The following is a 54,665-nucleotide window of genomic DNA, read 5'->3' as shown; positions in this document are numbered from 1 at the left end:
GTGGCCGACATCCCAGATGATCCGGTCGTCGGGGGTGTCGAACACCGCGTGCAGTGCCACCGTCAGCTCCACCACGCCCAGCGAGGCACCCAGATGGCCGCCGGTGGTCGAGACCGCGTCCACCGTCTCGGCCCGCAATTCCTCGGCCAGCTGGCGGAGCTGGTCCACCGACAGGTTGCGCAGGTCGCGCGGGGCGCTCACCCGGTCCAGAAGCGGAAAGCGGCCCATCGTCGGCACCTGCCCCGTGGGCTGTCCCATGGGCTGTCCCGTGGGCTCGGCGCCGGTCTGGCCGGCGCCGGCGGTCGCGGCTGTGCCGGCGGAAACAGGGGAAAGGGGCTGGTTCATGACGAGTACGTCCGTTGTGCTTGCCGGGACATGGGCCCGGGGCGGCCCTGTCCGGTCCATTCTGTTCTTGCGACGTTTCCGGGTGGGGCGAGCCTAACGCCCCTCGGTCTGTTACAGTTCGGTTTCTACTCCCGTCGCGGAAGCAAATACAGACTCTCCCTCGCCACTGTGGTCATTTGGTCACAGTGCATCTGATGGGAATTGAGTATAAGAGCCGATCTGTCCTATACCCCCCGGAACGGGATCGCGTGGCGTCGCATGTCCGCAACCTCGCTATGTCTTTCGTGCACGGCTGAGATCGTGCCGGGTTGTTATCTGCCGCGTTGGCGTGTCCATAATACAGGTCACATGATTTGAGAGGCCGGCCGAATGCCGGCGCAGGAGCAGAGGGTTCATGGCCGTTCCTATTATGCAGGCTGTCCGGGTGGGCGCTTACGTCGTGAAGCAGCACGTGACCGGGCGGAAGCGTTATCCGCTTGTTCTGATGCTCGAGCCGCTGTTCAGGTGTAACCTGGCCTGCGCCGGCTGCGGGAAGATCGATTATCCCGCCGCGATCCTGAACCAGCGCATGACCGTGCAGGAATGCCTGGATGCGGACACCGAGGCCGGTGCCCCCGTCATTGCCGTCGCGGGTGGCGAGCCGCTGCTGCACAAGGAAATGCCGGAGATCGTCCGGGGCCTGATCGCGCGCAAGAAATATGTCTATCTCTGCACCAATGCGCTGCTGCTTGAGAAGAAGATGGACGATTACGAGCCGTCGCCCTTCTTCTCGTGGGATGTGCATCTGGACGGCGACCAGGCGATGCACGATTCGTCGGTCTGCCAGGACGGGGTGTACGAGCGCGCCGTGGCCGCGATCAAGAAGGCCAAGGCCCGCGGCTTCCGCCTGTCGATCAACTGCACCGTGTTCGACGGGGCCGACCCCAAGCGCCTTGCCAACTTCTTCGACGAGGTGATGGCCATGGGCGTGGACGGCATCATGACCGCGCCGGGCTATGCCTACGAACGCGCGCCGGACCAGGCGCACTTCCTGAACCGCCAGAAGACGAAACAGCTTTTCCGCGACGTCTTCCGCCTGGGCAAGGGCAAGAAGTGGCGCTTCACGCAGTCGCCGCTGTTCCTGAACTTCCTGGCCGGCAACGAGCAGTATCACTGCACGCCGTGGGGCAAGCCGCTGCGCAACGTCTTCGGCTGGCAGCGCCCGTGCTACCTGCTGGGCGAAGGCTATGCCAAGACGTTCCAGGAGCTGATGGACGATACCAAGTGGGATGATTACGGCACCGGCAATTACGAGAAATGCGCCGACTGCATGGTTCATTCGGGCTATGAATCGACGGCCGTGATGGATGCGGTGCGCCGCCCCTGGCACATTGCCAAGGTCGCGCTGTTCGGGCCCGAGACCGAGAAGCCGATGGTGCCGGAGATCTCGCTGGCCAACCAGCGGCCGGCCGAATATGTCTTCACCCAGCATGTCGATGCGCGCATGGCCGAAATCGCCGCCGCCAAGAAGCCGGCCAAGCCGCCGCGCGTGACGGTGGTGGATGTGCCGGCCGTCGAGGCGGCCGACGCCGCCGACTGATCGGGACATCTTTCCGGTACGATCAAGGAATGGCGGGGCCGGAAGGCTCCGCCATTTTCATATCAGGGCCTGTTCGGAAACGTGCGCCGGATCGCCACCAGCGCGCATTTACGAGCAGGCCCTACGAATTTCGAAGCCGGCGCATTAGAGTGCGCGGCATCATGATCACGTCCATCGCCGTCATTCTTCTTCTGGTTCTCGTCAACGGCATCTTTGCCATGGGGGAGCTGGCCCTGATTTCGGCGCGCCGGGCGCGCCTGAGCATCATGCAGCGGGCCGGGGTCAAGGGCAGTGAGCGCGCCCTGCGCCTGGCCGACGATCCGCAGAGCTTCCTGCCCACGGTGCAGGTCGGCATCACGCTGGTCTCGATCCTGGAGGGGACGTTCGGCGGCACCCAGATCGAGGGCGCGCTGACGCCGTGGCTGGCGCGGTTTGCGATCCTGCGGCCCTTTGCGGGCGAACTGTCGATCACGATCGTGGTGGTGGCGATCACCTCGCTGATGCTGGTGCTGGGCGAGCTGGTGCCCAAGCAGATCGCGCTGCGCCATCCCGAGATCATCGCCGCCCGACTGTCGCTGCCGCTGGAGGGGCTGGCGCGGGTGACGCGGCCGGCCGTGTGGCTGCTGGGCTGGTCGTCGAACCTGGTGCTGCGCCTGATGGGCGTGGAGGCGGCGACGCGCGCGGCGCTGACCGAGGAGGAGCTGAAGGCCTATATCGCCGAGGGCGCGCAGTCGGGCGTGCTGGAGCAGGAGGAGCGCGACATGATCGAGCGCCTGCTGCGCATGCCGGATCGGCCGGTGCGGGCGATCATGACCCCGCGCAACGAGCTGTTCTGGATCGAGCGCGGGGCCAGCCAGGAGGAGCTGCGCCGCACGCTGCGCAACACCGTCTATTCGCGGATCGTGGTCTGCGAGGGGGGAGTGGACAATCCGGTGGGTGTGATCCTGGCCAAGGACATGCTGGACCGGATGCTGGACGGGCGGCCGGTCTCGATCGAATCGGTGCTGCGCAAGCCGGTGGTGGTGCCCGACACGCTCTCGGCCTTCGACATGGTGGAGCGGATGCGCTCGATCCCGCTGGGGATTGCCGTGGTGCTGGACGAATACGGGTCGTTCGAGGGGATCGTCACCGCCTCGGACCTGTTCGAGGCCATCGTGGGCGAGCATCACGAGCCGGGCAGCACGCCCAAGGAGCGGCTGGCGCAGGACGATATCCTGATCTTGGACGGCTTCATGCCCGCCGACGAGGTGAAGGACCGGCTGGGCCTGGCGGACCTGCCGGACGAGGGCAGCTATCACACGCTGGCCGGGCTGATCCTGGCCCTGCTGCGCCGGGTGCCGGCGGTGGGGGACAAGATCGTCTTCTCCGGCTGGCTGTTCGAGGTAACGGAGATGGACCATCGGCGCGTGCAGAAGGTGCGCGCCAGCCGGCAGGTGCTGGCCGAAAACTAGGGTTTGTGTCCGTCAACGTGGGCTGGTGAGCGAGAGTGCCGCAGAGCGGCCTTGATGGCCGTGAGCACCGGAGCACAGCGGACGCGCGCCGGATCGCCACCAGCGCGCGTTGACGGACACAAACTGATCGGCTGATCGGGCCGTGTATCAGGCCGCCGCCAGCAGGGGGGCGGAAACGGGCTTCAGTGAAGCGTGTGGACCGGGCGGCTGGCGAGGTCGCGTTCCGAGGCGAAGGCGGGCCATTCGTTGCGGGCCAGGGTTTCCAGCGACGGGGTGGGGAGGCCCATCCGGTCGGCGTAGAGCCAGAGATAGGTCAGCGAGCGGCGGACGTAATCGCGGGTCTCGGTGCTGGGCAGGCATTCGATGAACAGCAGCGGGTCGTCGTTGTACTCGTCCGGGTCGTCCTGGCGGGCGATGGCGGTGGGGCCGGCATTGTAGCTGGCCAGCAGGCGCACCAGGTCGCCGCCCGGCGTGCGGTGGTGCTCGTCATGCTGTTCGGACAGGTGCGCCAGGTAGAGGATGTAGAGCTGTCCGATCTCGAGATTCACCGCCGGGTTGTGCAGCAGGGCGGGGGAGGCGACGAAGCGGCCGGTCTGGCCGGTCACGAAGCTGGCGGTGAGCGGCATGAGCTGCATCAGCCCATGGGCGCCGGCGCCGGAGACCGCCCCGCTGTCGAAATTCGATTCCACCCGGGTCAGGGCATAGACCAGCGCCGGATCGACGCGGAACCCGTGGCCGGGAGCCAGGCGGGGCAGCGGCAGGCGGCTGGTCGGGCTGGCCCGGCCGCCACCCTGCGTCGCCAGCAGCGAGGCGAGCTGGGTGGACAGGCCCTTCAGCCCGGCGGCATCGGCCACGAGCTGGACCGAGCGGCACAGGGCGGCGTCGCCCTGGATATCGGGCCATAGTCGCCGCAGGGCGGCCTCGGCGCGGGCGGTCTCGCCCACCTGGAGCAGGGCGAAGGCGCGGCGGCCGGCGGGCGTTGCCGCCACGGCTTCCACGTCGATTTCGCCCATCACCGGCGCGCCGGCATGCAGGAACGCCCGGTCGTCGGCCAGGCGCGCGCCGTCGGCCGGCGGTCGTGCCGTCTGCGTCGGGCGCAGGCCCAGGAGCTGGGCGGCCAGCAGGCCGTAGAACGTGTGGGGGGTGGCGGCCGCGCGGTGCAGCCAGGGCCGCCAGGCCGCGAGATCGCCGGTGTTGCGGTGCGCGCGGGCCGCCCAGAAGGCGGCGCCGGCGCGGACGCTGGCCGCCGTCAGCTCGGCGCGGGAGGCGCCTTCGAACAGCGGGGCGGCGATGTCGGCGCGTCCGCGCCGCCAGGCCGCCAGGCCGGCGACATAGCCTGCCAGGCCGATCCGGCCGCCGGATTCGATGAAGGCGTCCTGCCCCGTCTTGAGGGCCAGGGCGGTGTCGCCGGCGCTGAACAGGGCCATGGCGACCTCGGCGCGCAGTTGCGCGCCGTAGAGGGGGCTGAGGCCGGGCGTGATGCGGATGAGGTGCAGGGCGCTGCGCGCGCCCTTGGCCCCCTGTTCCGCCCGCTCGCGCACCGTGCGGTCCAGCAGCGGGTTGCGGGTGAAGGCCCGGCTGGCCGGGTCGTCTTCCTCCGGCAGGCGCACGGGGGCGGCACCCACGCCCGCCGCCAGCGCCATCGACGCCGGCAAGGGGGGGAGGGTGGCACCGCGCGGCGACAGGCCGGCCAGCAATGCGTGGATCGCCGGCGCATCGGCCAGCGTGGAATAGGTGTGCAGCCACAGGCGCAACTGGCCGGGGGCGGCGTGATAGAAGGGGTTCAGGTAGCGGTCGGCCAGGATGTCGCCCAGCAGCGTGTCGTCACGCAGGTTGGCGGTTTCCTGGATCGCGGCGTCGAAGGAGCCGGCATGTTGCAGGCTGAAGATCCGGCGGACGCGCGCGGCGTCGTCGGGGGCGAGGGGGCGGGCCAGCCCCACGGGGCCGCCGCCGGGGGGCGCGATCCGCGGCAGCGCCATCGCGGTTTCCTCGTTCCGCTCGTCGCCGCCCAACGGATGGCCGTCACCGGGCTGCGCCGTCGCGCCGGTCGCGCGCAGCGGACCGAGCGCACCGGCCAGAAAAGCGGCGCCGGCCAGGAAGGCACGGACCGCACGCTGTGGGGGTGAGTATGATGTCCCTCGCATGGCCGACGGGCCTCTACCGGCTGTTGTTGGGAAAAGCAACCCTATTCGAACGCGGGCTCACAGTATGCGTTCCGCAGGGGGTGGTTAAACAGCCGTTAAAATTGCGGTTTATGGTGACAATTCACGGGTGAATAAAACGTGTATTGCGGTGCTGCGCACCGCGTGTCTGCCACAATCCGGACATAGTTCCACAGGGGCGGATTTACTTACTGTTTCAGTCTGTGTCCTTGCCGGAATCCAGCGTTGTGCGGAGCAACAAAAGGTCCTTCCACGCGTCGCGCCGGGCGGTGGGGCTGGCCCCGAGCTGGGAGGGATGGCGCATCGGCAGCAGCGCGATCGGTGCCGCGCGGCCCGGGATCGGGATGTCGCGCCAGCGGCCGCGCAGGCGGGCGATGCCGGTGGTCTCGCCGGTCAGCAGGCGGGCGGGCGTGTTGCCCATCGCGATCACCTTCCGGGGGGCCGCCAGCACGATCAGCCGGTGCAGGAACGGCGTGCAGATGCGCAGTTCGGCGGCGGAGGGGGGGCGCTCGCCCGGCGGCCGCCAGGGGATGACCGGGGCCAGCAGCATGTCGGCGCGCGCCAGCCCGATGCTGGCCAGCATCCGGTCCAGCAATTCGCCCATCGGGCCGGCGAAGGGGGTGCCGCCGCGATCCTCGGCGGCGTCGGGGGGCTCGCCGATCAGCAGCAGGCGGCCGGGGGCCTCGCCCGCCGCGGCCACGGTGTGGGTTGCGGTGTCGCGCAGGCCGCAGGCGTCGAAACCGGCCATTGCCGCGTGCAGTTCGGCCAGCGTGGTCGCGGCGGCGGCGGCCTCGGTGGCCTGCTGCACCGCGCGGTCGATCAGGGGCAGCCCGTCCTCGGCCCCGGCGGGGGCGCCGGCGGCGGCCGGGCGGGGCGTACGCCGTGGCTCCGGCATGGCGGGCGTGGCGGCGGGCGGCTGGGGGCGGGATGCCGGGCGCGGCGGTGTGGAAACCTGCGCGGCATCGTGCGTTGCGGCCGGCGGGAGTGCCGAGGGGGCGGGGCGGGACAGCCAGTCGGTCGGGCTGTCGTCCAGTGCCGTGTCGGCGCCCCATTCGCCATAAAGCCGCAGCAGGGCGAGTGCTTCCATCATGCTCTACCGGGGCCTTCCGCGCGGGTGGTCCGTCCGCCGGGGGAGAATGGCGGGCAGGGTTTGGCAGTTTACCCGACGCGGGGTAGGGTCCGCCATATGCAGCGTTCTGGCTCTTTTTGCGCGTTCCTTCTGGCGCTGGCGGCGCCGGCCGGTCTTCTCCATGCGCGGGAGGTGCCGGCCCGGCCCGTGCCGGTCGTGGACAGTATGTCGGCATCGTGGCCGGCGGGGCTCGCCGGCCCGTATCTGGTCGCCACCGTCGCGGCGCTGGAAGGCGACGATGCGGTGGCCGGGGCGGCGTTTCGCCAGGCGGCGGAGATCGATCCCGGTCAGCCGGCGCTGCTGCGGCGGGCCTTTCTCTATAGTGCGCTGGCCGGCAACGATTCGGCGGTGGTGCTGGCCGGGCGGCTGCCGGGCCAGGCGCTGGCCGAACTGGTGCTGGGCAATGAAGCGGTGCGGACGGGGCGATGGACCGAGGCGCTGGCGCATTACGACCGGGTGCGCAAGGACGCGCTGGTGGCGACGATCCGCCCGCTGCTGGAGGCCTGGAGCCTGCTGGGCGCCGGGCAGGGCGAGCGCGCGCTGGCCGCGCTGGACCCGCTGGTGGGCGACCGCGACCTGGGGGGATATTATGCCGTTCATGCCGCGCTGATCGCGCGGGCGGCCGGCTGGTCCGACCGGGCGGCCCGCTATGAGCGCGCGGCGCTGGCCAGCCCGGCGGCGGGCCATGACCTGTTTACCGTGCTGGCCCTGGGGCACTGGCTGATCGGCCAGGGGCAGCGCGCGCAGGCGGAGCATCTGGTCGACACGCTGCTGTCCGGCGCGCCCGGCCTGTCGCTGTCGCGGCAGGGCATCCTCGCGGCGATGGATCGCGCGCCGCCGGCCACGCCGCGCCAGGGAATCGCGCAGGCCTTTGCCTTCCTGTCCGGGCTGGTCGGGCTGGAGGTGGCGCGGATGCCCGACCCGTCGGGCCGGCTGGCCCATGATGGCGGGTTGCGGGACATGCGCATGCTGCTGCTGCGCTTCGCGCTGGGGCTGGACCCGGCGGTGGGGCAGGCGCGGCTGATGCTCTCGGCGCTGCAATATGAATCCGGGCATGCGGTGGTGGCACGCGATACGCTGGCCGGCGCGGCATCGGACGACCCGCTGGCCACGGTGATCCGGCTTCAGTGCGCGCGGTTGGATGCCGCCACCGGGCGGTGGGATGACGCGAATGCGGCGCTCGGCCGGCTGGCCGCCGCCCAGCCCGGCCAGCCGCGCATCTGGCAGACGCTGGCCGACCTGCAATCGGACCGGCAGGACTGGCATGGGGCGGAGGCTTCCTATAGCCGTGCGATCGCGGCTTCGGGGCCGCTGGCGGGTGAGGACTGGCTGCTGCTGTTCGGCCGGGCGGTGGCCTATGACCGGCTGGAGCGCTGGCCGCAGGCGCAGGCCGATCTGGAGCATGCGCTGGCGCTGGCGCCCGACGAGGTGCTGCTGCTGAATTATCTGGGCTATTCGCTGGTGCAGCAGGGGCGCGACCTGTCCCGCGCCGAGTCGCTGTTGCGCCGGGCGGTGGCGCTGGAGCCGCAGAATGCGGCGATCCGCGACAGTCTGGGGTGGGCGCTGGTGCGGCAGGGGCATGTCGCCGAAGGGGTGGAGATGCTGGAACGCGCGGCGGAGCAGACGCCCGAGGACCAGGCGGTCAATTACCATCTCGGCGTGGCCTATCAGGAGTCCGGCCGGCTGCGCGAGGCCGTCAACCAGTGGCATTTCGCCCAGGGGCTGCCGGCCAGCGATCCGGGCGACGCGGAGCGGATCAGCGCCGCCCTTGCGGACGCGGCGCGTTCGGTCCATCAGGGCGAGCCGCCCGTTCAGGCACAATCGGGCCAGAAGAAGGACTGAACCGCCCGTGACAGGGACCCTGTACGAATCCGCCCACGCGAAGATCAACCTCTATCTGCATGTGACCGGGCGCCGGCCGGACGGCTACCATCTGCTGGACAGTCTGGCGGTGTTTGCCGGTGCGGGCGACACGCTGGCGCTGCATCCGGGCCATGGCGGGGCCGGTGCGGTCTCGCTGGATATTACCGGCCCGTTCGCTGCCGGGCTGGTGGCCGATGCCGACAGCAACCTGATCCTGCGGGCCGCGCGGCTGCTGCGGGCGGAAATCGGCGGCACCGATCGGCTGGAGCCGTTGCATATCGTTCTGGACAAGAGGCTGCCGGTGGCCTCGGGCATCGGCGGCGGCTCGGCCGATGCGGCGGCGGCGCTGCGCCTGCTGCTGCGTGCCTGGCCCGGCAATGTGCCGCGTGAGCGGCTGATGGCGCTGGCGGTCGAGCTGGGGGCCGATGTGCCCGTCTGCATCGACCAGCGCGCTGCCCGCATGGGCGGCGTCGGCGAACGGCTGGACCCGGCGCCCGCCCTGCCGCCCTGCGGCATGATGCTGGTCAATTGCGGCGAGGCGGTCTCGACGCCCGCCGTGTTCCGTTCGCGCGCGCCGGTCTTTACCCCGGCCGCCACCCTGCCCACCGCCTGGCCCGACGTGGCGGCGATGGTGCGGGACCTTTCAGTGCTGACCAACGATCTTCAGGATGCGGCCTGTGCCGTCTGCCCGACGATCCGCACCGTTCTGGACGTGCTGGAGGCTGCGCCGGGCTGCCGCCTGGCGCGCATGAGCGGATCGGGGGCGACCTGCTTTGCGCTGTTCGACAGTCCGCAGGCGGCGCAGGATGCCCAGGCGGCGGTTGAGCGGCCCGGCTGGTGGGTCTGGTCCGGGGGGGTGTGCCCGTAAACGCGGGCTGGTGGCGATCCGGCGCGCGTCCGCTGTGCGCCGGTGCTCGCGGACACACGTGACGGGATCGTGGTGTGCTGTGATATCGTGGCCTGCGAAGAGGGTTGGGGAGGTGGCGATGAGCGCGCGCATGCAGGTCAGTCTGTCCGAGGATCGCCGGATGGCGACGCTGGTATTTCTGGATGGCAGCGGGGTGGAAGGTTCGATTGCCTTTACGCTGGAGCAGCTGGGCGAACTGATCGCCAGCCTGGGTACCGTCCGCAGCGCGATGGTGGAGAACGTGCCACCGCCGCCGATCGAGGGGGCGCCGGTGGTGCCGGTCTTTCGCACCAACTGGGCCGTCCAGCCCGAGGCGCTGAGCGAGGGCTCGCTGATCGCCTTCCAGCATCCGGCCTATGGTCCGGTCGGCCTGGCCCTGGCGCCCGAGGATGCGCGGCGCGTGGCCCAGGCCCTGACGCGGCATCAGGCGATGATGCATTCCGGCCGGGGCGATACGGGCCTGCCGAGCTGACGGCTGCCCCCTGTGGGGCGTGTTGAGACGTCTGGGCGGAAACAGGCTGTCGGAGGTCAGAGGGCGGGTGGTTCGATCGGCCAATCGGCGCGGGCCAGGGCCCGGGGGGCCAGGCGGGCCATCAGCAGGGCGAAGGCGGCCGCCAGGATGGGCACGGCCCAGGCCAGCGGGGGAACTGAGGGTTTGTTGAAGAGGATGTCGGCGTAGATCTGCAGACCGGCCAGGCTGCCCAGCATCGAGAGCAGCAGCATGAATCCGGGACGGTTGGTCAGGGGGGAGAACACGGCCAGGCTGGGCAGGTAGCTGCCGCCCACGATGACGGCCGCCAGCGCCGGTGCTGCCGCGATGGCGCGCGGCACGGGCACCGTGCCGATCAGGATTGCGGCCAGGGCGGTGAACAGGCCCAGGATCGTGCCGGCCAGCACCGCGCGGCCGGCATGGGCGCGATAGAGCGCGTGGGCGAAATCGGCCCGCGCGCCGAACGGGCCGAGCGACAGCAGGAACGGCCAGTCGCGGCGCGACAGCATCCAGTGGGGGAGCGCCACGGCGCCGAACATGGTGACCTGGCCGAGCGTGGCGGTGGCGGCGTCGCGCGCATCCTGCCATGTGGGCGCGTGCAGGGTGCTGATCGTATTGACCAGCAGGGCGAAGCCCGTGACCACCATCAGGATCGCGGCCGACTGCGCGACCAGGGCCAGCGGCGCGCCGGACGCCAGCCCGTTGGGCAGCGGCACCGCGCGCCGGCGTGGCGGCTGCCACATCAGTGCGCGGATGAGGGTGCGGGTGGCGGGATTCGGCGGCCTGCGGGCCGGCCGGGTGGCGGGGATGGCGGGGCCATGGTCGCCCGGGTGGGCGAAGGGGCTGTGATGCAGTTCGACCAGCGCGGCGGGCAGGGCGACGGCCAGCACCCCCAGGGCGATGAACCAGGGGGCCTTCATCAGCAGGTCCTGCATCGTGGGGATCATGAACAGCACGAACAGGCCGAACACGATGGCGGTGCGGACCTTGCGCAGGCGCGGCCGCAGGATTTTCGGCCCGACCAGATCGCTGCCGGTGCTGAGGGAGAGGTTGAGGGATTCCAGCGCCAGCACGTTGAGCAGCGGCAGGCCGCGCACGATCGCGGGCACGGCCAGCAGCAGCAGCCCCAGCGCGAGCAGGATATGGATTGCCCGGTATTCCGCCGCGATCAGGCGCGGGAACATCGGTGCCAGCGGCGAGCGCACCTGCCGCCAGTACTGGCAGCACAGGCTGGAGAACAGCGATTGCTGGGCCAGCCACCAGAACAGGCCGATATCGTGGAGGCTGGCGGCATGCCCCGGGGATGGATGATGGAGGCTGGAGAAGGTGATGACGAGATAGGTTGCCGCCGGGATCAGGGTGGGATTTTCACGGATGAAGACCGGCGAGGCATAGAGCCGGAGCGCGCGCAGCGTGTCGGTCATCCTGCGGTTACCGGGTCAGGGCCAGGAACAGCCGTTCGACATCGCCCGGCAGCATGGTGTGGCCCGCACCGGCCGCCGCGTCGTCCAGCGCCGGGTGCCAGCCGCGCACCCATATGCCCTCCGCCCCCTGGTCGGCGATGATCTCGACGCCCCATGCCGCGACGGGCGGGGCGGAGAGGCGGCAGACGGTGGACGCGATCTCCGGAGCCGTCATGTCCAGCATGACCCGCCCGTGGCGCATCATGACGAAACGGTCGCTGATGTCCTGAAGGTCGGAGATGATGTGCGAGGAGATCAGCACGCTGGCCCCGGTGCGCCGCGCATAGGCCGGCAGCATGCGCATGAAATCGTAGCGGGCCTGCGGGTCGAGGCTGGCGACGGGTTCGTCCAGCACGATCAGGTCGGGGCGGAAGCGCAGCGCCAGCACGATGGCCAGCCGCTGGCGCTCGCCGCCCGACAGGGTCTTGATCCGGGCGCTGGGGTCGAGGCCCGCCCATTCCTGCCATGTCCGGTCCTCGGCGTCGTCGGGGCGGGCGCGGTACTGCGCCAGATAGGCCATCAGTTCCCCGACCCGGAACCAGGTGAAGCCGGTCATGGTCTGGGGCACGAAGCCGATGCGCGCCCGTGTTTCGGCGCGCAGGGCGGAGGCATCCTCGCCCCACAGCCGCACCGTGCCGGCATCGGGCGAGAGCAGGCCGAGCAGGCAGCCGATCAGCGTGGTCTTGCCCGCGCCGTTGGGGCCGAGGAGGGCCGCGATCTCGCCGGGGCGCAAGGTCAGGCTGAGATCGTCGAGGACGGCGCGGCCGCCGAGGATCTTGCGCAGATGGGCGATCTGGACCGGGGCCTGGTGATCGGGGGCCTCGCGATCCGGAGTGGCCTGGCCTGTCATTGTGCGCGCTTCGGAAAACATTTCAGAACGTTGCAGCGGCGGGTGATTTTCTGTCAAGCCGGGCTGGCCGCGCGCCGGATATTGTCGCTGTACCGGAATAACGCTTTGTGTCGCGGGATCGTGGACTGTCGCAGTTATTGATTTCCGGTGCAGCGGTTTCCGCCTGCATGTTGCTGGCATGTTACAATCTGGAGCCATGCAGATGAGCGACATATCCCCACCAGACGGGCGGGGCCGACCTGTCGGGCCGCCTCATGACGGGTCGGAGGGGCAATGGCCGTTCTTCCGGATGTGGATGGTCGTCGCGATGGCGGCGGCGGGGCGTCCTGCATCCGGTGCTCCGGCCGCATCCTATTTCATGCCTCCGGCGCCCACAATGGCCGTGCCCCGGAATGGCGCGCCGGATGGTTTGCGTGCCGGGCATGGCGGGGTGAAGCCCGGTATCGGCGGCGCGGGGGGATCGGGGTATGATGTCACCGCTCCGGCCTTTTCGCCGCCACCGCGGGCGCCCGGCGTGCCCGGCCATGTCGGGCCGTTCGCTATCGAACAGGGCAATGCCAGCCCCGTTCCGATGGAAACGGGACGGACCGTGACCGCTGCATATCCCGTCAAGGGCGTGCCGGGAATGGACCTGACCATCAACATGTTCGCCGGCCACCGGCAGACGAACACCGGCAGCAATGTGGGCACCGGTGCGCTGACCGCCGGCATGCGGATCAAATGGTGAGGCAAGGGCGAGGCTGTTCCCGGCTGTGCCGCCGGCGTGCATTTCCAAACGGGTTTTCAGAACCTTAAACGATCGCGCCAGAAGATCTTGGCGGTTTCCAGCACGATCAGGACGGTGGCCGCCACGGCGAGGGTCAGTGCCAGATCGTGCCAGTGCAGGGGGCCGAAGCGGAAGAGGCTGCGGATCGGCGGCGCCAGGATGCTGGCGGCGAGGACGGTGACCACCATCGCGAGAATCCAGACCAGAGTGGCATTGGGGCGCCGGATGGCCGTGACGAGGGAGGTGCTGAACGAGCGGTTCACGAGGATCAGGCTGACGATCGAGAGCACCAGCGAGACGAAGGTGAGGGCGCGGAGTTCATCGGCCGGCATGGCGCGCAGGGTGGCGAACATGAAGATGCCGCCGACCAGGATGAAGACCAGCAGGCCCTGGAGCAGGCTCCAGACGATCAGCGGCGGCGAGAAGAGCGGTTCGGAGGGTGGGCGGGGCGGGCGGCGCATGATGTCGTCTTCCTCGGTCTCGGCCTCGAAGGCCAGGGTGCAGACCGGGTCGATGACCATCTCCAGGAACGCGATGTGGATCGGGGCGAAGATGATGGGGTAGCCCAGCACGAGCGGCAGCAGCGCCAGGCCCGCGATGGGCACGTGGACGGCGAAGATGAAGCCCATTGCCTTGCGCAGATTGTCGTAGATGCGCCGCCCCAGCCGGATGGCGGTGACGATGGAGCCGAAATCGTCATCGAGCAGCACGATCGCGGCGGCTTCGCGCGCCACGTCGGTGCCGCGTCCGCCCATGGCGATGCCGATATGGGCCGCCTTCAGCGATGGCGCGTCGTTGACGCCGTCGCCCGTCATGGCAACGATTGCGTTGTCGGCTTTCAGCGCCTGCACGATCCGTAGTTTCTGTTCCGGCATGATGCGGGCGCAGACGGTGGCGGTGCGGGCGCGTTCCTGAAGCTCGGACTGGGAGAGCGTTGCGATGGCGTCGCCGGTGAGGACGGTCGCGCCCGCGTCGATCCCGGCCGCGCGGGCGATGGCGCGGGCCGTTTCCGGGTAATCGCCGGTGATCATCATGATGCGGATGCCGGCGGACCGGCAGTCGCGCACCGCTGCCGGCACGCTGGGCCGCAGCGGATCGGCGATGCCGACCAGGCCGAGGAAGGTGAGCGTGAAGCCGTACGGTGTTTCGGGAAAATCATCGCCCTCATAAGCGCCTTTCGCGACGCCGAGGACGCGGAGCCCCTGGGCGGCCATTGCGTCGAGCGCCTGCCTGATGGCGGTGCGCCGGGTGTCGTCCAGATGGCAGAGGGCGGCGATGGCTTCCGGCGCGCCTTTCGCGGCGATGATGCAGGCGGGCTTCGCGGCGTCCGGCCGCCAGGCCTGGGTGACGGCCAGCAGGTCGGGCCGCAGCCCGTAGGTGCGGGCGAGCGTCCAGCCCGCGCGTGACGGGAGCTGGGTGTCGGGCAGGGCGGTGCGGGCGAAATCGTGGAAGGCCGTTTCCATCGGGTCGAAGGGCTGGGGGGCGCTGGCCAGCAGGCCGTGGAGGGCCAGCGCCTGGGCCTGGGGGGTGAGGGCGCTCAAGGGGGTGGGTGGGGCGATGGTCGCGTTGTCGGCTGGCCGGAGTTCGACGATCGACATGCGGTTTTCGGTCAGGGTTCCGGTCTTGTCGGTGCAGAGCACGGTGGCCGAGCCGAGCGTTTCGATGGACGCCGCGCGGCGGGTCAGCACGCGGGCGCGGGAGATGCGCCATGCGCCCATGGCCATGAACACGGTGAGCACGACCGGGAATTCCTCGGGCAGCATGCTCATGCCGATGGTGATGGCGGCCAGCACCGCGTCGAGCCAGCCGCCGCGCAAGGTTCCGTACAGGATCAGGGCCAGGGCGCTGACCGCGCTGCCGCCGATGGCGCAGAGGCGGGTCAGGCGCACCATCTGCGCGCGCAGCCGCGGCGGTTCGGTGTCCAGCATGCGGAGCGACTGGCCGATTTTGCCGATCTCGCTGGCGGCACCGGTGGCGTGGACTTCGGCGAGGCCGCTGCCGCGCACGATGAGCGCGCCGGAATAGACGAAGGGCAGGTCGTCGCCGCCCGGCCGGGCCGTGGGGGGCACCGTTGCCGCGACGGATTTGCGCACCGCGACGGCCTCGCCGGTCAGCAGCGATTCGTCGGCGAGCAGGTCCTGCGCCTGCATCAGCACGGCGTCGGCCGGGACCCGGTCGCCTTCGCCGAGTACGATGAGATCGCCCCTGACGACCTCGCGGCCCGGAATGCGCCGCCGGGTGCCGTCGCGGATGACCAGGGCGCGGGGGCTGGTGAGGTCGCGCAGCGCGTCCAGCACCCGTTCCGTCCGTGTTTCCTGGACCGTGGTGATCGCGATGGAGGCGCAGGCGAAGGCCAGCAGGATCAGCGCCTCCTGCACGTCGCCCAGCAGGAGGTAGATGCCGCCGCCGACCAGCAGCAGGGCGAGCATGGGTTCGCGCAGGACCTCGCCCACGATGGCCAGTGGGGTGCGATGCTCCTGGCGGGGGAGTTCGTTGAAACCGTCCGTCTTCAGCCGTGCCTGGGCCTGCCGTTCGCTCAGGCCCGCCAGGGAGGCGGGCCGGTCGGGGGCTTCGGCAGGCTGGTCCACGGGCGGTCTCCTGGCGCGGGGAGGCGATGCGGTGAGTCAGCCGCGATCGGACGGCCCCGCGAAGGCCAAGCGCCGGTCCCGGGGCGGAGGATGCCTGGGGAGCGAAAAAAAAGCCTGCGCGCTCCCGCCCCGCATGGGGATGGGAGCGCGTGGGCCGGATGGTCGGTGGTGGTGGGGATCAGCGCTTGCGGCGCAGGAGCGTGGCCAGGGCGGCCGCGCCGGCGGCCAGTAAGGTGCCGGTGAGGATGGTCCGCAGGGTGGTGGTCAGCAGGACCGGCATGCTGCGCCGGCTGAGATGGTCGAAGGGGCCGTGGGCGCCGTGGGCGCCGGCGACGGGGGCGAACAGATTGTCCGGCGCGTCGTCGGGGGCGGGGTATTTTTCCAGTTGCTGGTGGTAGGCGTGGACGGCCTGGCGCTGGTCGACCAGCGTGGGGGCCAGGAAGGCGGCCACGCGCCGGCCGATGCCCGACAGGCCGACCCGGACGTCGCGGTGGCGGCCGAAGGCGGCGCGGCTGATGGCCTCGGCCGCGATTTCGGGCTCGAAGAGCGGGCCGGCGGGACGCAGGCGCTTGCCGGTGCGGTTGCGTGTCCAGACGAAGCGCGGGGTGTTGATGGCGGGCAGGCTGACCAGCGACAGATGGATGCGATCGCCGTCATGCAGGATTTCGGGGCGCAGGCTTTCGGTGAAGGCCCGGATCGCGGCCCGGGCGCCGCTTTCGATGCTGCGCAGGGGGCGCGGCAGGGAGATGGCGTCGAGATTGACGATGGTGCCGTAGCCGCGCCTGCGCATGCGGATCAGCGCCGCGCGGGTGCCGAAGACGGTGCCCAGATAGGTGACGTCGGTCGCGCGCTGGATTTCCTCGGGCGACAGTTCCACGAACTGGCCGCTGACGCCGGCGCCCGCGCAGTTCACCCACAGGGTGATCGGGCCCAGCGTGGCCTCGACCTCGTCGGCCGCGCGTTCCAGTGCCTCGGCGTCGGTGACGTCGGCGGTGATGGTCAGGGTGCGGATATGCAGTTCCGCCAGTTCTGCCGCCGCGTCTTCCAGCCGTGCCGTGTTGCGGCCGATCAGCGCGACGTCGCAGCCCGCGCGGGCCAGCGTGCGCGCGGTGGCACGGCCGATTCCGGCGCCTGCTCCGGTAATGACGGCGATCTGGTGAGGCATGGGCGGGCTCCGCTGGGCAAGTCTGTCTGGTGCCCTGTTTGCTCCTGGATCAGGCATGCCGCAAGTCGGAGCGGGTATGCCCGGTCGTGCGGCCTACAGATATTTCAGGGCTGCAAAGCCGCCGACGAGTACGACGCCGAACAGGGCGGCCACCAGGGTCAGGCGGCGTTCGATGAAGGACTGGATGGGCGCGCCGTAGCGGCGGAGGAGGGCGGCGAGCAGGAAGAAGCGGGCGCCGCGCGTGGCGATGCAGGCCAGGACGAAGGGCAGCAGCGGGAAATGGGCGGCGCCGCTGGCGATGGTGACGATCTTGAAGGGGATCGGGGTCAGGCCTTTGAAGAGGATGATCGCCACCCCCCATTGGCGGAACTGTTCCTGCAACGCGACCAGCCGGGATTCCGCGTGGTAGAAATGGATGATCGGCATGGCGACGTGTTGCAGCAGGACGGCCCCGATATACCAGCCCAGCAGGCCGCCGCAGACGCTGGCCAGCGTGCACAGCGCGGCCAGCGCCCAGGCGCGGTCGCGATGGGCCAGCACCATCGGCACCAGCAGGATATCGGGCGGCAGGGGAAAGACGCTGGCCTCGGCAAACGCGATCACGGCCAGCCAGAGTGGGGCGTGGCGGCTGGCGGCCAGGGAGAGGGTGCGGGCGTAGAGTCGGTCGAGCATGATCGGTTCGCCGTGTCGGGTGTCAGGGCCTGAATGCCATCCGATACAACGCCCGACAAGCGCGGCGTGAGCAATCAGGACGTTGAAAATGGGCGAAGTACCGATGCTGAGCCGTGACCAGACGAGGATTCTACAGTTCCGGTTTACCTCGAGCACGTGGTTTGCGTCGTGTGGATGACCGTCACGTTATAAGCGGGATCATTTATGTGATCCGTCGTGGGTTGCAGTGAAAGGATGCGCCCAAAGGGTTTCGGCTACACAAGACGCTCTACAACTGCTTCATTCGCTGGGGGGGGGGAGCGTGGCATCTTCGAGAAGTTCCATGCAACTTTGGTGGCTCAGGTGAGTGTTCCAGATTGCCTCATGATCGACAGCACGCATTTCAACGCCCACAGCAGGGCAGCATCGTTGATATCCTTCTTCCCGTTCTGTCTGACGCATGCCATCTGATCGCCGATGGTTGCCGTAAAGAGCCCCTGACCCTGGTGGGAGGTGTGTAGCGGCTACATCAACAGACTTCGAAACGTGTTTTCGACCAGAGAATTAATATAATCCTCGTCTATCTCGCGATATGGGATCATGAATCTGTAATATAAAGCCCCGAACAGGATGTCCAGTATTAGGTCGAAGTCACAATCTGTTCGTATTTCTTTGCGCGAACGTGCTAATTTTAGGAACTGAATTCCTTCCTTTCGCCTCGGCTCGATCCAGCGTTCCCAAAAGGCGCCAGACAGATCCTCATCCATCTGAGCCATGCCAAGTAAAGTGCGGAGGAGCTGGCGTCGCTTGCCCGAAAGTGCCGTTACGAGTTGAGATAGGGCATGGCGGAACGTATCCGTAACAGATCCGAAATCCCTATATGAGATTTCTTGTGAGATGTCCGAGAGGAATGCATCCATCAAAACTGACGCGGAATTAGGCCAGCGGCGATATATCGTCGACTTCGCCGCTCCTGATCGCTGGGCAATGTTTTCTATCGTGGCATACCCAACACCGCGCTCGTAAGCCAACTCGAGCGCGGTGGCGCGAACTAAATCAGATACATCTGCCCGAAAAGGACGACCCGATACACGACCAGCCACTATGTTCATAACCTCATCATGCGGGCGAAAAATCACGTGATCTACAAAAAGGGTTGAAGCATTCTCATACGACATAGAGCCACGGCAACCAAGGGCGCAACGGGCTTGCGTTGAAACGATACGTATCGTATCTATGTCCAACCTAAACCTTCAGGTAACGGATCGGCGATGCGGCATTTCGATTTCGTAATTATCTGAGCGGGACCCGCCGGACTTGCTGCAAGACACCGACTGGAACATGAGGGTTTTCGCGTCGCTATTGTTGATGCAGGTAAGCCGGTTAGCGAACGCAGCCGCGAGAACGCGGACGAACTTGCCATGGGGCATGGGGGAGCAGGGCTGTTCTCGGACGGAAAATTCTCGTTCTTTCCATCGGCGACGCGTCTTTGGCAACTCGATTGCCGCGACGTATTGCGAGCGGCCTACGATTGGACCTGCGGGTTACTCGATCAGCATGGACTTGCTACTCCGCCTTATCCCAACGCAGATATTGCCGATCACTCCGCTTCAGACGTATGGGCTCTAAAAGAATATCCGTCGAGCTATCTTTCACTGGATAAGAGGATAGAATTAATAAACTCGTTATTGACCCCTGGTCAATCTGTGTCGTTCGATCGAACAGTCGTGCAGCATCTGAGTTTTTCAAATATACCACGGCTTTTTGGTATTGATCTTCTCGCGGGGGACGGACTTCATTCATCAATTACCGCGAGATGCGTGATAATGGCGACGGGGCGGTTTGGACCGCTCCAATTCCCTGGTTTGTACCCCGCTAGAGATTTTCAGAGACTCGAAGTTGGATTTCGGATCGAACAGCCTTCTCACAGAGCATTCTTCGCGAATCTCGCGCAGTTGGACCCAAAGTTCTGCTTTCGCGACGGTCAACAATCCGTTGAGTGGCGAACGTTCTGTGTGTGTCGCGAGGGCACGACTGCGCTCGCTCACGTGAATGACATATGGGCGGTATCCGGCCACTCGGACTGCCCGCCTACTGGTCGCTCCAATTTGGGGTTCAATACCCGGATATTGGACGAAGGGGTGGCAGCAAGAAATATGCTCCATCTGACGCAAACGTTGAAGGATAGAAGCTGCTACTTCTCGGTCCCTCTTCAGGACGTGCTGTCGGGTAACTCGTCCGCTCTAAGCATATTCGATCGCATCTATGGCCCCCAGTTGCGTGAACATATGATAACTGGATTGTGTCATTTGATAGACCGATTTCCTTCCATCGATCATGAGACAACGAACCTGATTGGACCCACGCTAGAAGGTGTCGGTTGGTATCCAGCCACTGACGGGTCCCTGCGCATGCCTACGGCCCCCGCTTGGGTTGCCGGTGACGCATGCGGTCGCTTTCGAGGAATCGTCGCGGCTTTTATCAGTGGTCACTACACTGCGTCGATGGCACTCCGCGAGATCAGGTCGCAAGAGACCGTTGCCGCGTGAGCAGTGAAGGGAGCCAACACTCCGACCATTGAGGTCGGCATCATTGTTTAACAATCGAGGAGAAGTATTGATCGGGTAACGAGTTAAGTCAGGCGAACCGGGCAGGTTCTGCCTTCCTGGCGGTCGTGTCGAACCTCATGAGACCTCTGAACAAACTGTTCGCTGGGCAATTTTTCCGTCTGTTGCCTGCGGTATGGTTGTGGCTGCCAGCGATGATGCGAAGCCGGTTGTTCTCTGGCCGCACATATTCGCATGCTGGTGGTGGATACACATTGACCGTCTTCCCCACGCACTTTTTTTGCTTCCAAAGGGATGGGCGTCTTGCGCTCGTCTGAAGCCGGAGGAAAAAATTCGTGCCGTTTGTGGATAAAGAGAGACTGTTCCGAAAAAATTATGATTTCAGTGCTGTTTTTTTGTCTGTTGTTTATGGATCGATCATATTTCCACGAAAAAGCGGGATCATGTGCTTGCTGGAAATACATTCCAATCACCTTTTCTTTGATGGCATGATGCCACCATGAATCAGTTGACATGTCTGGCGGGTAATGTTTACGTCAATGCGGCGATATTCACTTTTTTTGTTCATTTTCGTGAATATGTCAGCAGCGCTTTCGCTTCTGTTTTTGCTGCTGATCGCCCTTCAAGGTGGATCTGAATCCGCCGTTCAGAGCGCTGTCCGCAATGAAACCGATGAAGAGTTTCACTGATTTCAAGACGTTATTTGACTATCCCGACATATGCGTGCCATGTCCGCCATCCATGCCGGAAATACTCTTTCATCTGTTGAACTGCATCATACAGCCCGAAATCCTGTTTTATGCGTTTTTCGCTTCTGGGCTGGCAGGAAGGCGGGCATAGACCCACGGGGGCATCAGCAGACCAGGGTGACGGTGGCGCGTAGCCCGTGGGGTGTGCGGTTGCCCAGGCGGATGTCGCCGCCGAGGCCCCAGATGATGTTGCGGGCGATGGCCAGGCCCAGGCCGGTGCCGCCGGTTTCGCGGTTGCGGCTGATTTCGGCGCGGACGAAGGGTTCGAACATCCGGTTGAGATCCTCGGGGGGGAGGCCGGGGCCGTCATCCTCGATCAGGACCGTGACCAGCCTTTCGCCCTCGTTTTCCGGCAGCGGCGTTTCCAGCGTGACCTGGGCGCCGCCGCCATAGAGGATGGCGTTCTGGATCAGGTTGTTCAGCGCGCGCTTCAGCGCCACCGGGCGGGCCGCGATCGTCACCGCCGGCGGGGGGGCGGCGAAGCCGATCGCGTCGGCCTGGTCGGGGTGGGTTTCCGCGGCTTCGTCCAGGATGGTCTGGAGCAGGGCGGTGAGGTCCAGCCGGCTCATGGGTTCGCGGCGCGAGGTATCGCGCCCGAAGGCCAGGGTGGCGGAGACCATGGCTTCCAGCTCGTCCAGGTCGGCCAGGAACTTGCCGCGCAGTTCGTCGTCCTCGACGAATTCCGCCCGTAGCTTCAGGCGGGTGATCGGGGTGCGCAAATCGTGGCCGATGGCCGTCAGCATCAGAGTGCGGTCGGTGAGGAAGCGCCTGATGCGGTTGGCCATGGTGTTGAAGGCCTGCGCCGCGCGGGCGATTTCCAGCGGCCCGTCCTCGGACATCGGCGGGGCGTTGACGTCGCGGCCCAGCGCCTCGGCCGCTGCCGCCAGGGTGCCGACGGGGGCGACCAGCCGCCGCACGCCCCAGACGATCAGCACGCCGCCGGCCACCGTCATCAGCGCGAAGGCGGTGGGGAAGGTGGGGGAGCGGAACGGATTGGGCGCCGGCAGGGTGTAGTGGATCGTCAGCCACCGTGTCTCGTCGGGCAGCAGGAACGCCACCGCCCGCCGGGGCGAGCCGTGCGGCGCGCTGAACAGGATCTGGCGCGGCCGCAGGTGGGGCGGCAGCGGCGGCTGGCCCTGGGGCGAGCGGGCGAAGGGTGGCCGGTCGAAGGGCTCGTGCCCGAAGGGGGGCTGGCCCATATGCATATGGGCCATCGGGTCGTTGGCCGTCTGTTCGACCATGTCGGGGTCGGGGCCGGGGGTGAGGGCGATGTGGAAGGTCGCGGGCGGGTGCAGGGCCTCGAGTTCGGCCTCGCGGTCCTGCGGCTGGGTCTCGACGATCGAGCGATAGATCATGCCGACATGATTCTGGCTTTCCTGCTGGATCATGCGGCGGTCGAAATCGATGCGGTCCAGCGCGTGGACGGTCAGCCCGATGGCCTCGATGATCCCCAGGCCGACGATCAGCAGCAGGCTGGTGCGGGCGGCCAGCGAGCGGGGCCAGAACCAGCGGAGCACGCGGCGGGGCAGGCGGGGCGTGCGGGCGGCCGGGCCCGAATCGGTTTCGTTCATTCAGCGTCGGTCTTCAGCTCTGGTCATCAACTGCGTTCGACATCGGATGCCAGCACGTAGCCGCCGCCGCGGACGGTCTTGATGAGCTGGGCGTTGCGGCCATTATCTTCCAGCTTGCGGCGCAGGCGGCTGATGGCGACGTCGATCGCGCGGTCGAAGGGACCGGCCTGGCGGCCGCGCAGCAGGTCGAACAGCATGTCGCGGGTCAGGACCCGGTTGGCGCGGTCGAGCAGGGCCGTCAGCAGGTCGTATTCGCCGCCCGTCAGCGCCACCTCGGTACCGTCGGGGTTGAGCAGCCGCCGCCTTGTGGCGTCCAGCGTCCAGCCCGAGAAATGCAGGCACTGGGCCGCGCCGCCGGCGCCGCGCAGGGTGGCGGTCTCGCTGGTCCGGCGCAGGATGGCGCGGATTCGCGCCAGCAATTCGCGCGGGTTGAAGGGTTTGGGCAGGTAATCGTCGGCGCCCATTTCCAGGCCGATGATGCGGTCGGTCTCCTCGCCCATCGCCGTCAGCATGATGATGGGCACATTGGCCTGCTCGCGCAGCCAGCGGGCGAGTTCCAGACCGGTTTCGCCGGGCAGCATCAGGTCCAGCACCACGATCTGGTAATGGCCGGCCTGCCACGCCTTGCGGGTCTCGCGCCCGTCGCGCGCCGTGGTGACGCGGAACATGTTGCGTTCGAGGAAACGGGCGAGAAGATCGCGGATTTCGCGGTCGTCGTCGACGACCAGAATATGAGGCAGGGGCTCCATGCCTTCGTTCTAACGCGCTTTTTCGCGCCGTGCAGCCGGTGTTTCATTCGGTTGCAATCGGGGCCCGGAAGGGGCGGGGCCGGAAAAAAACGCGATGGACCCGCTGGAAGCCTGTGACAGGAGCGCCCGGTTCATGCACAGGATTGGGAATGGAACATTCCACCCTGTCCCCGGTCGCGCGTACGCCCGGCCGTTTCGTACGTCCGGCGGTCCTGTTCGGCGCGCTGTCGGCCCTTCTTGTCCTGTCGGCCGGCGCCGTTCGCGCGGCCGACCCGGTGGTGCCTGGCCCGGATAGCGGGCCGGGAGTGCCCTTTCTCGGCAATCCCGCGCGGGACATGCCGACGGGCGACCTGCCGGAGCTGACGGCGCCGCCGCCGGTCGTGCTGGCCGCGCCGCCGCCGGCGCAGACCGGGCATGGCCATGCCGTGCCAGCCACCGCCGCGCACCGGCTGGGCAGCCTGATCGACCGCGACGTGGTGGCGCCCGATGGCAGCCATGTGGGGCAGGTGATCGACGTGCTGCTGGACCAGGAGGGGCGTCCGGCGGCCGTGGTGGTGGATGTCGGCGGTTTTCTGGGGGTGGGCAACCGGCGCATCGCCATTGCGTGGGATGCGTTCGTGATGGGCGGGCTGACGGAGAAGAGCCCGGTCAAGCTGCGCATCGACGGGGCGGGGGTCCGTTCGGCCCCGGCCTATGACCCGACCTCGATGGATGTGACGGTGGTCCAGGCGCCGCCGCCCGCGCCCATGGTGCCGGCCGCAGCGCCCGTGGCCCCGGTGGTGGCCCCCGCCGAGGCCGAGCCCGGTCCGCTATCGGTCGAACCCCAGCCCGTGCCGCCGCCGCTGGTGCCCCCCGCGCCGGGTGGCGGGGGAGACGGGCCGCCCACGGGGCATGCCGCCGCCGGCCGGTCGGGGTTCATGGCGCGATGAGGCGGCGCGACAGGGGACAGCGCGGGGACGGCCCTGCGTGAAACTGCCCAGGAACAGCCAGCGCGGGCTGGATTTGCTCAATTTCTTCGTCGGAAATCTGCAGGCTTCTTTCGGCTCGTTCATCGCGGTGTATCTGACCGGCGCCCACTGGACGCAGGGCCAGATCGGCTACGTCCTGAGCATCGGGTCGGTCACCGCCATGGTCAGCCAGGTTCCGGCCGGGATGCTGGTCGACCGGCTGCGCGACAAGCATCGCGTGGCGGCGCTGTCGATTCTTGCCGTGATCTTCTCATGCCTGCTGCTGGCCATCTTTCCGCAGCAGATGCCCGTCGCCCTGGCGGAGGTTCTGCACGGGCTGGCGAGCTGCACGCTGACGCCGGCGATCGGTGCCATCACCCTGGCGGTGGTGGCGGCGCAGGTGCTGCGCCTGCCCGATGACGGCAAGGGGCAGCTGGGCGAGCGATTCGGCCGCAATGCCAGTTTTGCGTCCATCGGCAACGCCATCGGCTCGGGGCTGATGGGGGCGGTGGGCTATTGGGTGTCGCCCCAGGCCACCTTCTTCCTCGGTGCCGCGCTGGCGATGCCGGGGCTGATGGCGCTGATGATGATCGAGCCGGTCGAAGCGCCGGCCTCGATCAACACCGCTGCCGTGGCCGAGGGCGAGCGGCCGCCCCGCACCAAGGGGGCGATGTGGGAATTGCTGCGCGACCGGCGGCTGTTCGCCTTTGCGATCTGCGTCGCTTTCTTCCATCTGTCGGCGGCGGGTATCCTGTCGCTGGCGGCGGGGCAGGTGACCAAGGATGCGGGCAATATCGCCGAGATCGTGATCGCGGCCTGCATCCTGCTGCCGCAGCTGGTCGGCGCGGCGCTGTCGCCGGTCATCGGCCGGCTGGCGGAGACGATCGGGCGGCGGCCGGTGATGCTGGTGACTTTTGCCGCCCTGCCGTTGCGCGCCGCCCTGCTGGCGACGACGAGCAACCCCTATCTGATCATCGCGATCCAGTTGCTGGACGGGATCAGTTCGTCGTCGTTCGGGGTGATGATGCCGCTGGTGGCCGCCGACCTGACGCGCATCAGCGGGCGGTTCAACATGTGCATGGGCATTCTGGGGCTGGCCATGGGGGCGGGTGCGAGTTTTTCGACCTCGCTGGCCGGCACCGTGGCCGACCGTTCGGCTTCGCTGGCTTTTCTGATCCTGGCGGCGGCGGGGGTGATATGCGTGCTGCTGGTCGCGCTGCTGATGGGCGATACGGCGCGCCCGGATGCGGTGCCGGCCGTGGCCGCAGGGAAGGACACGGCCGAGGGAACGCCGTAAGGGCGCCGGTCTTCCGGTCGGGGATATGGAGGCCGTCTGAAAAAATGGCGTATCCGGAGGGCGGCGTGGCCGTGTGGATGATGTGTTTCCGCACCGTCGGTGCGGAGCGGCCCTGGCCGCCGTGCGATCCGACGCGCGGGAAAGCGTGTCGGATCGTCGGCAGGGTGATCGTGCAAACGGCCCGTCAGGTGGCTGTCATGCGAGCCAGGGCGGGACGGGCAGGTTCTTCCCGCGCAGGAAGGCGGGGTTGAAGAGCTTGGACTGGTAGCGGCTGCCGCCGTCGCACAGGATGGTGACGATCGTGTGGCCGGGGCCCATCCTGCGCGCGACGCGGATGGCGGCCGCCACGTTGATGCCCGACGAGCCGCCGATCGACAGGCCTTCCTGGATCAGCAGCTCGTAGATCAGGTCCAGCGCCTCGGGGTCGGGGATGCGTTCGGCGTCGTCGATGGCGATGCCTTCCAGGTTGCCGGTGACGCGCGACTGGCCGATGCCCTCGGTGATCGAACTGCCGCTGACGCTGAGGTCGCCGGACTTGACCCAGCCGTACAGGGCCGAGCCTTCCGGGTCGGCCAGCACGATCCGGGGGCGCGCGCGGCCTTCGGCGCGGGCGGAATCCTCCAGGCCCAGGGCGATGCCGGCCAGCGTGCCGCCTGTGCCGCAGGAGCAGGTGAAGGCGTCGATCTTGCCTGCCGTCTGGGTCCAGATTTCGGGGCCGGTGGTGGCGCGGTGGCCCTCGCGGTTGGCGAGATTGTCGAACTGGTTGGCCCAGACCGCGCCCGTTTCCTCGGCCAGGCGGCGGGAGACGTGGACGTAGTTGCCCGGATCGCGGAACGGCTTGGCCGGCACCAGGCGCAGGTCGGCGCCGATCATGCGCAGGAAGTCGATCTTCTCCTGGCTCTGGGTCTCCGGCATCACGATCACCGAGCGGTAGCCGCGGGCGTTGGCGACCAGCGTGAGCCCGATGCCGGTATTGCCGGCCGTGCCTTCGACCACCGTGCCGCCGGGTTTGAGCACGCCGCGCCGTTCGGCATCGTCGATGATCGCCAGGGCGGCGCGGTCCTTGACCGAGCCGCCGGGATTCATGAATTCCGCCTTGCCCAGGATCTCGCAGCCCGTCAGTTCAGACGCGCGCCGCAGGCGGATCAGCGGCGTGTGGCCGATCGCGGCAGTCATGTCGGAGGACGAGGTCGTCCAGCCGATCGGGGCGGGATTTGCACTTTGGCCCATAACGCAGCACCTTCTCCGCAACGTGCGTGGCGGCTGGTCGGCCGCCGGAATGCGCCCGGCCGGGGTCGGGCGCCCGTTACGCGCACAATGTGCATTCTTGCGATGGGACACAAGATGATCGAGGACGTAGCCCCCACTCAAACCTGGAATGCGCTGGGCAACCGCCCGCAAGCGCAGCTGGTCGACGTGCGCACCGATGCGGAATGGATGTTCGTGGGCCTGCCCGACCTGACATCGGTTGGCAAGCAGGTGATCCCGGTGTCGTGGCAGACGCTGGGCGGCCAGCCGAACCCGCGCTTTGTGGAGCAGCTTCAGGCGGCGGGTCTGACGCCGGAGCATGAGATCCATTTCATCTGCCGCTCCGGCGCGCGAAGCCAGTCTGCCGCGATGGCGGCGCGAATGGCGGGATTTACGCAGGTGTTCAACGTGGCCGGCGGATTCGAGGGCCCGCTGGATGCGGAGGGCCATCGGGGTCGTCGGGCGGGATGGAAGGCCGACGGGCTGCCCTGGCGCCAGAACTAGCTGTCAGTTAGGTCGGAGGCCGAATACCATACCGTAGCTTCACTGCCGCCGTCATCGGCCTGATCCCCCTTCCAATTCAAGAGAATCGGAACCGATGCCGTTCGTCACGGCACACCCGAGTCAGCGGCTACACCCTTTGGTCTCATGTCTTATCCCTTTTCGTGCGGCTATCGATGCGGTTGATTAAAATCCGGCGCGGACAGGGCATCCCGTATGGTCCTGGGTGTACGGCCGAGGAGCGCGGCCAACGCCGGACCGGTCGTGGCGAAGTCTCCCTGACGAGCGGCCCGGAACGCTCCTAAAAGCATGTCAGCGTAAATGGCGGGCATCCCGGCCGCGATCTTCGCATCACGCCATGCCTCGTCAGTGACGGTGACGTGACGCACCGTCCGACCGGTCACTTCCGATGCGATCACGGCGATCTCAGCCATTGTGATGGCCTCTCCTGCTGTTAGAGAAGGGGTGATACCGTCCCATCCGCCTTTGGTCGCCAGGATCGCGCCGTCGGCTTCGGCGAGATCGCCCCGCGCTGTCCAACTGACCGGGCCGTCTTCGGGGGTTCGGAGTTCCCCTCTACGCAGGTCATCGCCAATCATATGGAGGCAGCTTTCAACGTAAAAGCCGTGGCGCAGGGAAGTGTAAGCAATCCCGCTTGCGGCCAAGTCCGCTTCGGTAGCAGCGTGCTGGTCTGCCGGCAGGAAAGGTGAGCCCGGACGTGCGCCCATATGGCTGGTGTAAAAAATGCGGCGTGCGCCTACGGTGCGCGCGGCCTCGATTGCTGTGCGATGAAGCCGCAATGCCTCCTCGCCGAGCTTATCTGCTGAGACGATAAGAACCTTGTCCGCGCCTCGAAATGCAGCTTCCAGGCTACGCGCATCCGCAAAGTCGCCGCGACGTATGGTGACGCCCAGGGCGGCGAGGTCGGCGGCCCTCCTGGGATCGCGGACACTCGCGACAATCTCATGCGATGCCACACCGCGTCCCACCAGGCTCTTGACAATCCCGCGGCCGAGCTGGCCATTGGCGCCTGTCACAATGATCATAATCGCGTCCTTGTATCGGCGGAACGATAAAAAATATTATCATCGATGATATCAGAAGTGGCCCTATCGTTCGGGCTGTTTTGCGTAAGCGACTATTCTCGCCAGATGAAAACAGCCGTTGATCGACCAGGATGCCGTCATCCGGCCTCGGCCATCCACTGGACCGCGTCCTCGCCGGCCGCGATCCTGAGCGGAGCGCCCGGATCGGTGGCGGCCCGCCAGATCGCCGCGGCCACATCGGTCGCATGAGTGAGCGGACCTCTCTCATCGCGAAAGCTTGCGATCATGCTTTCGATCATCGGCTTGTAGTCGGGGTTATCCAGTCCGCGCAGATGCGGCGTGGCGTTCGTGCTGAAGCTTGTCTCGGGCGAACGACCAGGAAGAACGATATGCACACGCACGCCCAACGGCGCCATTTCGACCGCGAGGCTTTCGGTCAGTGCGTTTACAGCCGCCTTGCTGGCCCGGTAGACACCAACCAGCGGCAGCGACTTGAGCGTTACTGTCGATGTGACGTTGATGATGGTGCCGCTGCGGCGCTTGCGGAATCCGGGCAGGACCGCCTGCATCGTCGCCAGCGTCCCGAGCGTGTTGGTCTCGAACAACAGGCGGGCCGTATCCGGTTCGATCAATTCGATCGGCACGGCTGCGCCAATTCCCGCATTGTTGACCAGTACATCGATATCGCCAGCTTGCTCGACCGCTTTCCTGATGCTCTCCGGATCGGTGACGTCGAGTGGCAAGACGGTGAGATTGTCTGAAACGGGCAGAATGTCGGCCCTGGGCTGACGCATCGTGGCGATGACGTTCCAGCCCTTTGCGAGGAACAGTTTCGCAGTTTCGAGACCGAAGCCCGATGAACAGCCGGTGATGAGAACGGTGGGCATGAGCATGCTCCGATTTTGTTTGTGGCTATCCAGATATGGTCGTGAACCGGCAGACGATCTATGGTCGACTGTCTCGAACTTATTGGCGATAGTCCTGTTATGACCGTTGATCCGCTTGCCGAGATCGTGGCCCTGCTCCAGCCTTCGGCCAGTTATTCCAAGCTTGTCGAATATGCCGGGCGATGGCGCATCCGCCGCAACATCGAGGGCAAGCCGGTCTTTTTCGCGGTCCTGGAGGGCGCGTGCAGGGTCGTGTCATCCGGTCGACCGCCGATCATCGTGCGGAAGGGGGATTTCGTGCTGTCCCCCTCGACCAACGACCACGTCGTGGAAAGTATCGACGCGCCGCCATACGGAATTGCGATGATGCCGACGAAGATCGGCGAGGGGCGTTTCCGGATCGGAAAGCCCGACGAGCCGGTCAATCTCAGAATGCAGGTCGGACTCTGCAGTTTCGCCTCGCCCGACGCTGTGTTGCTCGTCTCCCTGTTGCCGGCGATGATCGTCGCCAGCGACGAGCCGCGGCTTGCGCTTCTGCTTCAGCTGGTGGCCGATGAAACGCGTCATTCCCGACCAGGACGGGAGGTGGTCCTGGAGCGCCTTCTTGAAGTGCTGCTCATCGAGGCGCTGCGGTGCGGGGCCGATGTCACGTCGATACCGAGCCTCTCTCGGGGGTTGGCGGACGATCGTCTGGTCACTGCCCTGCGCGCCATGCATGCACGCCCCGAGCGGAGCTGGACTGTTGCCGGTCTCGCCGCCGAAGCCGGAATGTCGCGTTCGGCGTTCTTCGCGCGCTTCACGCGCGTCGTCGGGCATCCGCCCATGGAATATCTGCTGGCATGGCGGATGGCGCTGGCCAAGCGTCTGCTGCGTACGCGGGAGTTGACGATCGAGCATATTGCCGCGCAGGTCGGCTATGGTTCCGGCAGCACGTTCAGCACGGCCTTCTCCCGCCACGTCGGCATGTCGCCGATGCGCTACGCCAAGGCCATGCGCATCAGGCACGACCGATATTCAGGATTTCCTTCCTTTGGACCCGGTGGATCATAGAGCGCCGTACGGTATTTTACAGCGATCGCGCCATCGACAGCCTTGTCGAGATCGGCATCCGTTTCCGTCTCGGCGACGAATCATCATTCACGGCTCGACGCTGGTCGCTTTTCCGCAGCCTGTCAGGCGCGCTTCTTATACGACGCTCAAAGCGGTGTGTCGGTGACGCTCTGCGAGTAGACCGGATAGTCGGTGAAACCTTTCTCGCCACCGCCGTAAAGATATTCGGGACGCAACGGATTCAGCGGCCAGCCATTGGAGATGCGCGCCGGCAGGTCGGGGTTGGCGATGAAGGTCCGGCCGAAAGCGATGAGATCGGCCAAGCCAGTTTCGAGAAGGCTGGCTCCACGTTCGGAGGTGTATTTTCCGGCGTAGATAATGCGACCCGAAAAGGCCGCTCGAACCGCCTTTCGAAAGCTCAGCGGTAAATCCGGTGCATTGTCCCAGTCTGCTTCGGCGATTGACACATAAGCGACGTCAGCGTCTTCGAGCACCTTGATCGCGGCGATATATGTCGCGTGCGGATCGTCCTCGACGAGGCCGATATAAACGCGATCCTGATCGGTGCTCTCGAACAGCGGAGTAAAGCGTACGCCGAGCCGGTTCGGCCCCACGGCTTCGGACACAGCCGCGACGATCTCGCGGAGGAAGCGCAGTCGGTTTTCCAGTGAGCCGCCGTATTCGTCTGCACGTTGGTTGGCGCGGGCGGAAATGAACTGGTTCACCAAGTAGCCGTTCGCCGCGTGTATCTCGACGCCGTCGAATCCCGCCGCGATAGCGTTCCGCGCCGCCTGGGCGTATATCTGCACAAGCTCCTTGATTTCGGGAACAGTGAGCGCGCGCGGCGTTGGCGGCCGCACCAACTCACCGACGCCCGGTCCGGTTTCGATGAATGCCTTGACCTTCTGCGGCGCGATGGCTGATGGCGCAATGGGAACCTCGCCATTCGGCTGTAGCGCGTTGTGGGAGACGCGCCCTACATGCCAGAGCTGGGCGAAGATCACGCCGCCTTCGGCGTGGACCGCTTGTGTGACCTTCCGCCACCCCACGATCTGTTCTTCGCTGTAGATGCCTGGCGTCCAGGCGTAGCCCTGGCCCCGCGGTTCGATCTGCGCGCCTTCGGTGACCATGAACCCGGCGCTTGCGCGCTGGCGATAATAGTCCGCCATGAGATCCGTTGCGACGTCACCGGGCTGGGCGGCGCGCTGGCGGGTCAACGGCGGCAGGACAATCCGGTTGGTCAAGGTGTGACAACCCAACTGCGTCGGGGAAAAGTAAACTCTACTATGCATATCTGTTGCTCCGCTGCGTTCCGCGACAGGCATCCTTAAAAGATGCGGTGGATTTCTTCGGGCGTGACAGGGTCGGGGTCGTTCATAAGCAGTTGGGCAAAGCATCTGATGTGTTTTGACCGAAGCAAAGTGCTCCGGGGCCATGAAACGTGAATGATGCCATGTTCATACGCCCCGCTTGCCGTAAGGAGGGGCGGAGTTCCCTATCTCCCGACGCACATTGCTTTAGGGTTATGCTTTCAGTGCGAGTTGTTTGGCGACGCTTGGGCGCTCTTTCATTCGCTCGTACCATGCCAGCAGGGCCGTGCATTCCTCGGGAACGGCCAGCTTCACGAGCGTCGCAAAGATCAGGCCGCCCACAAGAGTAATATCGGCCATCGAGAATTTTTCACCGGCGACAAATGGACGCTCTTGCAAGACGGAATCAAAATAACGCATGCCCCTCAGGGCCTTGTCCCGCTGCCTTAAACCCCATTCGTTATTCTGGTAGAGTTCCACATCCGGCCCTAGACCAGGCGTTGCATGATGGAAATAGACGCTGACCGCATCCATCACCTCCAGTTCTACGCGCTTGCTCATCATGTGGATCTCACCCTTCTCCCGGGGCGTGTTCCCGGTCAAAATCGGGTTTCCATCAAGATTATCCAGATATTCGGTAATGGCCGTACATTCAGCGATGAACGCGCCATCGTCGAGCTCCAGCACCGGCAAGGTGCCGGAGTAGTTCTTTTTCAGGAAGCCCGCCATCTTGTGCTCTCCCTTCCAAAGATCGACCTTTTCGAACGCGATTCTGGACTCCATGCCCTTCTCAGTCAGGGCAATACGAACACGAGCCGGATAAGGCCCGGTGGGCCAGTCATAAATTTTCATCTTTTCTTCCCATGGAAGTCCGCCTGCGCACGTAGCAGGGTGGAAAATCAAAAAAATATGTCGCGCGTCAGAGTATGATTATAGAAATCGTACTACGGCGCCCTTGGCGGAGATGGTATCCACGCGACCGTGGTCGGATTTAACCCGCAACCACCTTCTTGCCTAACATCACGTCATATTTTCCAAACATGACGTCCAGGCGATATAAATGCGCCGGATAGGCAAGCATTTCCGCCAGTTCGGCCGACCTGAGAAAATTTCGTCCCCCGGGTCCGACGTCGTGGGCATTGCGCGCCGCAGTGTCCGGAAACGCCTCGAAAATTCCGAACGTCGTCTCGGAAAAACGGCACCCGAACCACGGACCGGTTCCTGGCTCCTGTTCGACGCCAGCGAGGATGTCCCGCAGGAACTTTTCGACCAGATCGCCTTTCCCAGGCTTGGCTTCAAGGTTGATATAATAGGCTTTCGGGCCTGGAGTATTGTCATACCCGCTCCGAACCCACCCCGGATGCACGTCCAAAGGCGGATTCTGCGCCGAATGTGGGCCTGGTGACTGTTCGTTCGCACTCATCAGAGGATCCTTCGCAGGGTTGGTTTTCGTGATCGGGCGGGCATGGGCAAATGCAGCCATCAATGAACTCATACCGATGGCCGCTCCCGTAGTGTGGATGAAATCGCGTCGCGCGACGTGCGTCCGATCACCGATTTTTCTGGTTTTCATTTCTTACGTCCAAACAGGATTTTCTCGACGACAACGTAGCTCAATCATTTCCCTGTCTGTTTCGGCGGCTGTCACGCCCGAGCCTCATTCGCCCCGAGGGGAGGCGATTGCTTCAGGGGTGCGAGATGCCTACCTGACAGATGGTAGTCATTCATGGCGGCGGACAATTGCTTCGTCAAGCTTTATCTGTCAGATGGTAGGTGAAAGGTGGTAATCCCGTGAACGTCAAAGCCAGTCCGAATGCTCGAGAAACCATTCTCGCCGCCGCAAAGCGCGCAGCCCAGGCCCATGGGTATGGCGGTCTGAATTTTCGCGACATAGCCCAAGAGGTCGGCATCAAGGCGGCCAGCATATATTATCATTTTCCAAGCAAAGCCGACCTGGGCGCAGCCGTCGCGCGCCGCTACTGGGAGGACACGATGAAGGATCTCGACAATCTGACGCAGTCGGACGGCTCTTCGAGCACGCTTCGGCAATACCCGGGTATCTTCCGCAGATCGCTTGAGAACGCCAACAAGCTCTGCCTCTGCAGCTTCATGTCCGCCGAATATGACGACCTTCCCGAGCCGGTGAAGAGGGAAGTCCAGACTTTTGCTGATGTGAACGTCGCATGGCTCAGTAAAGAGCTGATTGCGGCAGGCATTGTTCCTCGCAAGAGAAGCGAGGAGCGCGCTCGCGCCATTTTCGCCGCCGTCGCGGGTGCCCAACTCATGGCGAGAAGCCGATCCGACATTTCCTTGTTCGACGCGCTCATCGAGAGCTATCGGACGGCTGGACTGCTGCCGACGTAGGGGTCCCTCTTGGCTGGACTTTGGCGGTTTTGAGCATTGAGCCGAAGGTGAGCGTCAGATTCCTGTGTTCCGGGGTGGGCGAGACTCTCCTGCCAAGGAATCTGGGATGACCAATGGAGGTAGATGGCGGCAATATCGTCGCGTTCAGCGAGATCGCCGCGTGGCTGGCGCTATTCCGAACAGCGTTCTGATGCTCTCTGGGTGGTGATTGAACCGCCCCTCTGTTTTTGCTGTTCGTCTGAAAGATGGACGCCTGCGTGTGCCCGAATCCACGGAAGACGGTCCGGCGCCGTTCAGACTTGCATCTCTTTTTCCCACCAGCCGCGGGTATTCACGTTCGCAGATTCGGCAAGAGCTTCCAACGCCGCAATGTCGTCACTGGAGAGCACCAGGCTGGTGGCCCGGACCAGACCATCGACGTAACCAGGCCGGGTGACACCGATGATTGGCGTCGTACCCTTGGCGATGGCCCAAGCCGTTGCGACATCGGGAGCTGCTGCATTCTGCTTCTGGCCGATCGAGGCGAGCTTGTCGGTCAGGGCCTTCAGCTGAGGAAGCATGCCATTGTAAACCTGCGCCCGATTGGTGCCTTCCGGTAGCGGATTCTCCGGACTGTACCTGCCGCTGAGGGCGCCCTGCTCGAGCACCATATAGGCGAAAAATGGGATGCCCTGGTTGCGGCAGTAGTTCAGGATCCCCGCGTCCTCCGAGCTACGGTAAAGGAGACTGTAGTGGTTCTGGACGGCTTCGACCCGAAACCCGGCTTCGCCCAGGATCTGGTCGGCGCGTTCGATTTCGCCCAGGTTGTGATTGGAGACGCCGACATGTTTGACCTTCCCGCTCTTCAGCAACGGGATCAAATGAGGCGTCCACCGCATGACATCGGCTGGATTGTGAATCCAGTAGAGGTCGATGTAGTCGGTGTCGAGGCGCGCCAGGCTCTGCTCCAGCATGTCGGCCACCGGATTTTCGCCGGTCCCCGCAGCCTGCGGAGTAAACTTCGTCGAGAGCTGGTAGTCGCTGCGGGCGTAGCGCTTCAGGACCTCCCCGAGGACAGTTTCTGAACGACCCATGCCGTATACCACAGCGGTATCCCACATGGTGAAGCCGGCCGCATGCGCCTTGTCCGCGATCTCTTCCAGACCAGCCCGAGTCAAGAGACTGCCGAAATAGCCGTCGCCAGTCTCGCCGCTGTCTCCCCAAGCCCACGTCCCCAGGGCGATCTTGGGAGTTTTCAGATTATCCATGGTCATGTTTGCTCCATGCTTGTCCAGGGCCAGGTTGCTGTGGCCCATGCGCGGCGGACATTGTGATACGCCGCGGCCCCGAACCGTGAGCCTGATGCGCCGGGATTACTGCCTGATCCTCCAGAAGCCACATCTGGCATTGCCATGCTTTCGCGTTGCCGCCCTTGCGCGTGTGTGCGATGATTCGTCCTATGGATAAACTGGCGGAAATTGCTGCCGTGATGGCCCGGCACGTTTCGAAGGATGGCTTCCATGCTACTGCCATCGAACGTGTGACGCTTGCTCGATCCTCCACGGTGACAATGCCGATGCCGAACGTTTACCGGCCGCAGCTGTGTCTCGTCGCGCAGGGGCAGAAGGAGGTCACGCTGGGCGAGCACGTGTTCCGATATGCGCCGGGCCGTTATGGGGTCGTGACCTACGACCTGCCGGTGACGGGCCAGGTGACCGCCGCGACGCCAGAGAGCCCCTATCTCTGCCTGTTCCTTGACTTCGATCCGGTCATGCTGGGGCAGTTGGCTTTGCGGGTGCCGCCGCAGTCGGGAGCGCCTTCCCAGCCCATAGGTAAAACGGTGTCCGACGCCGGTGCCGGTCTGCTCGACGCGGCGTTGCGCCTATTGCGCCTGCTCGACGATCCGGCAGCGCTGCCCGTGCTCGGGCCGCTTGCCGAGCAGGAAATTCTCTATCACCTGCTCGCCGGCCCGGACGGCGCCAGGATGCGCCATATCACCTCCGGCGAGGGTCGAGTGGCCCAGGTCGGCCGCGCTATCGCCTGGATCAGCAAGAACTTCCGAGATCGGTTCAGCATCGAGCGGCTCGCTGCGGAAGTAGGCATGAGTCCGTCGAGCCTGCACGAGCATTTTCGCGCCGTGACGGCGATGACGCCGCTGCAGTTCCAGAAGCAGCTCAGGCTGCAGGACGCGCGCAGCTTGCTGCTGGTCCAGGACATCGATGTCGCGACTGCCGCTTTGCGCGTGGGTTACGAAAGTCCGTCGCAGTTCAGTCGCGAGTATCGCCGTCACTTTGGGGAACCCCCAGCGCGTGACATAGCCCGCTTGCGCGCTTCGCCGGGCCTGGCGGTGATCGCTTGAGCTCAGCTTATTGGCCACCATCCGGCTACGAGGCGCATTGCGTGGCCGGCAGATAAACCGCCAATTTCAGTCCCAGATCTTCATTGGCCTGGAAGGTCGTGTATTCAAAACAAAGCGGCCCGCTAACAGGGTGATGGAGCCGTTTGGTTCCTGATGATGCCGCTTGGACGGCGTGGTCCTTCCACCAGGGGGCGAACTGCTCACATCCCGCTTGCACGCGTTCAAGCAGTTGTGCGAAGGCTTGATCGTATGACCAGAGGTCATAAGTCGGCCGAAACAAGGCGACGATCCGTTGAGCTTCGCTCGGCCAGCTTTCTCCAAACACGCGGCGCGCGCGGCGATCAGTCAACATGTACAGCAGCAGGTTACGATCTTCCGGAAGCATGGCGCCAAACCCAAAGAGCTGGGCCGCCGCGTCATTCCAGGCCAGGATGTCCCAGCGCCGACCTGTGACATAAGCTGGGTGTGGGAGACTGACGACGAAGTTCCCTATCGTTGATGGCACCTTCTCGCGAGAAAATGCGGGTTGGCCCTTCGCGTCAGCGAGGCGGCGCAGATGGGCATGTTCGACCGCGTTCAGCTTGAGCGCTCTTGCAAGGGCATCGATCGTGGTGAGCGACGGTGCGACAGCACGGCCTTGTTCAAGTTTCACGTACCATTCGGTGCTGATGCCCGCCGCTTCGGCCACTTCCTCGCGGCGCAGGCCCGGGGTCCGGCGGCGGCCTCTCGTCATTCTGCCGGCGCCCGGGTCGAGCCCCTCCCGCCGCGTCCGCAGAAAATCACCCAGTGCGATGTTGGTCGCCGTCACCGCTTTCCTCCAAACTGGTATAGTATCATACTGGTATTCCGTCGGCTCTGGAAGCGGGTGCCGAGGCTCTGCATTGTGCTCCGATACGCGATCGCGCATGCCGGTCCCTTCAATCTCGCAATCGTGCGTCCGTAACCGCATCAGGAGAGCTCATGACTTTGTCAAATCTGAACATCGTAAGAGGCGGCCCGACCGAGGGTGGTACGGTCATTCTCATCCACGCAGTTGGCCTCGACCTTACATATTGGGATCGTCAGATCGAGGCCCTGACAGCGCACTATCACGTTGTCGCGCTGGATCTCCCCGGTCATGGGCGCTCCGCGTGTGCGTCCCATAGCGGCAGCATCGCTGATCTGGCGCATGACGTGGCGATGATGATTGACGATCTTGGCCCGCTGGCAGTGCATGTCGTGGGCCATTCTTTCGGCGGTATGATTGCTCAGGAGCTCGCTATCTCGTATCCGGATCGCGTACGGAGCCTGACGCTCGCCGCCACGGCCGCCAGCTTTTCCGAGGAAGTAAGAGATTACCTGCGAGGCCACGGTACCGCAGTGAGAGCTCAAGGCATGATCGCGGCTCTCCCGTCGCTTCCGCTCTCGCTTGCGGGTAGCACCCTTCAGCGACGCCCCGATCTTCTTGACCGGCTCACCAAAACGACACTCGCGATGGATTCCGACGTCTACGCGGCGGCCTGGAGCGAGATTGCCGATTTCGACGCAGCAGACCGTCTCCGCCGCATCCGATGCCCATCCTTGCTTCTGGTGGGTGACGAAGACCGCAACACACCGCCTGATTCAAACTCTGTCATTGCCCGGGCAATCTCAGGAGCCGCGATGGTCGTGATCCCAGGCGCGTCGCATATGGTCCCAATGGAGGCGGCGGAACGCTTCAACGAGGAACTGCTTCGCTTCCTTCGAACCGTTGAGACCTGAAATGTGTGAAAACAAATTCAGCTGATGCCACGACCACACTCCACACGGCGCTCAGATCCAGGCAGCGATAGATGATTTCCAAGGGGAGGCGGTGGTTGTCCCCGCAGTCCGTGGAGGGGTCCTACTGTGCGCGCCGCCAAGAGCGCACTGGCGATGACGACTGTGGGAGGCACCTTTGGATCCGCCGGAGTCAACCGCCGAGATGGGGGACTGGCCCGGATGAGATCATTGGACCCGGATCATCGCTCGGAGGCAGCCCAGCCCTGAACACTGACATCTGCCAACGCCTGGAATATGGCTGGCGTGCGCTCCAGGCGGGCAATTGTTCGCGCGCCTTCGAGGGCGGCCACCAGTGCGGCTGCCGTTGAGGATGCGCGCTCGGGAGTGACGTGGCACCCCCTGAAATGCTCCACGATAATCTCGGTCGAATCGACAAATCCGCGCGCGACCCGTTTGGTCAGCTCGGCGTCGAGCGCGGGTAACTCATTCGCCAGATTTTGCATGAGACAGCCATACTGGAAATCGGTCGCAACCATTTCGGCTGCGAACGTGCCGAAAATCTGCTGAACAAAATTCAAGGCATCGCCTGTCGTGCTCGCCGAGATATTGCGCAATACAGCAAGTCTGCCGGCAATGTAATGATCGATCGCTTCCTCTGCGAGCTGTGCCTTCCCGCGTGGAAAGTGAAAGTAGAACGATCCTTTCGGCGCACCGCTTTCCTCAAGGATCTGGGCCAATCCAGTCGCGGTGTAGCCTTGGATGCGAAACAGCCTTTCGGCCGTGGCGATCGCGCGAGCGCGTGCGTCAGTCTTACGTGTCATGCCGTGGTCATACCACGTGCCGCTTGACCTTTTCTATGGTGATCGACATAGTATGGCGATCACCATAGAAAAGGGTTCGGCAGTGTCTTTCGATCAGATCAAGCCATTGCCGTCTCGACGCACCGTCCTGGCGATCGGCGCGGCCGGCCTGCTTGCGGCTTCACTTCGACCGCGCGGTGCAAACTCCAGGGGAGGAACTGATTTGACGACATCGACATATGGCGAGGGGGCGCTTCCCCTGGGGGTCCGCTCGCGCATGATCCACGGGGTCAACGGCCTCGACATGCATATTCTCGAGGCCGGTCACGAAAGCCCCGACCGGCCGCTCGCGCTGCTTCTGCACGGCTTTCCGGACTTGGCTTACGGCTGGCGACATTTGATCCCAATCCTGGCTGACGCCGGATATCATGTCGTGGCGCCCGATCAGCGGGGCTTTGGCCGCACCACGGGTTGGGTGAACGACTATGACGCGCCGTTAGCGCCCTTCAGCTTCTTGAATATGGTGCGTGACGCGATCGGACTGGTTTCGGCATTGGGGTATCGCCGCACGGCAATGCTCGTCGGACACGACCTCGGCTCGCCCGTGGCGGCGTATTGTGCTCTGGCCCGACCCGACATGTTTCCCTCGGTGGTGATGATGAGCGCACCGTTCCCCGGTGCACCAGCGTTTCCGTTCGATACCGCAGGGCAGGGAGCGCCCGCGGTTCAACCGAATACCGAACATGGGAAGCTGGCGGCCGCGCTGGCCGCGCTCGATCCGCCGAGAGAATATTATCAGCAATACCTGAGCACGCGGCGTGCAAACGATGACATGTGGCACCCGCCTCAAGGCCTGCACGCATTTCTTCGTGCATTTTTCTATGTCAAGAGCGCCGACTGGCCGGGAAACAGGCCGCATCCGTTGAAGGGACGAACCGCCGAAGAACTTGCGCAGATGCCCACTTATTATGTCATGGATCTCGGCAAGACGATGTCCGAAACGGTGGCTCCATTTGAACCTTCCGCCGCCGAGATTTTGGCCTGCAAATGGCTCACCGAACGGGAACTTGGGGTATACACACAGGAATATAATCGCACCGGGTTTCAAGGTGCTCTGCAGGCTTACCGCGTCCTCTCCGATCCCGATCTAAACGCTGAGTTGCGCTTGTTTTCGGGCAAGACGATCGATGTTCCCTCATTCTTCATCGGTGGAAAGAGCGATTGGGGCACCTATTCGGCGCCCGGCGCGCTCGATCTGATGAGGACGAAGGCGGCGACGAGGATGAGTGGCGTTGAGCTGATCGATGGTGCCGGTCACTGGATCCAACAGGAGCAGCCAGATCGGCTCGGCGCGCTCCTGCTCGCCTTCGCCAAGGAGGCCGTCGGGGCAGATCACGCTGGCGATTATAGACAGGGTGATCGTCAGCCTGGATGACGCGATTATTTCACGTCCTGCCAATCGCAATCGACCGATACGCCTCGCGCCCCCTCTCGGCGCTGAGGCTCTTGAATGGGGATAAAAGACGTATGGAGGGACCTTGCCCCGAACGTGCCCCCAGTTTTGAGATGGGGTGGTTGCCGTCCTCCCTGAACGGCATCGCAGTGTGCCAACGTGGTGGTTGGTGACGCAACCACAGAAGAGAGGACGGCCGATGACGGATATAACGCCGCATCCGTTGCACTCCATCCTGTTCCATGACGTGTTTCATACGCGCGAATGGTGGCGGGTGTTCCGGCGACGGGGGCGCGTGGCCCCATGTCGTGCGATCAGGATGCCTTGCGCAGGGCGGCGCCGGCGGTGCGGTCGAGCCGGAGATAGCCGGGGATCGACAGGATCAGCGGGATGGCGGCGACCAGGAAGGCCCAGTGGAAGTCGGCCTGGGTGAAGGCGTCGGTGGACGGGTGTTCGCCGCGCAGGGTGGCGATCAGGCGCAGGGTGAGGGCGGCGAAGGCGACGCCCATGCCGATGCACATCTGCTGGTTGACGCTGAGGAGCGTGCTGGCGGCACCCTTTTCCTGGCCGCCGATATCGGCGAAGCCCAGCGTGGCCAGCAGCGTGTACTGCATCGAGCGCGTGATGCCGCAGCCCAGCAGCACCAGCAGCAGGATGGTGACCGGGGTGGCGGGCACCATGGTGCTCGCCAGCAGCACGAACAGCGCCCCCAATGCCGCGTTGACGGCGGCCGTGGCGCGGAAGCCGAAGCGCTGGAGGATGCGGGTGGTGAACATCTTCATACCCAGATTGCCCAGCGCGAAGGCCAGCATCAGCGACCCGGCATGGAAGGCGGTGAGGCCGAAGCCGATCTGGAACAGCAGCGGCACCAGATAGGGGATGGCGTCGATCGTCAGGCGCGAGAGCGTGCCGGCCGCCATGGTGACGCTGAAGGTGGGGTGGCGCAACAGCCCGAAATCGAGCAGCGGGTGGGCGCTGGCTGCCGCGTGGCGCAGGGTGGCGATGGCCAGCAGCAGGCCGCCGCCGAACAGCAGGGCGGCCAGGGTGAGGCTGGCCCGGGTGTTGCTGGCCAGCTCCGTGCCCAGCAGGATGGATGTCAGCGCCAGGCCGCCCAGCACGAAGCCGCCCCAGTCCAGCGGGCGGCGTTCGCCGAACTGTTGCGGTACCACGGCGAAGATCACGCCCAGCACCGCCAGGCCCAGCGGCAGGTTGATGAAGAAGATCCAGCGCCAGCTTGTGAAGGTCACGATCATGCCGCCGATCGTCGGCCCGACCACCGGGGCCACCACCGCCGGCCAGGTGATGGTCGAGACCGCCTGGATCATGCGGCTGGTCTCGGTATTGCGCATGACGATGAAGCGCCCGACCGGCACCATCATCGCGCCGCCCAGCCCCTGGAGCACCCGGGCGGCGATGAACATGTTCACGCTGCCGGCGAAGCCGCACAGGATCGAGGCGGCGGTGAAGATGGACACGGCGGTGGCGAAGATGGTGCGCGAGCCGAAACGGTCGGCCATCCAGCCGCTGACGGGGATGAAGACCGCCAGTGTCAGCATGTAGGCCGTCATGCCCAGGCTGAGTTCGTTGGGGCCGACATGGAAGCTGCGCGCCATCGCCGGCAGGGCCGTGGCGATGATGGTGGAGTCGAGATACTCCATGAAGAAGGTGGCGGCGACGATATAGGGCAGGATCGGCATGGCCCGACCATAACGCGCCATGGGCGCGACTTCCATGCCGCAGCGCGCGGCGGGGCGGGTATGGATGTCACGAGTTTATCACATTTCCCGCCGGGGCCGCATGCTATCGACGCGCCGTCCTTGTGCGACTGGATGTGGTCCATTGCTTCCCGAAGAGCGAAATCATTGGCTGGCGACCCATGTTCTTCCGCATGAGGGGGATGTGCGGAGCTGGCTGCGGCGTTTTTCGGGGATCGAGAGCGATGATATCATCCAGCAGGCCTGGGTGGAGCTTGCCGAGGCCGACCATACGTCCATCAGATTTCCGCGTGCATGGTTTTTTGCTGTGGCGCGCAATCTGGTTCTTCAACACTATCGCAAGGCACGGATCGTCTCGTTCGATTCCCTGACCGATTTTTCGGGCGCGGAGATTCCCGACCAGGGGCAGGCGGTCGAACGGTCGGTGACCGCGCGGCAGGAACTGCGTTTTCTCGACCAGGTCGCGCGCGACCTGCCCGACCGGTGCCGGGACGTGTTCGTGTTGCGCCGCTTTTATGGATATTCACAACGCGAATGTGCGCTTCACCTGAATGTTTCGGAGAATGTGGTCGAAAAGCAGCTTGCCAGGGCGCTCAGGATCATCGGCACGGCCTATGCCGGCCGGGATCTTCCGGCGCAGGGCGGCGGGCATGGGCCCGGTGACCTGCGGAAGGGAAAATCCAACCCCTGACGGCATCGCCGCGGACTGGGTGGCGCGGATGGACCGCGCCGCGCTGACCGCCGGGGAGCAGGGGGAGCTGGACCGCTGGCTGGGTGCCGATATCCGCCATCGTGGCGCGATGATCCGGGCGCAGGTGGTGTGGCAGGCGACGGAACGCGCGGCGGCGCTGAGGCCGGGTGCGGGGGCCGGTGCGCCCCAGGCCTCTCGCCCCCCGGAAGCGTCTGCTGGCCTGCACCCCTTGCCGGCGCGGGCGCGGAGCCTGTCGCGCCGGGCGATGGTGGCCTCGGCGGCGGGTCTGGCGCTTGGCGCATGGCCGGCGCCGTCGCGGGAAATGGGGCGCTTCTACAGCGTGCGGGACGCGGCGCCGCGCTCGGTCGAGATTGCGGGCGGGACGGTGCGGCTCGACTGCTTTTCCGGCCTGCTGGTGGGTGGAACGGCTGCGCGGCTGCTGGATGGGCGCTGTGTGCTGTCGAGCCGGCGGGAGGCGCGGCTGGATGCCGGGAGCCTGACATTTCGGTCGGTCGGGCGGGTGCAGGTCTCGATTGCGGGGGACCGGACGACCGGGCTGCTGCTCTCCGGCAGTGCCGTGGCGATCCGGCAGGGGACCGGGGAGCGGTTTACGCTGCGGGCCGGGGATTGCCTGACCATGGGGGCGGGATCGGCGCCCCGGCTGCGCGGCCTGACGGCGGACGAGCTGGCACGGGCCACCAACTGGGAACGCGGCGTGGTGGAATTGCAGGGCGAAACGCTTGGCGACGCCGCCGCGATCTTCAACCGGTACAATGCGAAGAAGCTGATGGTGCATGGCCAGGCGGGCGGGCGCGTGCTGATGGGCTCGTTCGCGCTCGACGATCCCGACACGTTCGCGCGGGTGGCGCGGGGTGTGCTGCATGTCGATTATGTGGCGTCGGCACGGCGGCTGGATATTTTCTGAGAGCCTGACCGAAAATGCGCGCTGGCGGCGATCCAGCGCGCGTTGCCTGTGCTTCGGTGCTCATGGCCATCAAGGCCACTCCGCTCCGATGCTCGGCAACACACGCCGGGCGCGGCCCCCTGGGCCGCTCTCGCTCGCCAGCCCGCATTTTCGGTCAGGCTCTGAGACTGTCTGGAAATGCGTGTTGACGGTGATCCGACGTGCGTTTCCTGCGCTTCGGTACTGACGACCCGCGAGGCCGCTCTCGTTCGTCAGAGCGTATTTCCGGGTGGGTTCTGATCCATCCCGGTTGTCATTTAACTTTCACGAAAACGAGAGACGGAAATTCGGGGCGTGGGGCAACTCACTGGTGTCCTCCATCCACCATGAAAGCCCGGATAGATCCTGTGAAAAGAAAGACCCCGCGTCCTCGACCTGTGTTCGGTGCCGCTTTTTCCCCCTTCCATGTCTTTGGCCTGGCCATGGCCTCCATGGCTACGCTGCCGCTGGTGCTGCCCTGTGCGGCCGTTGCGCAATCATCCGCTGAGAAGGATTTTTCCATCCCGGCGCAGCCTCTGGCGTCTGCCCTGACGCAGTTCAGCCGCCAGTCGGGCGTGCATGTGGCGGTGGATGGGCATGATGTGGAAAATGTCCGCTCCAGCACCGTACAAGGCAGAAGGACGCCGGAGCAGGCGCTCGACGACATGCTCAAGGGCACCGGGATTTCGGTGCGCTCGAAGGCGGATGGGGTGTGGCTGCTGCAGCGCGCCGCGCGGGCCTCGGCCACGCCGGCATCGCTGCGGGAAGGCGAGGCCGTGATCGTGACCGGCCGTGCGTCGACCAGGAAGCAGCGGAAGATCGATGCCAGCTACGCGATCACCACCATCTCGCAGGAAGATCTGCGTGTGCGGGGGACGTCTTCGGTGTCCGAGGCGCTGAAGAATACGCCCGGTTTCTGGGTCGAGGCCTCGGGCGGTGAAGTGGGTGCCAATATCCGGGCGCGCGGGATTCCGGTGGATGGGTATGGATCGGTCCAGCTTGAGGAAGACGGGTTGCCGATCCAGTCCGACCCGGCCCTGGGTTATCTGAACGCCGACGATTCGTTTCGGATCGACGAGACGATGAAGCAGATCCAGGTGGTGCGTGGCGGGCCGAGCTCGATCGTCGCGCAGAATGCGCCGGGCGGGCTGGTCAATTTCCTGTCGCGGCGGGGGACCAGCAAGCTGTCGGGGCTGGCCAAGCAGACGTTCGGCGATGACGGGCTGTACCGCACCGATGCCTGGCTGGGTGGACCGGCCGGCGCCTGGCGCTGGAGCCTGGGCGGGTTCTACCGGGTGGAGAACGGCGTGCGCGACCCCGGTTTCCGCGCCAATTCGGGTGGGCAGATCCGCGCCAATATCAGCCGCGATTTCAGCCATGGCGGCAGCGTCTTCGTCGATTACAAGCACATGGACGACCGGACGGTTTTTTTTCCCGATATTCCTGTGACGTATGACAAGTCGGGCAATATCACGTCGCTTCCCGGTTTCAATGCCAATACCGGCAATTATTCGTCTTCGGCGCTGGAGAATGCGTATCTTCCCGGCCCCGGCGGCAGCACGAAGCATATCGACCTGCAAAGCGGTATTCATATCAACCTCCATCAGGTGACGGCCGGCTTCAAGCATGATCTGGCGGATGGGTGGCATCTGTCCGACACGTTCCGCTATCGCGCGATGAATGCGACCTGGACCGTGCTGTCGCCCAGTGCGGTGATGCAGGCCGGCGCGCGTCTGGCCGGGCTGGCCAGTGCCCGGTCGATGTTCGCCGGCGCCACCGGCTGGCAATTGCGTTACCTGAATGATCCGAGCCAGCAATTCTCCTCGGCGGTGACGGGCAACAATTATGTGACCGATGCCTCGCTGCGCGCGGTGTGGATGAACGAGCATGAGGTCATGAACGACTTCAAGCTGGAGAAATCCTTCTCGTTCCTCGGCCATCATGATGTGGCGATGGGGGCGTTCGTTACGTATTTCAACGAGGATTTCACGCGCTATTCGGCCAACATGCTGCTGGACACCACGTCGCATGCCCAGCGCCTGAACATCGATGCCGTGGATGCGGCGGGCAATGTCGTGGGGTCGATCACCCAGAACGGCTATACCCGCTACGGCACCGAATTTGCCAACGGGCATGGCGACGATACCGACGTTGCGGGCTATGCGACGGATGAATGGGCCATCACGAAGAAGCTGCGGGTGGATGCCGGCGTGCGCTATGAGGCGCAGCGGACCAGCGGCCTGGTCGAGGGCAGTCACAGTGTGGTGGCGGGTTCGGCGCCTTATCTGTCGAACATGCTGTCGGGCAACGGGGTCTATACGCCCTATCATGCCAGTTTCGCCGGGTTTGGCGGCACGATCGGCGTGAATTACCAGCTTCTGCCCAATCTCGGATTCTTTGCCCGCTTCACGCGTGCCTATCGCCTGCCCAGCCTGGCGTCGTTCATCACCAATCCGGTGGCTGTGCCGATCACGCAGAAGATCTTCATGTATGAAGGCGGCGTGAAATATCAGTCGCGCTATGCGGATCTTTTCCTGACCGGGTTCAATACCGACTATCCCAGCTACGGGATCAACAATCTGGTCTTCGACGTGAAGACGGGTTCGTACAACCAGCAGGCGATCACGGCGACCACCCATACGTACGGGCTGGAATTCGAGGGGACGATCCGCCCCAGCCATTATTTCGACGTGGTGTTCTCCGGCACCGCGCAGAATGCACGGTTCGGCAAGATGCGCTATCTGGTGCTGAGCAACGGGTCGCCCAATCTGCTGGATTATACCGGTAACCATCTGCTGCGGACGCCGCCGGTCATGTTCCGCGTGACGCCGCGCCTGCATCTGCTGGACGGCAGGCTGCTGTTGCAGGCCGATATCGAGCATTACGGGCTGCGCTATGCCGATGTGGCCAATACCCAGCGCCTGCCGGCCTATACGGTGATCAACTTTGGTGCGACCTATGCGATCACGCCTTATCTGACCTTCAATCTTTCCGGTCAGAACCTCAACAACTCGCTTGGCCTGACGGAGGGCAATCCGCGTGCGGGCGAGGTGCTGAGTTCGCAGGCGGGGCAGAATGTGTTCCTGGCGCGGCCGATCCTGGGGCGGAATTTCCGCCTGTCGCTGATGGGCCAGTTCTGATGGCCGTCCGGTTCCCCCGTCGCGCCGGGCGCGTGGCGGGGGGGTGTTTGCTGGCGCTGCTGCTGATGCCGGTGGTGGCGCCGGCATCCGGGGCGGCGGAGGGGGTGCGGCTGGACCAGATCCAGGTGATCGGGTCGCATAACAGCTACCATGCCGGGCTGGCGCCCCAGGTCGCGGCGCTGCTGGCGTGGCGGGACCCGAAAGCGGCACAGGGGCTGGATTACGCGCATGCGGATCTGCCGGCGCAGTTCGACCGGGGTATCCGGCAGATCGAACTGGACGTTTATGCGGACAGTGCCGGCGGGCGGTTTGCGCATCCGAAATCGGCGCGCTGGCTGGCGGAGGCGGGGTTGCCGCCCGCCGATACGGGCGATGGGGCCGTCATGCGGCGCCCCGGCTTCAAGGTGATGCATATCCCCGATATCGATCAGCGGGCGACCTGCCAGCCGCTGCTGGCCTGTCTGGGGCAGATACGGGCGTGGTCGCGGGCGCATCCGGGGCATCTGCCGCTGTTCGTGCTGCTGGAGATCGAGCAGGGATCGCGACCGCCGCTGACCGAGCCGGAGCATTTTACCGCGCGGAGCTTCGATGCGCTGGACGGGGAAATCCGTTCCGTCTTCGCGCCGGGGGAATTGCTGACGCCCGATCAGGTGCGGGGTGAGGCGACGAGCCTGCGGGACGCCGTTGCGGCGCGTGGCTGGCCGGGTGTGGATGCCGCGCGGGGGAAAATGGTCTTTCTGCTGGATCAGCGGTCGAATCGCGAATTGTATCTGAAGGATCATCCGGGGCTGCGCGGGCGGGTTGCCTTTACCAATGCGCCGCCCGATGCCGAGGATGCGGCCTTCACCGAGCTGAATGACGGGCCGCCGGAGGCGATTGCGGCACTGGTTCGCCGGCACATGCTGGTGCGTACGCGCGCCGATGCGGATACGCGGGAAGGGCGCAGCGGCGACCCGGCGCGGCGCGATGCGGCGCTGGCCAGCGGTGCCCAGCTTGTCAGCACCGATTACCCGGATTTCGAGCCGGCGCGCTGGACGGGCTATCGCGTGGGGTTCGGGACCGGGCTGGCGGCGCGCTGCAACCCGGTGACCGCGCCGGCATCCTGCCGGGATGCGGCGATCGAGCCGCGTGCGGCCGACGCGCTGCGCCTGCGCCGGCTGGTGCTGGTGGTGCGGCACGGCCTGCGCTCGCCGCTGGCCGATCAGGTGCCGTCGCGCGCGCTGGTCGATCATGCATGGCCGGTGTGGACGGGAACGCCAGGTGACCTGACGCCGGAGGGGGCGGCGCAGATGCGCCTGCTGGGGGCGTGGGAGCGGACCTTGCTGGCGGGCAATGACGTGCCGGGGTTTGCGGCCGACGGGTGCCCGGCGCCCGATGCGCTGCGGCTGCGGGCGAATTCCAGCCGGCGGACGGTGGCGAGCGCCGAGGCGTTTGCCATGGGCCTGGCGCCGGGTTGCCCGGTTGCGGTGCGTCATGAGCCGATCGGGGTGCCGGACCCGATGTTTGCGCCGGTTGAAGCGGATGCGGGCCAGGTGGATTTGCGGGCGCTGCTGCCGCGCCTGCGGGAAGAAGCCGCCGCTGCCGGGTTGCTGGCGGGGCCGCCGCACGAGGGGCTTGCGGTACTGCGGCGGCTGATGGGCTGTCCGGGGCGGGGGGCGCTTTGCGTCGATGACGGGGCGCCGGCGGTGCTGGATGTCGATGCGTCCGGCCGGCATCTGACCCTTTCGGGATCGTTGCTGCCGGCGTCGTCGGCGGCGGAGGCGATCATGCTGGGCTCCTTGTCCGGCCGGCCCGCTGCGACGGTGGCGTGGGGGGCCGTGCGCGATGAGGATTTTGCCGGCCTGTCCGGACTGCATGCGGCGATGCTGCATGTGATCACGGGGTTGCCGGCGCTGGCGCCGGTGCTCAGCCAGAAGCTGCGCCCGGCGATCGCGGCGGGCCTGACCCGTGCCGATGGCCCGGCTGTGGCGGTGTGGCTGGGGCATGACAGCACGATCGTGCCGCTGCTGGCGCAGCTTGGGCTGCATGTGCATGCGCCGGGCTATGCGGCGGATGATGTGCCGGTGGGTAGTGCGCTGGGCTTTGCCCTGCTGACGGATGCGCGGGGCGGGCATCCGGTTGTGCGGGTGCTGTTCCAGTCGCGGACGCCCGGCCGGCAGGGGGCGGGGGATGAGCGCGATCCGCCGGATATGGCCTATCTGGCCGTGCCGGGCTGTGGGGGCGGGGCTGTGTGCCCACTTGCGACCTTTACCCGTCTGCTGGGGGTGTCGTCACCGTGAGACGTCATGCCGTTCTGGCCTCTGTTCTTCTGCTCGTTTACGGATCGGTCGTGGGGCGTGCGGCCTGTGCGGAGGATCTGGTCGATCTGGTGCATCCGCTGATCGGGACCGGCGGCGGCCCGATCGGCTATGGGCGCACCATGCCGGTGGTGACGCCGCCCTTCGGCATGACGGGGTGGGTGGCGCAGACGCGGCAGAGCGGCCACCCCGGCCTGTCCTACTATCACAAGGACCGGTCCATTTCCGGCTTTGTCGGCACCCATCAGGCGGCGTTGTGGATGGGGGATTATGGTGAAGTGGTGATCATGCCCGAGAGCGGCGAGGCCCGGACCCTGCCTGCCGAGCGGGCACTGCCGTTCAGCCATCGGGACGAGGTGGCGCGGCCCGATTATTATCGCGTCGTCATGGGGGCGGGCGGGCAGGCGATCCGGGCCGAGATGACGGCGGCGGCGCATTCGGCGCTGTTCCGCTTCCGCTTTCCCGCCGGGGTGGCGCGGCGGGTGCTGGTCGAGGCGAGCCGCGCGGGCGTGGCGGGCGGTGTGCGGGTGGACGAGGCGAAGGGCGAGATTGCGGGATATGATCCCCGCCGTTCGGATGCCGATCTTGGCCCGCTGACGCTGCCGCGCTTTCGGGGCTATTTCGTCGTTCAGTTCAGCCGCCCGGCGACGATGAGCACCTATCCGGCCACGCCAGCGCCGGATCGGCCGACGGGGGCGTTTGCGACCTTCGATGCGGGGGCGGATGAAGTTGAGGTGCGGGTGGGTACCTCCTTCATCAGCGTGGAGCAGGCGCGGGACAATCTGCGGCGGGAGATTCCGGGGTGGGATTTCGAGACCGTCCGCAGGGCGCTGCATGATGTCTGGCAGGAGAAGCTGGACAGGATCGCGGTCGAGGGGTTGAGCGGGGAGCCGCGGCATATCTTCTATACGGCGCTGTACCATGCGCTGCTCTATCCCCGGTCGCTGTCGGAATATGGGCGTTATTACAGCGCATTCGACGACCGTGTGCATGAGGGCGACAGCTATACCGATTTTGCGACCTGGGATGTGTTCCGGGCCGAATTCAGCCTGCTGACGCTGGTGGCGCCCGAGCGCATCGGCGGGATGATCCAGGCCCTGTTGCAGGATTACCGGCAGGGGGGATGGATGCCGAAATGGCCCAACCCGTCCTATACCAACATCATGATCGGCACCCATGCGGATTCGCTGGTGGCGGAAGCGATCGGCAAGGGGTTTGCGGGCTTCGACCGGGCGCTGGCCTGGGAGGCGGTGCGCAAGGATGCGACGGTGCCGCCCGATGGCGATGTGACGAACGACTGGCGCGACCGCAAGCCGGGCACGCCGTATGAGGCGCGGGGCGGGCTGAGCTATGCGCTGCGGCTGGGCTATGTGCCGGCCGACCGCACGGCGGAGGCGGCGTCCGGCACGCTGGATGATGCCTATGATGATTGGTGTGTGGCGCAGGTGGCCAGGGCGGTCGGCAGGCAGGCGGATTATGAACAGTTCCTGCGCCGGTCGCGCGATTACCGGACCATCTTCAATCCGGCCACGCGGTTCATGCAGGCGCGCAATCTCGACGGGTCGTGGGCGGGGCCGGATGTTGGATGGACCGAGGGCGGGAAATGGGTCTACACGTTCGACGTGCTGCATGATGTCGGCGGGCTGATCGGGCTGATGGGCGGGCGGGATGCCCTGGCCGCGCGGCTGGATCGCTATTTCGACGGCGATTACAATTGGCACAGCAACGAACCGTCGCATCATGTGCCCTATCTTTACGATTTCGTCGGGCAGCCGTGGAAGACGCAGGAGCGGGTGCGCGCGATCATGCGGACGGAATATGCCGACCGCGTGTCCGGGCTGGATGGCGACGATGATTGCGGGCAGATGTCGGCCTGGTATGTGTTTTCGGCCCTGGGATTCTATCCGGTGAATCCGGCGTCCGGCCTCTACATGATCGGTTCGCCCCTGGTCTCTCGCGCGCGTTTGCGGATGGGGGATGGGCGGGTGTTCAGCGTCGTGGCGGACCGTGGAGCGGCGGAGGCTCCTTATATCCAGTCGGCGACCCTGGATGGCGTGCCGCTGGCATCGCCCATGGTGACGTATCGGGACATGGTGGATGGCCGCACCCTGCATTTCGTCATGGGGGCGAAGCCGAGCCGGTGGGGGGCGTCCTGGGTGGCGCCGGGTGCCCGGTGATGAAGAGCGTTCTGATTGTCCTGTTCGTCGCTTGCCTCGGCCTGCCGGCCCTTGGGCGGGAGCCGGCCGGGTTTTCGGGAACATGGCGCCTGGATGAGGGGGAAAGCGATTATCGCGATCTTCAGGAGCCGGAGGCGCGGACGGATACGATCATCGACCGGGGGGAGCGTATCACGGATGTCATCGTCGCGACGGCGCGGGGGCGGGTGCAGCATCTGACGCTCGAACTGCCGACCGATGGCCGCGTTGTGACGCTTCCGGAGCGGACCGTGCTGGGGACCAGCACGCTGCGCACCGTCGCGGCTCGGCGGGAGGGGCCGGTGCTGGTGGTGACGCACGGGGTCAGGACCGGCGATACGGCGCGGGTCGTCGTGACGCGCTGGGCGCTGTCCGCGGACCGGGCGCGGCTGGTCATGACCGTTCTGTCGGAGGATGGGCGGCGTGTGGTGGGGATGCTGGTTTTCGGGCGCGTGATGAAGTCGCGATAGGAGGTTTTTGAAACAGCCTCTGCTGGGTGGCGATCATCATCGCGTGATGATGGAATCTGACCGCCCACAAATCACCTCCGTGGGGATGCGGGAGCGGCAACCAACGGGGGGATGGCGTCGTTCCTTTGTGAGGGCCCGTCTGGACATGCGCGCTGGTGATGATCCGGCGCGCATTTTTCAAACAAGCTTTGGGTTCGTCGGGGCTGGGAGGGGCTGATGGGTATTTGTAACAGGACCGTGTGGTGGATGAAAATATAACGGAAATATAACCATCAATTGATTGTATCTTTTTGTCCATGATAATCAATAATAATCAAAACAGTAACTTATGAGTGGCAAAAAATGTCAATTGATCTGCCGCGTAATCTATTTAGCGGAAATAAAGAAAATACTGATCCTGATATCCTGTTTTCGGTATGTCTTGGGCCCAGGAATGCGAATCATCCCGATCCGTTCAACGAAGAATGGTGGATGGATGCCGCCACCAATGGAAATTTTGAAATCCTGGAGATCCGGCATGCCGGGGTCCTGCGGCTGAGCATGCCGATTTTCCTGTCCAAGAGGATGGGTTTTACGTGTATCGGCATGCCGATCTATACGCGGACCCTGGGGCCGACCTTTTATCTTCCGCCATCGAAGCCCTTCAAGCATGCGCAGAATGTCCGGAACCTGATCGAGGAACTTGTCGGGCGCCTTCCCCGGCATGACAGTATCCGGATCAGGCTTCCGCCCGGTGATGAATCCGCCTTCGGCTTTTCGTTGCAGGATTTCATCTGCGAGGAGCAGTTTACATTTCGTGTTCCATATCCTTCCGATATTCAGGAGATATGGAAAAACTGCGACCAGAAGACAAGAAATGTCATACGGTCGGCGCAGCTTCATGTCTCGGTCGAGTACGGGTATGATTTTTCCGATTTTGTGCGGCTGTCGCTGCTGAACAAGTCGGAGAAGGAAAACAGGAATGACTTCCAGACGATGGAGCGCATCTTCAATGCCGCCACGGCGAGGAATCAGGCTGTCATCGTGACGGCGCGGAACCGGGATGGGAAAAGCGTCGCGGCCGTTATTATCGTCTGGGGGGCGGTCAATGCGTATTTCTGGCAGTCGGCGCGCGATCTGTCCTGCGGGGTCGGTGGGGTGAATGCGATGCTGCTCTGGAAATCCATCGAACTGGCCGACCGGATGGGCCTGACATTCGATTTCGACGGCTATGGATCGGTCAGCAGCGCGAAGTTTCTGGCCGGTTTCGGCCTGTCGCCGCTGGTCCGGACGGAAGTGTCGCGGCAGATCGTTCCGTATAAATTGTTCAAGCTGGCTAATGGAATGATGCTGAAGCGGGCGAAGGCCGGGGCCGAGTTGAGGGCCTGAGCGGAAACGCGCGCGGGCAATCCCCCCGACGCGCGTTTCCCGAGCCCGAGGGTCCCGGTTCGAACAATCCTGTTCGAACCGGGACGGCGTCAGGTGGTGGTGGTGCCTTTTTCCTTCAATGCGCGCAGCACGTCTGCCGGGCGGATCGGCAGGTGGCGCATGCGCACGCCCACGGCGTTGAAGATCGCATTGCCGATGGCGGGGGCGACGACCGTGGTGCCGGGTTCGCCCAGGCCGGTCGGCTTTTCGGTGCTGGGGAGGAATTCGATCTCCATCTCCGGCACGTCGGCGATGCGCAGCGGGGTGTAGGTGTTGAGGTTGCGGTCGCGGGGCAGGCCGCCGACGATCTCTGAACCCTCGAACAACGCCATGCTCAGGCCCCACAGGGCCGCGCCCTCGGTCTGGGCGCGGGCGCCGTCGGGATCGACGATGGTGCCGGCATCGACCACGATGGTCAGTTTCTGGCAGCGCACGATGCCGGTGGCGCGGTCGACATGGACCTGGGCGGCGCAGGCGATCCAGGTCGGCATGCCGCGTTCCTGGCCGAAGGTGGTGGCGATGCCCAGCGCGGTGTCCTTGGGCATGGTGCGGCCCCAGCCGGCCTTTTCCGCCACGCGGCGGACGACGGCGGCCTGGCGCAGCGCGCCGCCGGTGGAATCCGGCGCTTCGCCCTTGTTGCGGCCGGCGCCGGTGAGGTGCTCCAGCCGGAACTGGACGGGGTCCTTGCCCTGGAGGTGGGCGATTTCATCCCATGAGGATTCCAGGCCCCAGTTCACCCAGCCGGGGCTGACCGAGCGCAGCCAGCCGGGGCGGAAGGTGCGGTTGGCGAGATCGTTGGAGAGGGCGCGGACGCGCAGCGGCCCGACCTCGTACCAATGATCGCCGCCGGCGATGGCGAACGGGTCGTACGGTTTGCCGTCCACGCCCTTGGACATGAAGGCCGCCGCCATGACCTGCGTCGGCCAGCCGGCCGAGGCGTGGTATTCCATGGCGGTGATCGCCTTCTGGCCGTCGAAGGCGACGCGGATGCGCTGGATCGAGGGCGAGCGGAAGGAATCGAACTGCATGTCGTCCGAGCGCGTCAGGATCAGCTTGACGGGCTTGCCCAGCGCCTTCGACGCCAGGGCCGCCGGGATCATGTAGTCGCCGTTCAGCCGGCGGCCGAAGCCGCCCCCCAGCAGGTAGCTGCGCAGGACGATGCTCTTTTCCGGCCGGTCGAGCGCCTTGGCCAGTGTCGGCAGGATCAGCGACTGCCACTGATTGCCGGCATGGATTTCGAAGATGCCGTCTTTCTCGAACGCCAGCGCGTTGGTGGGTTCGAGCTGGTAGTGCATCACCGAGGCGCAGGTATAATCCTGCGAGAAGGTGGAGGCGGCGGCGGCGAAGGTGGAATCCACGCCCTTGTCGTCGAACACCATCACGCCGCCATCCTTGCGGTCGATCTGGGCGCGGCCGTGGTCGATAATGTCCTTTTCGGAGACGTTGATCGTCTCGCCGGGCGTCCAGTCGACCTTCAGCAGGTCGGCGGCGCGGATCGCGGCGCTGTAGGTGTCGGCGATGGCGACCACCCAGCCCTGCACCACTTCCGACGGGTCCTCGATCACCAGATAGCGCTGATAGCCCTTGATGGTGCGGGCGGCGCTGTCATCGACCGTGCGGACGCGCGAGCCGTAGCGGGTGGGCGGCATCTTGGGGCGGGCATAGACCATGCCGTCGACCTTGGCGTCGATGCCGTAGATCGCGGTGCCGTTGGTCTTGGCCGGGATATCCAGCGCCTTCAGGGCCTTGTTGCCGATCAGGTGGCGTTCGGTGGCCGGTTT

Annotated in this window: 44 protein-coding genes and 1 pseudogene (1 of these 45 only partly in view); 22 read left to right on the top strand and 23 right to left on the bottom strand. The window is 65.5% G+C overall.

Annotated features, from left to right (window positions below):
* The coding region (locus tag HLH29_RS11790) for a 1-deoxy-D-xylulose-5-phosphate synthase N-terminal domain-containing protein (RefSeq protein WP_275944179.1) at positions 1-258 on the bottom strand (258 nt) is incomplete at its 3' end.
* Between the two features lie 481 nt (positions 259-739).
* On the opposite strand from HLH29_RS11790, the gene hpnH reads away from it, so the two are divergent.
* Both hpnH and HLH29_RS11780 read left to right on the top strand, forming a co-directional pair.
* Positions 740-1,924, top strand: coding sequence for an adenosyl-hopene transferase HpnH (gene hpnH, locus HLH29_RS11785; protein ID WP_182966998.1), 1,185 nt, complete (start codon positions 740-742; stop codon positions 1,922-1,924).
* A 161-nt stretch (positions 1,925-2,085) separates the two neighbouring features.
* Positions 2,086-3,375, top strand: a complete 1,290-nt coding sequence (locus HLH29_RS11780) for a hemolysin family protein (RefSeq protein ID WP_182966996.1) — start codon at positions 2,086-2,088, stop codon at positions 3,373-3,375.
* Positions 3,376-3,557: 182 nt separating this feature from the next.
* On the opposite strand, the gene HLH29_RS11775 is transcribed toward HLH29_RS11780, so the two are convergent.
* Positions 3,558-5,519, bottom strand: a complete 1,962-nt coding sequence (locus HLH29_RS11775) for a lytic transglycosylase domain-containing protein (protein ID WP_182966994.1) — start codon at positions 5,517-5,519, stop codon at positions 3,558-3,560.
* Positions 5,520-5,733: 214 nt separating this feature from the next.
* Positions 5,734-6,627: a uracil-DNA glycosylase gene (locus tag HLH29_RS11770; RefSeq protein ID WP_246374168.1), complete on the bottom strand. Its 894-nt coding sequence runs from the start codon at positions 6,625-6,627 to the stop codon at positions 5,734-5,736.
* Positions 6,628-6,723: 96 nt separating this feature from the next.
* Here HLH29_RS11770 and HLH29_RS11765 point away from each other — a divergent pair, with 96 nt between their 5' ends.
* The 3 genes from HLH29_RS11765 to HLH29_RS11755 all read left to right on the top strand — a co-directional run bounded on the left by HLH29_RS11765 (position 6,724) and on the right by HLH29_RS11755 (position 9,908).
* Positions 6,724-8,508 (top strand): tetratricopeptide repeat protein, encoded by a 1,785-nt coding sequence (locus tag HLH29_RS11765; protein WP_182966992.1) that lies wholly within the window; start codon positions 6,724-6,726, stop codon positions 8,506-8,508.
* Positions 8,509-8,515: 7 nt separating this feature from the next.
* Complete coding sequence (locus tag HLH29_RS11760) at positions 8,516-9,397, top strand: 4-(cytidine 5'-diphospho)-2-C-methyl-D-erythritol kinase (protein ID WP_338030233.1); 882 nt, start codon at positions 8,516-8,518, stop codon at positions 9,395-9,397.
* Between the two features lie 118 nt (positions 9,398-9,515).
* Complete coding sequence (locus HLH29_RS11755; protein ID WP_182966990.1) at positions 9,516-9,908, top strand: hypothetical protein; 393 nt, start codon at positions 9,516-9,518, stop codon at positions 9,906-9,908.
* A gap of 56 nt (positions 9,909-9,964) precedes the next feature.
* On the opposite strand, the gene HLH29_RS11750 is transcribed toward HLH29_RS11755, so the two are convergent.
* Positions 9,965-11,350 carry a hypothetical protein gene (locus HLH29_RS11750; protein WP_182966988.1) on the bottom strand — a complete coding sequence of 462 codons (1,386 nt, stop codon included), beginning with the start codon at positions 11,348-11,350 and terminating at the stop codon, positions 9,965-9,967.
* Positions 11,351-11,357: 7 nt separating this feature from the next.
* Complete coding sequence (locus HLH29_RS11745; protein WP_182966986.1) at positions 11,358-12,239, bottom strand: ABC transporter ATP-binding protein; 882 nt, start codon at positions 12,237-12,239, stop codon at positions 11,358-11,360.
* A gap of 202 nt (positions 12,240-12,441) precedes the next feature.
* On the opposite strand from HLH29_RS11745, the gene HLH29_RS11740 reads away from it, so the two are divergent.
* On the top strand, positions 12,442-12,966 hold the full coding sequence (locus HLH29_RS11740; RefSeq protein ID WP_182966984.1) for a hypothetical protein: 525 nt from the start codon (positions 12,442-12,444) through the stop codon (positions 12,964-12,966).
* A gap of 56 nt (positions 12,967-13,022) precedes the next feature.
* Here HLH29_RS11740 and HLH29_RS11735 read toward each other — a convergent pair whose 3' ends face one another.
* From HLH29_RS11735 to HLH29_RS11725, 3 genes are all read right to left on the bottom strand, one after another.
* Positions 13,023-15,593, bottom strand: a complete 2,571-nt coding sequence (locus HLH29_RS11735) for a cation-translocating P-type ATPase (protein WP_338030232.1) — start codon at positions 15,591-15,593, stop codon at positions 13,023-13,025.
* A 178-nt stretch (positions 15,594-15,771) separates the two neighbouring features.
* A complete protein-coding gene (locus tag HLH29_RS11730) occupies positions 15,772-16,758 on the bottom strand; it encodes an SDR family oxidoreductase (protein WP_182966982.1) in 987 nt (328 codons plus the stop codon).
* A gap of 93 nt (positions 16,759-16,851) precedes the next feature.
* Positions 16,852-17,430 (bottom strand): YqaA family protein, encoded by a 579-nt coding sequence (locus HLH29_RS11725; protein WP_182966980.1) that lies wholly within the window; start codon positions 17,428-17,430, stop codon positions 16,852-16,854.
* A 113-nt stretch (positions 17,431-17,543) separates the two neighbouring features.
* Between HLH29_RS11725 and HLH29_RS19655 the strand changes: the two are divergent.
* Positions 17,544-17,720: pseudogene (locus tag HLH29_RS19655) on the top strand (transposase); the annotation flags it as partial.
* Positions 17,721-17,933: 213 nt separating this feature from the next.
* Here the strand turns inward: HLH29_RS19655 and HLH29_RS11720 are convergent.
* The 4 genes from HLH29_RS11720 to HLH29_RS11705 all read right to left on the bottom strand — a co-directional run bounded on the left by HLH29_RS11720 (position 17,934) and on the right by HLH29_RS11705 (position 23,045).
* On the bottom strand, positions 17,934-18,653 hold the full coding sequence (locus HLH29_RS11720; RefSeq protein ID WP_182966978.1) for a TetR/AcrR family transcriptional regulator: 720 nt from the start codon (positions 18,651-18,653) through the stop codon (positions 17,934-17,936).
* A gap of 1,388 nt (positions 18,654-20,041) precedes the next feature.
* A complete protein-coding gene (locus tag HLH29_RS11715) occupies positions 20,042-20,491 on the bottom strand; it encodes a hypothetical protein (RefSeq protein ID WP_182966976.1) in 450 nt (149 codons plus the stop codon).
* 338 nt (positions 20,492-20,829) lie between these two features.
* Entirely contained in the window at positions 20,830-22,296 is a 1,467-nt protein-coding gene (locus tag HLH29_RS11710) for an ATP-binding protein (RefSeq protein WP_182966974.1), read from the bottom strand.
* 26 nt (positions 22,297-22,322) lie between these two features.
* Positions 22,323-23,045 (bottom strand): response regulator, encoded by a 723-nt coding sequence (locus HLH29_RS11705; RefSeq protein WP_182966972.1) that lies wholly within the window; start codon positions 23,043-23,045, stop codon positions 22,323-22,325.
* 149 nt (positions 23,046-23,194) lie between these two features.
* On the opposite strand from HLH29_RS11705, the gene HLH29_RS11700 reads away from it, so the two are divergent.
* Complete coding sequence (locus HLH29_RS11700; protein ID WP_182966970.1) at positions 23,195-23,974, top strand: PRC-barrel domain-containing protein; 780 nt, start codon at positions 23,195-23,197, stop codon at positions 23,972-23,974.
* 37 nt (positions 23,975-24,011) lie between these two features.
* Positions 24,012-25,289, top strand: coding sequence for an MFS transporter (locus tag HLH29_RS11695; protein ID WP_338030231.1), 1,278 nt, complete (start codon positions 24,012-24,014; stop codon positions 25,287-25,289).
* Between the two features lie 195 nt (positions 25,290-25,484).
* Here the strand turns inward: HLH29_RS11695 and HLH29_RS11690 are convergent, their stop codons facing one another.
* A complete protein-coding gene (locus tag HLH29_RS11690) occupies positions 25,485-26,519 on the bottom strand; it encodes a cysteine synthase A (protein WP_182966966.1) in 1,035 nt (344 codons plus the stop codon).
* A gap of 114 nt (positions 26,520-26,633) precedes the next feature.
* Between HLH29_RS11690 and HLH29_RS11685 the strand changes: the two genes are divergently transcribed.
* Positions 26,634-27,041, top strand: a complete 408-nt coding sequence (locus tag HLH29_RS11685) for a rhodanese-like domain-containing protein (RefSeq protein WP_182966964.1) — start codon at positions 26,634-26,636, stop codon at positions 27,039-27,041.
* Positions 27,042-27,208: 167 nt separating this feature from the next.
* Here the strand turns inward: HLH29_RS11685 and HLH29_RS11680 are convergent, their stop codons facing one another.
* Both HLH29_RS11680 and HLH29_RS11675 read right to left on the bottom strand, forming a co-directional pair.
* Positions 27,209-28,084: an SDR family oxidoreductase gene (locus tag HLH29_RS11680; protein WP_182966962.1), complete on the bottom strand. Its 876-nt coding sequence runs from the start codon at positions 28,082-28,084 to the stop codon at positions 27,209-27,211.
* Between the two features lie 137 nt (positions 28,085-28,221).
* Positions 28,222-28,971 carry an SDR family oxidoreductase gene (locus HLH29_RS11675; protein ID WP_182966960.1) on the bottom strand — a complete coding sequence of 250 codons (750 nt, stop codon included), beginning with the start codon at positions 28,969-28,971 and terminating at the stop codon, positions 28,222-28,224.
* 99 nt (positions 28,972-29,070) lie between these two features.
* Here HLH29_RS11675 and HLH29_RS11670 point away from each other — a divergent pair, with 99 nt between their 5' ends.
* Entirely contained in the window at positions 29,071-30,021 is a 951-nt protein-coding gene (locus tag HLH29_RS11670; RefSeq protein ID WP_182967022.1) for an AraC family transcriptional regulator, read from the top strand.
* Between the two features lie 146 nt (positions 30,022-30,167).
* Here HLH29_RS11670 and HLH29_RS11665 read toward each other — a convergent pair whose 3' ends face one another.
* From HLH29_RS11665 to HLH29_RS11655, 3 genes are all read right to left on the bottom strand, one after another.
* The gene (locus tag HLH29_RS11665) at positions 30,168-31,313 is read right to left on the bottom strand and encodes an alkene reductase (protein ID WP_182966958.1); all 1,146 of its coding nucleotides are present in this window, start codon (positions 31,311-31,313) and stop codon (positions 30,168-30,170) included.
* 231 nt (positions 31,314-31,544) lie between these two features.
* The gene (locus tag HLH29_RS11660) at positions 31,545-32,183 is read right to left on the bottom strand and encodes a glutathione S-transferase (RefSeq protein ID WP_182966956.1); all 639 of its coding nucleotides are present in this window, start codon (positions 32,181-32,183) and stop codon (positions 31,545-31,547) included.
* A 139-nt stretch (positions 32,184-32,322) separates the two neighbouring features.
* On the bottom strand, positions 32,323-32,904 hold the full coding sequence (locus tag HLH29_RS11655; RefSeq protein ID WP_220791496.1) for a putative quinol monooxygenase: 582 nt from the start codon (positions 32,902-32,904) through the stop codon (positions 32,323-32,325).
* A 218-nt stretch (positions 32,905-33,122) separates the two neighbouring features.
* Here HLH29_RS11655 and HLH29_RS11650 point away from each other — a divergent pair, with 218 nt between their 5' ends.
* Positions 33,123-33,695 carry a TetR family transcriptional regulator gene (locus tag HLH29_RS11650; protein ID WP_182966954.1) on the top strand — a complete coding sequence of 191 codons (573 nt, stop codon included), beginning with the start codon at positions 33,123-33,125 and terminating at the stop codon, positions 33,693-33,695.
* A 293-nt stretch (positions 33,696-33,988) separates the two neighbouring features.
* On the opposite strand, the gene HLH29_RS11645 is transcribed toward HLH29_RS11650, so the two are convergent.
* Positions 33,989-34,948 (bottom strand): aldo/keto reductase, encoded by a 960-nt coding sequence (locus tag HLH29_RS11645; RefSeq protein WP_182966952.1) that lies wholly within the window; start codon positions 34,946-34,948, stop codon positions 33,989-33,991.
* Between the two features lie 185 nt (positions 34,949-35,133).
* On the opposite strand from HLH29_RS11645, the gene HLH29_RS11640 reads away from it, so the two are divergent.
* Positions 35,134-36,033 carry an AraC family transcriptional regulator gene (locus HLH29_RS11640; RefSeq protein ID WP_182966950.1) on the top strand — a complete coding sequence of 300 codons (900 nt, stop codon included), beginning with the start codon at positions 35,134-35,136 and terminating at the stop codon, positions 36,031-36,033.
* A gap of 25 nt (positions 36,034-36,058) precedes the next feature.
* Here HLH29_RS11640 and HLH29_RS11635 read toward each other — a convergent pair whose 3' ends face one another.
* The gene (locus tag HLH29_RS11635) at positions 36,059-36,841 is read right to left on the bottom strand and encodes a helix-turn-helix domain-containing protein (RefSeq protein ID WP_338030230.1); all 783 of its coding nucleotides are present in this window, start codon (positions 36,839-36,841) and stop codon (positions 36,059-36,061) included.
* Positions 36,842-36,993: 152 nt separating this feature from the next.
* Here HLH29_RS11635 and HLH29_RS11630 point away from each other — a divergent pair, with 152 nt between their 5' ends.
* Positions 36,994-37,773, top strand: a complete 780-nt coding sequence (locus HLH29_RS11630) for an alpha/beta fold hydrolase (RefSeq protein WP_182966946.1) — start codon at positions 36,994-36,996, stop codon at positions 37,771-37,773.
* A gap of 239 nt (positions 37,774-38,012) precedes the next feature.
* On the opposite strand, the gene HLH29_RS11625 is transcribed toward HLH29_RS11630, so the two are convergent.
* On the bottom strand, positions 38,013-38,594 hold the full coding sequence (locus tag HLH29_RS11625) for a TetR/AcrR family transcriptional regulator (RefSeq protein WP_182966944.1): 582 nt from the start codon (positions 38,592-38,594) through the stop codon (positions 38,013-38,015).
* Positions 38,595-38,646: 52 nt separating this feature from the next.
* On the opposite strand from HLH29_RS11625, the gene HLH29_RS11620 reads away from it, so the two are divergent.
* Positions 38,647-40,008, top strand: coding sequence for an alpha/beta fold hydrolase (locus tag HLH29_RS11620; RefSeq protein WP_220791495.1), 1,362 nt, complete (start codon positions 38,647-38,649; stop codon positions 40,006-40,008).
* 332 nt (positions 40,009-40,340) lie between these two features.
* Here the strand turns inward: HLH29_RS11620 and HLH29_RS11615 are convergent, their stop codons facing one another.
* Entirely contained in the window at positions 40,341-41,744 is a 1,404-nt protein-coding gene (locus tag HLH29_RS11615) for an MFS transporter (RefSeq protein ID WP_246374166.1), read from the bottom strand.
* A 121-nt stretch (positions 41,745-41,865) separates the two neighbouring features.
* On the opposite strand from HLH29_RS11615, the gene HLH29_RS11610 reads away from it, so the two are divergent.
* The 7 genes from HLH29_RS11610 (at position 41,866) to HLH29_RS19455 (ending at position 52,845) form a co-directional block, all read left to right on the top strand.
* A complete protein-coding gene (locus HLH29_RS11610; RefSeq protein WP_182966942.1) occupies positions 41,866-42,432 on the top strand; it encodes an RNA polymerase sigma factor in 567 nt (188 codons plus the stop codon).
* Positions 42,401-43,357 carry a DUF4880 domain-containing protein gene (locus HLH29_RS11605; protein WP_182966940.1) on the top strand — a complete coding sequence of 319 codons (957 nt, stop codon included), beginning with the start codon at positions 42,401-42,403 and terminating at the stop codon, positions 43,355-43,357. The genes HLH29_RS11610 and HLH29_RS11605 overlap by 32 nt, the downstream gene beginning before the upstream one ends.
* 470 nt (positions 43,358-43,827) lie before the next feature.
* Positions 43,828-46,515, top strand: a complete 2,688-nt coding sequence (locus HLH29_RS11600) for a TonB-dependent receptor domain-containing protein (RefSeq protein WP_182966938.1) — start codon at positions 43,828-43,830, stop codon at positions 46,513-46,515.
* Positions 46,515-48,794: a Ca2+-dependent phosphoinositide-specific phospholipase C gene (locus tag HLH29_RS11595; protein WP_182966936.1), complete on the top strand. Its 2,280-nt coding sequence runs from the start codon at positions 46,515-46,517 to the stop codon at positions 48,792-48,794. Before HLH29_RS11600 ends, HLH29_RS11595 begins: the two co-directional genes overlap by 1 nt.
* Entirely contained in the window at positions 48,791-50,989 is a 2,199-nt protein-coding gene (locus tag HLH29_RS11590; RefSeq protein WP_220791494.1) for a GH92 family glycosyl hydrolase, read from the top strand. Before HLH29_RS11595 ends, HLH29_RS11590 begins: the two co-directional genes overlap by 4 nt.
* The gene (locus HLH29_RS11585; RefSeq protein WP_182966934.1) at positions 50,989-51,477 is read left to right on the top strand and encodes a hypothetical protein; all 489 of its coding nucleotides are present in this window, start codon (positions 50,989-50,991) and stop codon (positions 51,475-51,477) included. Before HLH29_RS11590 ends, HLH29_RS11585 begins: the two co-directional genes overlap by 1 nt.
* A gap of 342 nt (positions 51,478-51,819) precedes the next feature.
* On the top strand, positions 51,820-52,845 hold the full coding sequence (locus HLH29_RS19455) for a GNAT family N-acetyltransferase (RefSeq protein ID WP_220791493.1): 1,026 nt from the start codon (positions 51,820-51,822) through the stop codon (positions 52,843-52,845).
* Between the two features lie 89 nt (positions 52,846-52,934).
* Here HLH29_RS19455 and HLH29_RS11570 read toward each other — a convergent pair whose 3' ends face one another.
* Positions 52,935-54,665: the 3' portion of a xanthine dehydrogenase family protein molybdopterin-binding subunit gene (locus HLH29_RS11570; RefSeq protein WP_182966928.1), read on the bottom strand. It continues 597 nt past the right edge of the window; 1,731 of the gene's 2,328 nt are visible here — the last part of the coding sequence; the start codon falls outside the window, past its right edge; its stop codon occupies positions 52,935-52,937.

This window comes from Gluconacetobacter tumulicola, from assembly GCF_014174215.1.
GTDB lineage: Bacteria > Pseudomonadota > Alphaproteobacteria > Acetobacterales > Acetobacteraceae > Gluconacetobacter > Gluconacetobacter tumulicola.
Note: the sequence above shows the minus strand (reverse complement) of the source record. Positions and strands in the feature narration are given on the sequence as shown.

Bases quoted from the DNA above. Each gene is read 5' to 3' on its own strand.
- HLH29_RS11640 (WP_182966950.1), top strand. From the start codon at position 35,134: ATGGATAAACTGGCGGAAATTGCTGCCGTGATGGCCCGGCACGTTTCG.
- HLH29_RS11685 (WP_182966964.1), top strand. From the start codon at position 26,634: ATGATCGAGGACGTAGCCCCCACTCAAACCTGGAATGCGCTGGGCAAC.
- HLH29_RS11625 (WP_182966944.1), bottom strand. From the start codon at position 38,594: ATGACACGTAAGACTGACGCACGCGCTCGCGCGATCGCCACGGCCGAA.
- HLH29_RS11700 (WP_182966970.1), top strand. From the start codon at position 23,195: ATGGAACATTCCACCCTGTCCCCGGTCGCGCGTACGCCCGGCCGTTTC.
- HLH29_RS19455 (WP_220791493.1), top strand. From the start codon at position 51,820: ATGTCAATTGATCTGCCGCGTAATCTATTTAGCGGAAATAAAGAAAAT.
- HLH29_RS11600 (WP_182966938.1), top strand. From the start codon at position 43,828: ATGGCTACGCTGCCGCTGGTGCTGCCCTGTGCGGCCGTTGCGCAATCA.
- HLH29_RS11670 (WP_182967022.1), top strand. From the start codon at position 29,071: ATGACCGTTGATCCGCTTGCCGAGATCGTGGCCCTGCTCCAGCCTTCG.
- HLH29_RS11710 (WP_182966974.1), bottom strand. From the start codon at position 22,296: ATGAACGAAACCGATTCGGGCCCGGCCGCCCGCACGCCCCGCCTGCCC.
- HLH29_RS11715 (WP_182966976.1), bottom strand. From the start codon at position 20,491: ATGTCAACTGATTCATGGTGGCATCATGCCATCAAAGAAAAGGTGATT.
- HLH29_RS11585 (WP_182966934.1), top strand. From the start codon at position 50,989: ATGAAGAGCGTTCTGATTGTCCTGTTCGTCGCTTGCCTCGGCCTGCCG.
- HLH29_RS11595 (WP_182966936.1), top strand. From the start codon at position 46,515: ATGGCCGTCCGGTTCCCCCGTCGCGCCGGGCGCGTGGCGGGGGGGTGT.
- HLH29_RS11630 (WP_182966946.1), top strand. From the start codon at position 36,994: ATGACTTTGTCAAATCTGAACATCGTAAGAGGCGGCCCGACCGAGGGT.
- HLH29_RS11740 (WP_182966984.1), top strand. From the start codon at position 12,442: ATGAGCGACATATCCCCACCAGACGGGCGGGGCCGACCTGTCGGGCCG.
- HLH29_RS11675 (WP_182966960.1), bottom strand. From the start codon at position 28,971: ATGCCCACCGTTCTCATCACCGGCTGTTCATCGGGCTTCGGTCTCGAA.
- HLH29_RS11730 (WP_182966982.1), bottom strand. From the start codon at position 16,758: ATGCCTCACCAGATCGCCGTCATTACCGGAGCAGGCGCCGGAATCGGC.
- HLH29_RS11620 (WP_220791495.1), top strand. From the start codon at position 38,647: ATGGCGATCACCATAGAAAAGGGTTCGGCAGTGTCTTTCGATCAGATC.
- HLH29_RS11780 (WP_182966996.1), top strand. From the start codon at position 2,086: ATGATCACGTCCATCGCCGTCATTCTTCTTCTGGTTCTCGTCAACGGC.
- HLH29_RS11705 (WP_182966972.1), bottom strand. From the start codon at position 23,045: ATGGAGCCCCTGCCTCATATTCTGGTCGTCGACGACGACCGCGAAATC.
- HLH29_RS11765 (WP_182966992.1), top strand. From the start codon at position 6,724: ATGCAGCGTTCTGGCTCTTTTTGCGCGTTCCTTCTGGCGCTGGCGGCG.
- HLH29_RS11665 (WP_182966958.1), bottom strand. From the start codon at position 31,313: ATGCATAGTAGAGTTTACTTTTCCCCGACGCAGTTGGGTTGTCACACC.
- HLH29_RS11655 (WP_220791496.1), bottom strand. From the start codon at position 32,904: ATGAAAACCAGAAAAATCGGTGATCGGACGCACGTCGCGCGACGCGAT.
- HLH29_RS11770 (WP_246374168.1), bottom strand. From the start codon at position 6,627: ATGATGGAAGCACTCGCCCTGCTGCGGCTTTATGGCGAATGGGGCGCC.
- HLH29_RS11615 (WP_246374166.1), bottom strand. From the start codon at position 41,744: ATGGCGCGTTATGGTCGGGCCATGCCGATCCTGCCCTATATCGTCGCC.
- HLH29_RS11680 (WP_182966962.1), bottom strand. From the start codon at position 28,084: ATGATCATTGTGACAGGCGCCAATGGCCAGCTCGGCCGCGGGATTGTC.
- HLH29_RS11690 (WP_182966966.1), bottom strand. From the start codon at position 26,519: ATGGGCCAAAGTGCAAATCCCGCCCCGATCGGCTGGACGACCTCGTCC.
- HLH29_RS11660 (WP_182966956.1), bottom strand. From the start codon at position 32,183: ATGAAAATTTATGACTGGCCCACCGGGCCTTATCCGGCTCGTGTTCGT.
- HLH29_RS11645 (WP_182966952.1), bottom strand. From the start codon at position 34,948: ATGACCATGGATAATCTGAAAACTCCCAAGATCGCCCTGGGGACGTGG.
- HLH29_RS11725 (WP_182966980.1), bottom strand. From the start codon at position 17,430: ATGCTCGACCGACTCTACGCCCGCACCCTCTCCCTGGCCGCCAGCCGC.
- HLH29_RS11750 (WP_182966988.1), bottom strand. From the start codon at position 11,350: ATGACCGACACGCTGCGCGCGCTCCGGCTCTATGCCTCGCCGGTCTTC.
- HLH29_RS11775 (WP_182966994.1), bottom strand. From the start codon at position 5,519: ATGCGAGGGACATCATACTCACCCCCACAGCGTGCGGTCCGTGCCTTC.
- HLH29_RS11745 (WP_182966986.1), bottom strand. From the start codon at position 12,239: ATGACAGGCCAGGCCACTCCGGATCGCGAGGCCCCCGATCACCAGGCC.
- HLH29_RS11755 (WP_182966990.1), top strand. From the start codon at position 9,516: ATGAGCGCGCGCATGCAGGTCAGTCTGTCCGAGGATCGCCGGATGGCG.
- hpnH (WP_182966998.1), top strand. From the start codon at position 740: ATGGCCGTTCCTATTATGCAGGCTGTCCGGGTGGGCGCTTACGTCGTG.